Origin of the sequence: Denitrificimonas caeni (assembly GCF_905120345.1) — a bacterium.
Lineage (GTDB): Bacteria > Pseudomonadota > Gammaproteobacteria > Pseudomonadales > Pseudomonadaceae > Denitrificimonas > Denitrificimonas caeni_A.
This window is the reverse complement of the sequence record NZ_CAJHOA010000005.1, coordinates 77574-133301: the sequence shown is the minus strand read 5'-3', so window position 1 is coordinate 133301 and position 55728 is coordinate 77574. Positions and strand designations below refer to the sequence as shown.

At 49.5% G+C, this 55728-nt stretch carries 63 protein-coding genes and 2 tRNA genes; 14 read left to right on the top strand and 51 right to left on the bottom strand.

The genetic code is table 11. The features are described 5' to 3' along the window. Positions 1-243: 243 nt before the first annotated feature. Positions 244-453: a hypothetical protein gene (locus JYJ62_RS10790; protein WP_205342231.1), complete on the top strand. Its 210-nt coding sequence runs from the start codon at positions 244-246 to the stop codon at positions 451-453. A 236-nt stretch (positions 454-689) separates the two neighbouring features. Here JYJ62_RS10790 and JYJ62_RS10785 read toward each other — a convergent pair whose 3' ends face one another. The 27 genes from JYJ62_RS10785 to JYJ62_RS10655 all read right to left on the bottom strand — a co-directional run bounded on the left by JYJ62_RS10785 (position 690) and on the right by JYJ62_RS10655 (position 25325). Beyond that, positions 690-2168 carry a WD40 repeat domain-containing protein gene (locus JYJ62_RS10785; protein WP_205342230.1) on the bottom strand — a complete coding sequence of 493 codons (1479 nt, stop codon included), beginning with the start codon at positions 2166-2168 and terminating at the stop codon, positions 690-692. 12 nt (positions 2169-2180) lie between these two features. Further along, entirely contained in the window at positions 2181-3791 is a 1611-nt protein-coding gene (locus JYJ62_RS10780; protein ID WP_205342229.1) for a hypothetical protein, read from the bottom strand. Between the two features lie 2 nt (positions 3792-3793). Then, positions 3794-4129 carry a hypothetical protein gene (locus tag JYJ62_RS10775; RefSeq protein ID WP_205342228.1) on the bottom strand — a complete coding sequence of 112 codons (336 nt, stop codon included), beginning with the start codon at positions 4127-4129 and terminating at the stop codon, positions 3794-3796. Then, positions 4130-5929: a hypothetical protein gene (locus JYJ62_RS10770; RefSeq protein WP_205342227.1), complete on the bottom strand. Its 1800-nt coding sequence runs from the start codon at positions 5927-5929 to the stop codon at positions 4130-4132. Then, on the bottom strand, positions 5930-6439 hold the full coding sequence (locus JYJ62_RS10765; RefSeq protein WP_205342226.1) for a hypothetical protein: 510 nt from the start codon (positions 6437-6439) through the stop codon (positions 5930-5932). It lies immediately after the preceding gene. Next, positions 6436-8610, bottom strand: coding sequence for a tape measure protein (locus tag JYJ62_RS10760; RefSeq protein WP_205342225.1), 2175 nt, complete (start codon positions 8608-8610; stop codon positions 6436-6438). The genes JYJ62_RS10765 and JYJ62_RS10760 overlap by 4 nt, the downstream gene beginning before the upstream one ends. Before the next feature lie 172 nt (positions 8611-8782). Continuing rightward, positions 8783-9154 carry a hypothetical protein gene (locus JYJ62_RS10755; RefSeq protein WP_205342224.1) on the bottom strand — a complete coding sequence of 124 codons (372 nt, stop codon included), beginning with the start codon at positions 9152-9154 and terminating at the stop codon, positions 8783-8785. A gap of 61 nt (positions 9155-9215) precedes the next feature. Beyond that, on the bottom strand, positions 9216-9965 hold the full coding sequence (locus JYJ62_RS10750) for a hypothetical protein (protein ID WP_205342223.1): 750 nt from the start codon (positions 9963-9965) through the stop codon (positions 9216-9218). 102 nt (positions 9966-10067) lie between these two features. Next, positions 10068-10811 carry a hypothetical protein gene (locus JYJ62_RS10745; protein ID WP_205342222.1) on the bottom strand — a complete coding sequence of 248 codons (744 nt, stop codon included), beginning with the start codon at positions 10809-10811 and terminating at the stop codon, positions 10068-10070. Between the two features lie 10 nt (positions 10812-10821). Continuing rightward, positions 10822-11283 (bottom strand): hypothetical protein, encoded by a 462-nt coding sequence (locus JYJ62_RS10740; protein ID WP_205342221.1) that lies wholly within the window; start codon positions 11281-11283, stop codon positions 10822-10824. After that, a complete protein-coding gene (locus JYJ62_RS10735; RefSeq protein WP_205342220.1) occupies positions 11280-11606 on the bottom strand; it encodes a hypothetical protein in 327 nt (108 codons plus the stop codon). The genes JYJ62_RS10740 and JYJ62_RS10735 overlap by 4 nt, the downstream gene beginning before the upstream one ends. After that, positions 11603-12295, bottom strand: a complete 693-nt coding sequence (locus JYJ62_RS10730; RefSeq protein WP_232365766.1) for a hypothetical protein — start codon at positions 12293-12295, stop codon at positions 11603-11605. Before JYJ62_RS10730 ends, JYJ62_RS10735 begins: the two co-directional genes overlap by 4 nt. Continuing rightward, positions 12292-12522, bottom strand: a complete 231-nt coding sequence (locus tag JYJ62_RS10725) for a hypothetical protein (RefSeq protein ID WP_205342219.1) — start codon at positions 12520-12522, stop codon at positions 12292-12294. Before JYJ62_RS10725 ends, JYJ62_RS10730 begins: the two co-directional genes overlap by 4 nt. Next, positions 12479-12790 (bottom strand): hypothetical protein, encoded by a 312-nt coding sequence (locus JYJ62_RS10720; RefSeq protein WP_205342218.1) that lies wholly within the window; start codon positions 12788-12790, stop codon positions 12479-12481. The genes JYJ62_RS10725 and JYJ62_RS10720 overlap by 44 nt, the downstream gene beginning before the upstream one ends. Before the next feature lie 16 nt (positions 12791-12806). Beyond that, positions 12807-13835, bottom strand: a complete 1029-nt coding sequence (locus tag JYJ62_RS10715; protein WP_205342217.1) for a major capsid protein — start codon at positions 13833-13835, stop codon at positions 12807-12809. 43 nt (positions 13836-13878) lie between these two features. Then, a complete protein-coding gene (locus tag JYJ62_RS10710) occupies positions 13879-14232 on the bottom strand; it encodes a head decoration protein (RefSeq protein ID WP_205342216.1) in 354 nt (117 codons plus the stop codon). A gap of 41 nt (positions 14233-14273) precedes the next feature. Further along, positions 14274-15521, bottom strand: coding sequence for a S49 family peptidase (locus tag JYJ62_RS10705; protein ID WP_205342215.1), 1248 nt, complete (start codon positions 15519-15521; stop codon positions 14274-14276). Next, positions 15518-17113: a phage portal protein gene (locus JYJ62_RS10700; RefSeq protein WP_205342214.1), complete on the bottom strand. Its 1596-nt coding sequence runs from the start codon at positions 17111-17113 to the stop codon at positions 15518-15520. Before JYJ62_RS10700 ends, JYJ62_RS10705 begins: the two co-directional genes overlap by 4 nt. Then, positions 17113-17328 carry a hypothetical protein gene (locus tag JYJ62_RS10695; protein WP_205342213.1) on the bottom strand — a complete coding sequence of 72 codons (216 nt, stop codon included), beginning with the start codon at positions 17326-17328 and terminating at the stop codon, positions 17113-17115. Before JYJ62_RS10695 ends, JYJ62_RS10700 begins: the two co-directional genes overlap by 1 nt. 13 nt (positions 17329-17341) lie before the next feature. Beyond that, positions 17342-19369, bottom strand: coding sequence for a phage terminase large subunit family protein (locus JYJ62_RS10690; RefSeq protein ID WP_205342212.1), 2028 nt, complete (start codon positions 19367-19369; stop codon positions 17342-17344). Beyond that, a complete protein-coding gene (locus tag JYJ62_RS10685) occupies positions 19287-19805 on the bottom strand; it encodes a terminase small subunit (RefSeq protein WP_205342211.1) in 519 nt (172 codons plus the stop codon). Before JYJ62_RS10685 ends, JYJ62_RS10690 begins: the two co-directional genes overlap by 83 nt. Before the next feature lie 308 nt (positions 19806-20113). Next, entirely contained in the window at positions 20114-20437 is a 324-nt protein-coding gene (locus tag JYJ62_RS10680) for a phage holin family protein (RefSeq protein ID WP_205342210.1), read from the bottom strand. Positions 20438-20738: 301 nt separating this feature from the next. After that, on the bottom strand, positions 20739-21164 hold the full coding sequence (locus JYJ62_RS10675; protein WP_205342209.1) for a hypothetical protein: 426 nt from the start codon (positions 21162-21164) through the stop codon (positions 20739-20741). Positions 21165-21506: 342 nt separating this feature from the next. Continuing rightward, positions 21507-24263, bottom strand: a complete 2757-nt coding sequence (locus JYJ62_RS10670) for a DUF5906 domain-containing protein (RefSeq protein ID WP_205342208.1) — start codon at positions 24261-24263, stop codon at positions 21507-21509. Further along, a complete protein-coding gene (locus JYJ62_RS10665) occupies positions 24260-24469 on the bottom strand; it encodes a TraR/DksA family transcriptional regulator (RefSeq protein ID WP_205342207.1) in 210 nt (69 codons plus the stop codon). The genes JYJ62_RS10670 and JYJ62_RS10665 overlap by 4 nt, the downstream gene beginning before the upstream one ends. After that, entirely contained in the window at positions 24462-24944 is a 483-nt protein-coding gene (locus JYJ62_RS10660) for a phage regulatory CII family protein (RefSeq protein ID WP_205342206.1), read from the bottom strand. The genes JYJ62_RS10665 and JYJ62_RS10660 overlap by 8 nt, the downstream gene beginning before the upstream one ends. A gap of 135 nt (positions 24945-25079) precedes the next feature. Then, positions 25080-25325, bottom strand: a complete 246-nt coding sequence (locus JYJ62_RS10655; protein WP_205342205.1) for a YdaS family helix-turn-helix protein — start codon at positions 25323-25325, stop codon at positions 25080-25082. 79 nt (positions 25326-25404) lie between these two features. Here JYJ62_RS10655 and JYJ62_RS10650 point away from each other — a divergent pair, with 79 nt between their 5' ends. From JYJ62_RS10650 to JYJ62_RS10600, 11 genes are all read left to right on the top strand, one after another. Continuing rightward, positions 25405-26067, top strand: a complete 663-nt coding sequence (locus JYJ62_RS10650) for a S24 family peptidase (protein WP_205342204.1) — start codon at positions 25405-25407, stop codon at positions 26065-26067. A 96-nt stretch (positions 26068-26163) separates the two neighbouring features. Beyond that, positions 26164-26361 carry a hypothetical protein gene (locus JYJ62_RS10645; protein WP_205342203.1) on the top strand — a complete coding sequence of 66 codons (198 nt, stop codon included), beginning with the start codon at positions 26164-26166 and terminating at the stop codon, positions 26359-26361. Then, positions 26358-26987 carry a deoxynucleotide monophosphate kinase gene (locus JYJ62_RS10640; protein WP_205342202.1) on the top strand — a complete coding sequence of 210 codons (630 nt, stop codon included), beginning with the start codon at positions 26358-26360 and terminating at the stop codon, positions 26985-26987. Before JYJ62_RS10645 ends, JYJ62_RS10640 begins: the two co-directional genes overlap by 4 nt. Continuing rightward, positions 26977-27258 (top strand): hypothetical protein, encoded by a 282-nt coding sequence (locus tag JYJ62_RS10635; protein WP_205342201.1) that lies wholly within the window; start codon positions 26977-26979, stop codon positions 27256-27258. Before JYJ62_RS10640 ends, JYJ62_RS10635 begins: the two co-directional genes overlap by 11 nt. Positions 27259-27407: 149 nt before the next feature. Next, positions 27408-27656 (top strand): pyocin activator PrtN family protein, encoded by a 249-nt coding sequence (locus JYJ62_RS10630; RefSeq protein WP_205342200.1) that lies wholly within the window; start codon positions 27408-27410, stop codon positions 27654-27656. A 10-nt stretch (positions 27657-27666) separates the two neighbouring features. Then, complete coding sequence (locus tag JYJ62_RS10625; protein WP_205342199.1) at positions 27667-28293, top strand: 3'-5' exonuclease; 627 nt, start codon at positions 27667-27669, stop codon at positions 28291-28293. A gap of 55 nt (positions 28294-28348) precedes the next feature. Beyond that, on the top strand, positions 28349-28696 hold the full coding sequence (locus JYJ62_RS10620; RefSeq protein WP_205342198.1) for a hypothetical protein: 348 nt from the start codon (positions 28349-28351) through the stop codon (positions 28694-28696). A 40-nt stretch (positions 28697-28736) separates the two neighbouring features. Then, entirely contained in the window at positions 28737-29558 is an 822-nt protein-coding gene (locus JYJ62_RS10615; protein WP_205342197.1) for a DUF2303 family protein, read from the top strand. 58 nt (positions 29559-29616) lie between these two features. Next, complete coding sequence (locus tag JYJ62_RS10610) at positions 29617-30150, top strand: hypothetical protein (protein WP_205342196.1); 534 nt, start codon at positions 29617-29619, stop codon at positions 30148-30150. A 1-nt stretch (position 30151) separates the two neighbouring features. Beyond that, positions 30152-30652 carry a hypothetical protein gene (locus JYJ62_RS10605; protein ID WP_205342195.1) on the top strand — a complete coding sequence of 167 codons (501 nt, stop codon included), beginning with the start codon at positions 30152-30154 and terminating at the stop codon, positions 30650-30652. Between the two features lie 280 nt (positions 30653-30932). Beyond that, the gene (locus JYJ62_RS10600; protein ID WP_205342194.1) at positions 30933-31220 is read left to right on the top strand and encodes a hypothetical protein; all 288 of its coding nucleotides are present in this window, start codon (positions 30933-30935) and stop codon (positions 31218-31220) included. A gap of 86 nt (positions 31221-31306) precedes the next feature. Here the strand turns inward: JYJ62_RS10600 and JYJ62_RS10595 are convergent, their stop codons facing one another. From JYJ62_RS10595 to JYJ62_RS10575, 5 genes are all read right to left on the bottom strand, one after another. Continuing rightward, positions 31307-32488, bottom strand: coding sequence for a hypothetical protein (locus JYJ62_RS10595; RefSeq protein ID WP_205342193.1), 1182 nt, complete (start codon positions 32486-32488; stop codon positions 31307-31309). 115 nt (positions 32489-32603) lie between these two features. Continuing rightward, positions 32604-33044 carry a hypothetical protein gene (locus tag JYJ62_RS10590; RefSeq protein WP_205342192.1) on the bottom strand — a complete coding sequence of 147 codons (441 nt, stop codon included), beginning with the start codon at positions 33042-33044 and terminating at the stop codon, positions 32604-32606. Further along, a complete protein-coding gene (locus JYJ62_RS10585; protein WP_205342191.1) occupies positions 33034-33645 on the bottom strand; it encodes a hypothetical protein in 612 nt (203 codons plus the stop codon). The genes JYJ62_RS10590 and JYJ62_RS10585 overlap by 11 nt, the downstream gene beginning before the upstream one ends. A 125-nt stretch (positions 33646-33770) precedes the next feature. Next, positions 33771-34307, bottom strand: coding sequence for a hypothetical protein (locus JYJ62_RS10580; protein WP_205342190.1), 537 nt, complete (start codon positions 34305-34307; stop codon positions 33771-33773). Between the two features lie 516 nt (positions 34308-34823). Continuing rightward, positions 34824-34910: transfer RNA gene (locus JYJ62_RS10575), tRNA-Leu, on the bottom strand. A gap of 540 nt (positions 34911-35450) precedes the next feature. Between JYJ62_RS10575 and JYJ62_RS10570 the strand changes: the two genes are divergently transcribed. Next, positions 35451-35702 carry an Lpp/OprI family alanine-zipper lipoprotein gene (locus JYJ62_RS10570; RefSeq protein WP_205342189.1) on the top strand — a complete coding sequence of 84 codons (252 nt, stop codon included), beginning with the start codon at positions 35451-35453 and terminating at the stop codon, positions 35700-35702. 58 nt (positions 35703-35760) lie between these two features. Here the strand turns inward: JYJ62_RS10570 and JYJ62_RS10565 are convergent, their stop codons facing one another. The 18 genes from JYJ62_RS10565 to mgtE form a co-directional block, all read right to left on the bottom strand. After that, positions 35761-36150, bottom strand: a complete 390-nt coding sequence (locus JYJ62_RS10565; RefSeq protein WP_205342188.1) for a DUF2802 domain-containing protein — start codon at positions 36148-36150, stop codon at positions 35761-35763. Next, complete coding sequence (locus JYJ62_RS10560) at positions 36150-36629, bottom strand: chemotaxis protein CheW (protein ID WP_205342187.1); 480 nt, start codon at positions 36627-36629, stop codon at positions 36150-36152. Before JYJ62_RS10560 ends, JYJ62_RS10565 begins: the two co-directional genes overlap by 1 nt. 62 nt (positions 36630-36691) lie before the next feature. Further along, positions 36692-37426 carry a chemotaxis protein CheW gene (locus JYJ62_RS10555; protein ID WP_205342186.1) on the bottom strand — a complete coding sequence of 245 codons (735 nt, stop codon included), beginning with the start codon at positions 37424-37426 and terminating at the stop codon, positions 36692-36694. Between the two features lie 36 nt (positions 37427-37462). Then, a complete protein-coding gene (locus tag JYJ62_RS10550) occupies positions 37463-38302 on the bottom strand; it encodes a ParA family protein (RefSeq protein WP_205342185.1) in 840 nt (279 codons plus the stop codon). A gap of 128 nt (positions 38303-38430) precedes the next feature. Then, positions 38431-39201: a flagellar motor protein MotD gene (gene motD / locus JYJ62_RS10545; RefSeq protein WP_205342184.1), complete on the bottom strand. Its 771-nt coding sequence runs from the start codon at positions 39199-39201 to the stop codon at positions 38431-38433. Positions 39202-39203: 2 nt separating this feature from the next. After that, positions 39204-39944, bottom strand: coding sequence for a flagellar motor protein (locus tag JYJ62_RS10540; RefSeq protein ID WP_205342183.1), 741 nt, complete (start codon positions 39942-39944; stop codon positions 39204-39206). Beyond that, positions 39944-41134 (bottom strand): protein-glutamate methylesterase/protein-glutamine glutaminase, encoded by a 1191-nt coding sequence (locus tag JYJ62_RS10535; protein ID WP_205342182.1) that lies wholly within the window; start codon positions 41132-41134, stop codon positions 39944-39946. The genes JYJ62_RS10540 and JYJ62_RS10535 overlap by 1 nt, the downstream gene beginning before the upstream one ends. 36 nt (positions 41135-41170) lie before the next feature. Beyond that, a complete protein-coding gene (locus tag JYJ62_RS10530; protein ID WP_205342181.1) occupies positions 41171-43360 on the bottom strand; it encodes a chemotaxis protein CheA in 2190 nt (729 codons plus the stop codon). 11 nt (positions 43361-43371) lie between these two features. Beyond that, a complete protein-coding gene (locus JYJ62_RS10525) occupies positions 43372-44163 on the bottom strand; it encodes a protein phosphatase CheZ (RefSeq protein ID WP_205342180.1) in 792 nt (263 codons plus the stop codon). A 20-nt stretch (positions 44164-44183) separates the two neighbouring features. Then, the gene (locus tag JYJ62_RS10520) at positions 44184-44558 is read right to left on the bottom strand and encodes a chemotaxis response regulator CheY (protein ID WP_205342179.1); all 375 of its coding nucleotides are present in this window, start codon (positions 44556-44558) and stop codon (positions 44184-44186) included. A 94-nt stretch (positions 44559-44652) separates the two neighbouring features. Further along, positions 44653-45384, bottom strand: coding sequence for an RNA polymerase sigma factor FliA (locus JYJ62_RS10515; RefSeq protein WP_205342178.1), 732 nt, complete (start codon positions 45382-45384; stop codon positions 44653-44655). Positions 45385-45389: 5 nt separating this feature from the next. Continuing rightward, positions 45390-46223, bottom strand: a complete 834-nt coding sequence (fleN, locus tag JYJ62_RS10510) for a flagellar synthesis regulator FleN (RefSeq protein WP_205342177.1) — start codon at positions 46221-46223, stop codon at positions 45390-45392. A 27-nt stretch (positions 46224-46250) separates the two neighbouring features. Further along, positions 46251-47546, bottom strand: coding sequence for a flagellar biosynthesis protein FlhF (gene flhF, locus JYJ62_RS10505; protein WP_205342176.1), 1296 nt, complete (start codon positions 47544-47546; stop codon positions 46251-46253). 14 nt (positions 47547-47560) lie between these two features. Then, positions 47561-49684 carry a flagellar biosynthesis protein FlhA gene (flhA, locus tag JYJ62_RS10500; protein WP_205342175.1) on the bottom strand — a complete coding sequence of 708 codons (2124 nt, stop codon included), beginning with the start codon at positions 49682-49684 and terminating at the stop codon, positions 47561-47563. A gap of 176 nt (positions 49685-49860) precedes the next feature. Then, the gene (locus tag JYJ62_RS10495; protein ID WP_205342344.1) at positions 49861-50997 is read right to left on the bottom strand and encodes a sodium ion-translocating decarboxylase subunit beta; all 1137 of its coding nucleotides are present in this window, start codon (positions 50995-50997) and stop codon (positions 49861-49863) included. Positions 50998-51007: 10 nt separating this feature from the next. Continuing rightward, entirely contained in the window at positions 51008-52777 is a 1770-nt protein-coding gene (gene oadA, locus JYJ62_RS10490) for a sodium-extruding oxaloacetate decarboxylase subunit alpha (RefSeq protein ID WP_205342174.1), read from the bottom strand. A 25-nt stretch (positions 52778-52802) separates the two neighbouring features. Beyond that, positions 52803-53060: an OadG family protein gene (locus tag JYJ62_RS10485; RefSeq protein WP_205342173.1), complete on the bottom strand. Its 258-nt coding sequence runs from the start codon at positions 53058-53060 to the stop codon at positions 52803-52805. Positions 53061-53242: 182 nt separating this feature from the next. Continuing rightward, positions 53243-54685, bottom strand: a complete 1443-nt coding sequence (mgtE, locus tag JYJ62_RS10480; RefSeq protein ID WP_205342172.1) for a magnesium transporter — start codon at positions 54683-54685, stop codon at positions 53243-53245. Positions 54686-54973: 288 nt separating this feature from the next. Between mgtE and JYJ62_RS10475 the strand changes: the two genes are divergently transcribed. Further along, complete coding sequence (locus tag JYJ62_RS10475; protein ID WP_205342171.1) at positions 54974-55432, top strand: DUF4124 domain-containing protein; 459 nt, start codon at positions 54974-54976, stop codon at positions 55430-55432. Positions 55433-55513: 81 nt separating this feature from the next. Here the strand turns inward: JYJ62_RS10475 and JYJ62_RS10470 are convergent. Further along, positions 55514-55590 (bottom strand) — tRNA-Arg (locus JYJ62_RS10470). Between the last annotated feature and the right edge of the window lie 138 nt (positions 55591-55728).

Below are 55728 nucleotides of genomic sequence, written 5' to 3'. Positions count from 1 at the left end.
CTCGCAACATTAAAGTTACAACTTTAGCATTAAGCAATCTGTGAATCTTCATAGTTATGCATATAGCATTACGCCATAAGCATCGAAAACATATTCAATATAGCACAATAAAAATAATAAACTAGCAAATGCTATTACTAAACCTCCACATCATACTGCGGCAGGTTGGGCGCCGGGCCTATCACCTGCCCGTCTTTAACAAAGCATTTATTGCCAGCGGCAACACTCACACCAAAGGCTGTGATGTCGCTGCCGTTGCGTAGCTGGACGGTGGTGGTGCCGGCGGTGGTACTGACGTATGTGACCGTGCCCACCACTCGACTTCCACCGGGCAGTAGGCTGATGAATCGTTTCCATGGGTTAACTGTGGCCATGATGTCGCTCCAATCGAATAGTCATGCGCACGTTGCTGGCACCGGTGCCGCTTGCGCTGATACTGGTGGCGAGATTTAGGCCGCGCCAGTTTGCGGTGTTGTGTGGGCGTACTTCGCAGAGCATGGCTGGCAGTACCAATCCCGGTGCTTTTTCAGGTGGGAACAAAGGCAGTGTCAGTGAGACGATTTCTTGATTGCCACCTTTACAGATTTCAGCGATACCGCGTGCGCGGGCGGCATCGGTGGTGGCATTAAAAAACCCGCACCAGCGGGTTTTGTGTTTATTTTCAAATTTAATACTACTGACGTGTCATTCTAATAATTCAGAGCCATGGCAGTTGGTGTGCCATTACTACTATCAATTGCGCTGACAGACCAGTCAGAAGTGTTGTACATGCTAATAGCTGATGATCCTAATCCGACAGCAAGCATGGAGCCATCATTGCTAAAAACAACTCTCGAACAATACTCAGGAGTGGCTCCGCTAACAGAAACAATACTCCAGTCTGAAACTTTAATTACAGCAAGCCCGGTGGCATCTTGAAGAGCAACAGCAAGATAGGAGCCGTCAGGACTAAACGCCATAGCGCTGACCGTGCCAGATAATGTCGGAAACGTTGACTCGCGCGACCAACTTGCAAACGCATACACATTAATACCATCGTCGGCAGTGTATGTAGCAACATGCGTATTGCTCACAGCTATAACACCGCCAATGTCTGTAATCTCAGGCGCTGCAACAGAAATAAACGATCCGTCTGCAGTGTCAAATACCTTTAGCCCCTTATTCACAATAATTAAAAAGTCGTCAGTTATAGTCATTGTTTCAGAGTTGTTCAAAGTAGAGAGCGCAGCAACGTCCAGCTGAATCTTAGACCAGTCTGATGTTCTATATAGCCCTGCCATCTCATCATCATTCTCAGCGTAGCCAACATATTCTCCACTGGCGCTTACGAACACTCCCTTGAACGATGTAGGAAGGGCGTCGTTCGGCACGATATCAGACAAACTGTTAACGCTGAACGCGCCGGCTCCGCTAGATCCAGCGTAAAAAACAAACCCTTTTTTGCTGCTTACCGCGAATTGGCCAACCCACCCTGTAGCAATCTCATGCAAGACAGACCAATCTTTAACCGACAACAGCCTGATCCCGTTGGCAGCATCAATTAAAATATCTCCGCCGCCAGCAAACGCAAAACCGGACGCCCCAGACACGCCAGATCCTTCAATAACAAGCCCGGTACCAGCATCGTAAATACTGCCACCGTACGATCCTGCCGCAGCCAGTAATTTTGGTGTGCCTGGCAGCGCTCGACTCTCCCACCCTACATCAAAATCATCATCTGAAAGTTTTACTAAACACTGCCCAGCCCTGCCTCCCTGCGGAATCATCATTGGAGATATCATCTCACCAAGCGTCCCAGCTAAAGCATTTGTTAGCGACTCCATATCAACGAGATCAAGCCATTCAGCATCATCCGAATAACGACCTTGTAGCGCTGTTTCTGTGGCACGCAGCTGCAGCGCTCCGATCATGCGCGCACTGCTGGCCGTTAGCGCGTTATAAATAACACTGCCTGCTGGCCACGCTCGCGCTACGGTGCTCTCAACACCTCGCGTCAATGTCGCCGTACCTGACAACACCTCGGCATCGATGATCTCTCTTGCAGCAGCTAGCTCGGGCGCGCTAGATACTGTTAGTCGATATCTGCCATCGGGCAGGCTTAGAGTCACGCTCAGCTGCCCTGCTGTTAGCTCGACCGTGCCGCTATAATTATTTACAAAATCAAACATTTTAAAGCCTCTTCATGTCCAGCAAACAGGAGTATTTAGCGTGCGCGCAGCTTGCCCAGTGATTGGACTGTAACTGCCGAAAAGTGCGGGACCACTGTCAGATTTGTTTACTATCATCCCGTTCAACTCATCAGTCGCGACTTTCCCTGCAGGGGTAACAACATAATCATAGGCCGTGACAAAAACAGGGTACCCATTGGGGGCGGTTTCATTTGTGAGGAAGTCACGAGCGAGAGAAATCACATTGTTGGAGCTTCTAATTGTGCGCTTCCTGAGGCGTTGCTCGTTAGTTCCGCCGATCAGCCACAGCGTTCTATAAAACAGACTAAACCAATTAATCCCAAACGATTTTGAAAAAAACTCGGCATCGTAGCTATTTAATCGCTCTATTTCGACACCATTATCGCGGATAGCTAGAGAATGTGACCGCCCCCTGCTGACTCCATTGCTGTCGGTTGATATGCTGGACGACGAGTTGATAGTAGTAACGTCAGTCGCAACGACGGTGCCGCTGACTTTGTATTTAATTGTCAGTGATTCATTTTGAGAGGTTGTGACAGTTGAGACATATTCGCCGACCTGCGTGAAATGATTAGTCTTGTAGCACCCACCAGACTCATTCATTGCAACATCATACGTCTCAATATCGTCATGACTGGCGACTGAGGCGCCCCTGGAGATCGATGATGCTGCCGTGATAGTCATTGATATGTCTGACCGAGAGCCGTCGGCGTTGTAAAAAACAGCGAGAACAGAATCATTCAGAGCATAACTGCCGGCTCCTGATCCGCCGCTCTCAATAACAGCAGAATATTTCGTCACTCTTGAAAACGATCCACCGCATTCATCCGCAGTAAAATTAGTCGTATCTGTTACTGTTGTATTACCAACTACACTCCACACGAAATCTGGAAAATTGCCTGTTCCGGACCCGATCAGTGGGTAAGCTCTATCCTCGTAAATAAGATCTATAGTTATCACGCACTCAGCAGCGTTACCGCTTAACTTAATCTCGTACCACGCCGCTGTGCCGCGCGCATGATTATAACGGTAGTACCCAGCCACATCATTGGCGTGCCTAAACTCGCAGCTAAACTCAAATACGGCGGCCTTACCGCTTGGGTGAGTGGCATGCAAATGTATGCGCTCATTATCAATATAATGGGCATCGAAGTTGTAATACATATCACGGATATGCTGAATAGATGGCGGGGTCACGCTGTAGCTATGCGACTCTGCCGCAGCGCCAAACTCGCCAAATCTTGACAGCGTGACATCTACTGTACTGCCGGTATTCGTAACGCCATGCATGGACGTACTAACCAGCCAAAGGCTTAGGTCTGGGGCCTGATAAACCCATGATCCGCCACCGATGTCTTTGCCGTGTATTTGACCCGCTGACAGTATCGATTTGTTTAGCCACTGCTTGCCTTTTTGCAGGTCGCTAAAAGTTGTTTCAACAGCCGGCGCGGAAAGATCAATCAAGTTGGTTATACCAAGCTCGTTTGCATAGACACCCTGCGGCTGACGCATTGGAATACTTGTTCCGTTTGGCAGAGCTAACTGCCCATCTGTTATGAGGCCGTGCCACGGGCATCCCCACGGAGGTATGTTGTCTGCCATAGCTAAGGCTCCTCCTCTGCTTGCGCAGCATACTGAAATATAACCTCAGCATCGTTCGCGTCACGCATAACGAGCTTTTTGATAGCTGGAATAAAAAACAACCCATCGCTGCTTCGCGTGCCCTCAGCATGATATTCACGCGCAGACTGCAGGGGCTCTGTCAGCGGGCTGGCTATGCCTGCTGTAGCCGCGCGCTTAAGGATGTCCCATGCAGCAACACCTCTGGCAGCAGCAGTTGCCCCTTTCTTTGGTACAGTCGGCAGCGGGACTAATGGTTTTTGTGCTACTGCAAGCAAGCGCATATCATCGCGCATAGATTTACTATTTTTTGTTTCCATTTACAGCTCCAGCAGATCATTAGGGATGCCGACCGAATAAACTACAGCAGCGCCGAGCTCAAGCTCATCAGTTTTAGATTCATCGATAGCGGGTGCAGTCAGCGCAAGCCGACGCGGAAATATTTCTAGTGTGCTGTCTTGTCTTGCATCGTAGTTGCCTGAAAATCCATCCAGCATGTCATCGTATATAGGGCTGACGAACCGACCTCCAAATTGACTCGGCAGTGTTTTGACGCCATCCCAACCTGCGCCACCACCTGTATCGCCGCCAGCTCCGATTCGAGCAGGAACTGCAAGCACATCAGACTCGCCGCCCCCCCTCATCACAGAAATTGTTAGGCTTGTTATTGCGCTGCCCGTCTCAAAATTCAGCTCGTCAGTGCGGTGTGAGCATTTTGCTCGAGCTGTAGCGCCTTGATCACTTATTTCAATCGTGTGTGTTAGATCAACACCCAGTGCCATGCTGGTTGGCACTGCCCAACTGACCAATGTCTGCCTATGCGCCGCCAGAATCTCAGTACGCGCTACTTGTAGCGCGCAATTAAGCGCAGCGGTGCGTCGAACCTCATCCGTTCTATCTCCGGCAGGTAATGCTGGCGACGGGGCTGGTTTCTCTGCTGCCGGATCAATCGAGACTAAACTCTTAGCCCAGGTGTCAGCATCATCAGCATCAACGATCGCATTAAACCCAGTTCGCGTAATAACCTGCTGTCCGGTCACTTCGCCAGCTTCTGTTGTCAGCGTTAGATTGTATTTCTCTGTAACCGACTGCGCCCATCGTCGCGCGCCCGTCCATTGCGCGCCCAATATGAGGTCGGACTGATTGTTTATCCATGGTGCTCCAGTCCCGCATGGGTCCGGATGAGTTGGCGGCAAAGCTGTCCAGCTGCCAATAATAGGGACCAATGACGCACCAGTCGTGGCGCTAAACACCATATCTCGAGTTGGTAGCTCGGTGCTCATCTGTCGCCAATTGCAAAAATCACCGCGCGGATGCGTCCAGCTGAACTGCGCTCGTGCCTCACGCATGCGCGTGTACCGATATGAAACTTCTATCTCGACACGGTTCGTCACGTTACGCAGCTGCGCAAGATCAATACGAATTGACTGATAAGCAGTTGTATCATCGCCGAAAATGTATCGAGGGGGGGCCGCTTGCCATGGTGTTACGCGCAGCTTTCCGTCAGAAGAGCAGTCGAGCGAGGCTGCTCGGCTACTCATTCTCTCCTGCGCATAATCCCAGCGACTGCGACCATCAGTTAGATCAAATAGATCAGGCGACCAAGCGCCGCCGGCAAGTGTGTCGATATCTGTAATGGTCATCGCCTCGACTCGTTGCTGTAGATTATCCGTCGCAGTGATCCGCATAGTACGGGCGGTGGCATCCCAGCGCGGCTCCGCTACTAAGCCTGTGAACAAACGCACCTGCAAAGCATCCAGCCCATCATCAGTGATGTAGTCGATTGTTACCGTGCGGTCAGCAAGATCTGTCTGCACAGGCTCACCTGGCATGTAAAACAAGCAGAACTCAGCAATACCAGCAGCGCCCTCCTCGCGGTCTACGCTAATGCTGCCAGTTAACAGCTCGCTAACATCGGCACCACCAAGCAGCACTACGGCTGACCACCTAAAACTGTGACCGGATGGTGGTGGCGGAACAGGGAAACCGGGATACACACCATCACCAGCAAGCGGTGGATCAGGTGGAGCGGGCGGATCAATTACATCGGGATCGTCAGGCTTGGCACCCCCAGCTAACGCATTGAGAGGCCAACTGTTTAGCGGCGTGCTATTTAACATTTAGATTTCTCGTGCAGTAAGTTGCCAAGTAAATGATGCAGAGGATGAGTCGAGCGCCTCTTCTGGCGGCGTGGTCAGTACGTTAAATACTGGCATCCAACTCACGCGATACGCAGACGCGCTGCTGACAGCGGCTACCGTTGCTGTATTGTCGGACATACTGACCTGAGCCTTGATCCAATGCAATCCAACTAGCGCATGCGCCCAAGGTGCAACATCAGGGCGCGGCAAGCTGTTTAGCGTGTACGTGAGTCCGCTACCTGTGATGGTTTTTGGCTGAGTGCAGCGCAGCTCTAGCGGCTGGGTGTAATCCAAAGCATCAAAGCCTAGGCCCATCCAGCCTACGCCAGACATGGTGATTGCTTCCTTTGACCAGTGCGCCATGCGCACGAGCGAGCCTTTAGAAAGGCGCACATCCGTCCAGCCTGGTTCTTGGCTGTATGACTGGCCGACAGCTCCCGCATGCAGGATTATAGGTAGGCCGCCAAGTGTTACGTGGGGTCGTATCATTTGCGTGTCCTTCCGTATTTAAGCGCCGCACGGTGTAAGTCATCAAGATTACTGGTGCCGGCAACATCAACGCTAAATTTGTCTCCGCTTGGCAAATGGAAGTTTAGGGAGCCTATGTTTTTTTGTTGCGGTCTTTCTAATAGATCTTGGCTGATATTTGGAGCGTTGTAGCTTGATCCAACCAAGCCTCCCTCGGCATATCCTTTAATTCTGTTTACGGTGTTTCTAAAGCCGTTACGCCGTATTTCCTCTAAGAATTGCAGCGCGCCTGGTTCGCGTACAATACGCTTTGGCTGCACGTGTTCATCTGCATGCACAATACCGCCGAACTTATATTTTGATCCGGGCCCAGTCCATCCACCCTCAGCAAAGCCTGGCGCAGAGTCAGTGCTCGGCGCTGCGCCTGCCGCTACGCGAATCGGTATCACGGCTTCAGCTTTTAGCTGTTCCAGCAGTGAGCTGATTTGGCTCTTAACGCTGTCTAAGCTCTCAGCATCCATTTCCACGCTAACCGGCATGTTTTCAAGCTCTTTAGCTTTTTCTGCAAGAAGTGTGATTTCTTGTTGAATGGCTATCAACTCGGCCTCTGCACTGGCCTGCTCAATGGCCGCTGCTGACTTGGCCAGAGCCTCCATGCTGTTAACCATGCCTGCGAAGCCATAGGTATTTTCACCCGCGGCTGCAAGCTCTTTAAGAACGTTAGCTGCAGCGATGGCGTCTTCTTTTGCCTTAGCTGTATCACCAGACGACATAGCTCGACTCGCTGCCGCAGCAAGCGATTGATACTCTGCGAATGATGGCTCTTTATCGCCGCCACCCGCCATCTCCTTACGGATATCGTCGAACTGTTTTTCAATTGCTGCGATTTCTTTCTTGGCGTCGGCTACTTTTTTAGCGGCTTCTTTTTCTGCTTTGGCCATCTCTTTGCCGCGATCAACAACCGCCTTTACGGCTTGCCTGTTGTACTCTTTTATATCGCTAACATACTTACGTTGGATCGCTGCTTCTTTGGATTTTTCTTCCTTGAGCATGGCTTGCCGCTTTTCTTCTTCGGCGCGCATTCCTGCAGTCGTACCGGTCATGCTATTGATGATGTGAGACTTGCGGGTCTCAAGAGATTTGCGCACAAGAAGCAAGTCTTTCTCGTCTGTAAAAAGGTATTTAATAGGCTTCGTCATGAAGCTGCCGTTGATCGCCTTATCTACATCCTTTATCTGCGCTTCTAGCTGATCCATCGCGGTCACGTTCCCAGCTATAAGAGCAGCAGAGTACCCCATGCGGACTCCTAAATCGCCGAACTCTGACGTAGCCTCAACAGCGACGGTGGCCGCACCAGCCAAGCCGGCGGCTAGATTTGCTAGCCCCTGCCTTACTGAAGGGTCTTTTAGAACTTCAGCTAGCTCCAGCAAGCTATCAGTCAGCGGCGCCATTAACTCATCATCACGAAACGCGCCTTTAAGCGATTCATCGACGCGCTGCATTGCGTCTTCAACTGTTGCCGGCATCTTTTCTGCTTCGTCAGACAGCAGTTGCATATTTCCAGCAAGCGCTGAATACATAACCTCGCCTGTGATCTTGCCTTGCGCGCCCATATCTCGAAGCTCTGAAACAGTCACACCTAGATTAGATGCAAGTAATTCCGCTATACGGCCACCTTTCTCAATGACGGTGTTTAGGTTTTCACCTCTTAAGACACCGGTTGCCATGGCTTTATTCAGCGCCATTTGCACGCTTGCCGCGACTTCTTTTTTCGCTCCAGAGACAACTAAAGCATTATTCAGCGCAGATACAAAATTGACCTGCTCCTCTGTTGTGTAACCCATGTCAGCCAACGGGCCGCGCATACTCAGGAATGATTCGATTGTCTCGTTGAGGCCTGACCATGTGCTCTCAGCAACCTCTCCAAGTCGCTCTGTTACGCTGGCAAACTCAGCCTCATCTTTTGTTACACGGCGCAACCGGCTGGACATATCAACCCATTCCGAGTTGATCGCTCCAATATTCTTTAGAGTCGATACAGAAATAATGCCTGCGAAAGCGCCAACCATTGCGCGACCAACAGACGCTGTTTTTTGCTCAAGCGCATCAAGGCTTTTACTGATAGATCCGAATGCGTTTTTAGTGTTGTCCTTGCCGTCTACGACAAGCTGGATGCGTGGACTTTTAGCCATTAGCTTAGCTCCTTGAGCATCTTTTTAAATTCTTTGTTTGGAGCGCTTGCGCCGCGAGCGGCAATCATGCTGTTGCGCATTGAGTCAGTGTCTTGCTTACTTATCGCATCTAAAAAAAGCTCTGTTTGCGCTACGCTATAATTGGAGACTTGCTTGTAATCATGCCCTGCACCTATGAGCCGCTGGACAACCCAGCCCCATCCGGCAGGCTTGCCACTACTTCGGGCAGGGCGTGGGCGAAAAAATCAAAGTTGACTCGCACAACTTGATATCCAAATAAAATCGCATCGTTTGCACTGAAGCGGCTTATTTGGCGACGGCTGAGACTTGTGCAAGTGCTGAGAAGCTTTTGTAAGTTCGCGGTATTTTTAGCTCCATAGATGGTCATATTGATAGCTGTTGCATCAGCAAGTAGAGCTATCAGTCCGCTCGCTGTCTGCGAGTATGCTTCTAAATCCTTGAGTTTAACTGGGTATATTTTTGCAGTTACCCGCCCAATCGTTACCGACTCGTACTCTGGAAAAAGTGTTTTTAATTCGCTCAATGTTTTCTCCTGGCAATAAAAAACCCGCCGGAGCGGGTTGCGTAAATATATGCGGTGCACATCAGAGCGTTAACTTTCCGCCTTCCTTGCACAGCTGCTCCCAAGCATCCTCAAATGCTCCATCAGCAAGCTTTGGGTCGTTTTCGATAAATATCATATCTGGGCCGCCGTACATGAACCGCTTATAGCCAGTGTATGCGCCAAACAAATTCTTAGCGTTTACCTCGCCGCATGCGCCGCGCTGATTCCTGAACTTTGCGGCGTCCGGATCGTGCAGCTTTGGCATAATCCCTTCTCTTGCCATTCTCTGCATTTTGATTCGACGCATATCGTCGTCGCTCGATTTGAGCTTTTCAGCTGCCAGCCTGCGGTGCTCGATATCCAGCTTTGGGTCGCTAGCGCGCTCAGCATATCCCTTGTAACTTGTTTTTGACGCGCTAAATAAAGCGACAAGCAATAGCACGCTAGCAAGAATAACTATCGGCTTAAGGCAGCCACCACCTTTTTTATCAGTCCTAATCAGAACTGGAGTGCCGTCTTCAGTGTATAGCGTTTGATCCCCTTCATTACTGCGCTTAGCTCTTGATGACTTCACTTCATCGGCTGCGCCTTTTAAGCCCTTCACAATCCATGACTTCGTTTTAGATGGAGCCCCTTGTCGGGCGGCGTTTACTGCCTTCTGCGTCTCAAGCTTCTGTTTAAGCTGCTGCACCCTTAAAGCTTTCTCATAGATAGCGCCGCACTTAGGACAAGTTGCTGGATCACCAAACGCTTCATCCTTATCAATAAAATCGCAATTAGGGCACTTCATCTGTCTTTCCTTGCTTAGATAGAATGCCAAGATTTAATGCCATATAAAAACATATGGCAACTACAAACAGGTTCCGACGCTCTACAAGCCGTCGGGCATGAATTAATCCACGTCTTTAATGGTCATGAACTGGCTCATACCGGTGCCGGTTACACTGCTGTCCTTTTCTATCTTAGCTGTAAATTCCATTCCGCCAAATTCATCACCAATCAAACCGAGGCTTGCAGGGCTGTGGCTGACTTTAAACGCTTCGATAACAACAGCCTTGCCGCTGCGCGCTTCGTTTAAACCGATGAACAGCATACGGAAGCGTTTGCCGCTTGCCGTGAGTGTTTGAATATCGGCGTGAGCGGCATAGCTGTAACTAACTGTTACTTCAGTCGCCACCGTGATCGCGCCGCCTTCGATGATCTCTGGGAAGCCAGCGTTATTGATAGAGTAGTCTGTATCTAACTCATAGGTAACAGGCACTGAGTCAGTCGATTTAACTACAACAGCTGAAGCGCCCGGGTACTTCAGCGCAATTAGCGCGCCGGGGTATGCCGTATGAGGCTCATCAGCGACAGTGCCTGACTTAACGTCAGTCGCGGTGCCGAAGAGTGCGCGTGCAATGTTTGCTTTGTTGAAGTGGCGCGCATTGTAGCTAATATTGACAGCGCTCACTCGCTGCACTGATGCGTCAAGCCCGCCTCCAGGAGACGTGTAGTCTTGCAGTTCAATGTCTTGAGTCTCGGCCTCATAGTCGAGGCTTGAGCAGTTGCCAATAAAGATTAGGTTGTCTGGCGTTGCAACGTCCGCTAGATAGATTTTTCCTGCGCCAAGAAACGCGCCGCGTGTGTCTGCCATGATGAATACCTCATTCGTGACGGTTGATTATGATTTTAAAAGTTACAGGTATTGCCAGCGATGCCCATTGCGTGCCGCCACCAGGGGGCGCTGTTAGCGGCTCATCAAACTCCAGCTGGTAAGCGCCAAATGGTGCCCATGGAATGTTTCTAGTGCCGCGTTTGCACAGGGCAGACCAGATATCATGCTCAAGATCATCAAGCGCTGACTCGTAGTCATCGAGACCGACATTTACAGCGCCAACAATTAAGTAGCCGATGCGCAAAACAAGTTCTCCAGCATCCATTTGTGGAATACCATTTTTCCCGCGCTGCACGACTATGACGGGGCTTGACGCTTGCTCCGACTGAATAACCTCATCAAACCAACCTGTGCGCACATTGTTTCCGGCGGCGGTATAAAACCCGTTACCGAGCTGAATTGCCCCGAGTGAACTCAGTAGCTTATTGCGCAAATCGGTTAGCTCATTCATGGTCTCTGCTCCATGCAGGCATAGGTAGCAAAGTAGCCATCATCAGTCAGGGTGTCTTCTACGATATAGCGCGTTTGATTTAGCTTGAATACTCCGCCACGTGACGGCTTTGATCCGCATAGCTCTGGTACGCGAACAGTCACTGCCTTAATGCCACCGGTGAGCATTTCAACAACACCGGCCATTTCAATCTTGCTATCAATCATGAGATGCAAACCTTGGCGAACAGTGCCGTTACCATCGACAAACTCGCCAATACCGTCATTAAGCTGCGAGGTGATAGCTTTATTCATGCGCTGCATTGCGCGTTCAAATCTGCTCATTTTGCCGTCCTAATTGCCTGCTCAAGAGACTTGGTAACCTCTGCGCTAAGTGTTCGGTCAACTGCTTTTTGCCCAACTCCGTAAAAATCAAGGCGGGCTTGGTAACTGGCAGATGAAACAAATGCCATCACTATATCCATTCTTGATTTTGAGAATCGCGCAGCTATACCGATAGGCCTACCGGCTCTGCGCATAACAAAGTACTTGGCCTGCCCCTCCTGGGATTGTTTTTCTTCAGATGCTTGTGCACCAGCAGCAGCTTTACTGATCGCGCCTTTGGTCATGTTGCCAAAGCGATTAAGCTTAGCGCCGCGACCTGGCACGACCTGCATTCCGCTTGGAAGCAAGCCAGCCGTTTTCAATGCCATTTCTGCGCGCTTGTCACCGCGACTGCCGCCGTCAACCTCCGGAGCAAGCCAGAACAATGCAGGATTGCCGCGCGATACCCTGTCTTTAACGGCAACGACTGCTTGCAGTTTGGTTTTCCGTGCAGCCTCTAGTCGCAGCGAATTAAGTGTCCAGCGTGTAGGCGTATCGAACGCTCTTGGCATCTCTGCCTCTATCGAGCGCTTGGCGTTTTGAGCCGTTCGGGTTAATGCAGTCGCTAAAGCAAAAGGAATCTGATTTTTGACTGCAGCCATAAATACCAGAACCCGATCAACGTCTTTTAACTCTGCTTTGAGTTTCATGGGCGCTCCGCGATGTCAGGGTCTTCCGCTATTGCGTCAGCCCAGTCAAGGGCTATGCATGAGGCGCCAAACAGCTCTTTGCCGTGCTGAGCAACCACTGAGAAACCGCCGTAGTAGTCCATTTCTGTAGCTACTTTGCGCATTTGGTTAGCCAGTGCTCTGAGGCTGCTGGCTAGTTCGGCTTTACTCGGTGTCGTCGTCGGCTGTTGAGCCTGCGTCTGCGTCATGCTCTTCTCCGTCGCCTTCGTCATCACCATCACCGCCTGCTGCTGTAGCTTCCTTAACCGCTTTGGCATCGACCTTGGCTTGGGCTTTGGCTCCTGCGGCTTTTTCTTTTACAGTAGCGGCCGGTACTGGGCCGATGATGCCGGCTTCGAGTAACTCGTCAGCAAACTCGGTGGTGGCCGGGGTGAACAGTTCACCCTCTGAAATCAGAGCGAGCGTGTCCTGAATGCTGCCAAGCAGCACCAGGTATGCCGTTTTATTCTTAACCATTAGATGGGCTCCTTGGTTAAGCGATAACCTTGGCGGTAAGGAATGCATCTGGCTCAAGCAAAGCAGGCAGTGGTGCAGACTGCAGCATCAACCAGCGTGCGCTTGGGTCTTGCGCTATCCATGTTTTTGGGAATCGAGCAGCTTCAACCATTCCAGTTTCGATGGCTTCCACATCTTGAATCGCACCGTATAAGCGTTTGTTTTGTGCTTGTGAGCTACCCATGAGGACTTGGCCATCGGCGATCATTGGTTCTAGCAAGCCTGTTTCTGGGCTGACAAACCACTCGTTATATGCGTAGATGTCGATGCCTGGATCATTCAGAAAGCCAAGGTACACAACCCCGCCCGGCAAGTTTTGCGGGTCGATCATGCCCATGTCAACGCGACGCGTGTTAAGCAGCTTGTGGACTGAATCGGATTTCATGAATGCGTCTTGTGCAGAGCCTGACAAAATCACGTGCGTTGGGCGGCGGCCAGAATCTTTAGCGACTAGGCGTGCCCAGCTGCGTAGATTGCCGATTGGGTCGGCGTTGGTAGTGCCCCACTTGTCGGTAAGGGTAGTGATTTTGTGGGTGGCGGCCATTTGGAAGTTGACTTCCATATCCACGCCATCACCAACAATAACCACTTTACCGGTGCCGAGTGCAGATGCTGCCATCCACTCTTCACGTCGGGTAATCTGGTCGTTGAGTTCAGCTAAATCTTTACCCAGCTGGATTGCTGCGCGCTCGCCCGGTGTTTGTGTAGCGTATGGGTTTAAGCCAGGGGAACGTTTGAGCAGCTGCTCGGCGTTGGTTTCCATTTTCGGCTTAATGTAGGCAGGCGTGATGTTGGAGCTGGTGAAGCCGTCGCGCTCGATCATCTTACCTTCTCGGCGCGGGCTAACAAACGGGGCTAACTTGCGGCCACCTTTGACAATATCAACGTCAACCGTTTTGGTATCAAATGTTTCTGCTGTAGCGAAAAAAGCGTTTAGTAAAAATGTGCTTGGGGTGTGGATTTGCTCAACGGCTGCGAGCATGGTGCGAGTGTCAAAAATATCCATTGTGTGCGCTCCTTAGCGTACTGATTTAAAGGGCTTGCTGTGCTTAGCGCACGAAGATTGATAAGGGGCGCAATGCGGCTTTTACGCTTTCGAGCGTATGGCCTGTGCCGATTTGCAGCTGACTGCCCAGCACTTCACCGGTCAGGCGCACGATGCCGACACCTTTGGCGTCTGTGGTAGTGATGGCTTCAGCGCAAATAACCACCGGAACTTTCGCAGTGTCTTCTGCGGCTGCAAGGCTGAGCACGTAGTCGCCAGTTGCATCTTTGCCTAGCACTGAGCCGACCTTTAATGTTTGATTAATGCCGATGGTGACGGCGTCCGTCACAACAGGGAAATCACCAGCGCTGAGCTGCTCTGGGATGTAGGTTTGTACTACTGGGTTAGTGGCGGCCATGGGAGGCTCCTGTATTACGCGGGATTGATTAACGCACTGGGTTATTTAACGCCAGCGCCTTTGAGCATCAGGCCAACTAAGCCGGTGCGTTTTTCTGCAGCTTTGTCATCATCACCAGCTGGTGATTGGTGCGTGGTGCTGGTCGAGTCGCTTTTAATGCCAGACAAGCTGATGCCGCGCTCTTTGCTGGCGGTCAGGATGGCCATGGCTGCAGTTTCTGCGCTGTGGCCACCTTCGATGGCTGCATTAATTTCAGCTTGGAACTCGGGGCCGGCTAATTGGGTGATGGCGGTAACGCGCTCACGCTCAGCTTTTGCCGCTTCGGTTTTCACGTCGGTCAGGTCAAAGCTTTCGAGCGTGGCTGGCACTGCTTCAGCGATTACGATGTTCTCTGCAGTGGTGCCTGCAGCCAGTGCGGCGTGCAGTTCTGCTGTGGTTTTTACGACTGTCTTAGTCATAGTGGTGGGTCTCCAAAGGTTGGTTGGTTGTTGCGGTGTCGAAAGCTCAGTGATGAGCGATTCAAGCGAGCCGAGCCGATGGGCCAAGCCATGAGTAACGGCATCTGCACCAACGCGAATGCCGCCGAGGTCGCCCATTGCTGGGATTTTTTCAGGGTCTACACCGAGGTGAAGCGCTACTTTTTGTTGGAATACGCTGCCCAGCGAATCAACCATTTCGCCCAGCTTGGCGCGGCCAGCTTCGGTGGTGAGATCCGGGCGTTTGTTGGGTGCGTTACTGCTGACAATTTCATATGAGGTGCCGCCATCGCTCTGCTTATCAATATGGACTTCTAGCGCTGCGCCAATGCTGCCGGCTAGGCCGATGTCATCAATGACGATTTCGTGCGCAGCACTGGCAATCCAGTAGGCGGCGCTGGCACCGGTGCCGCCGATGTAGGCGACAATCTTTTTCTTTTCGCGGCCTTGGAATACTAGGTTGGCCAACTCGTTGATGCCGCTGGCAACACCACCTGGACTGTCAATATTCAGCACGATTGATTTGATACTTGGATCATCAAGCGCGGTCTGGATATCGGTGGCCAGCACTTCGGTACTGGTTGCGCCGCTGATACGTGTCATCAAGTTGGCGTAGCGAAAGATCGGGCCAGTTACGGGGATCACTGCTACACCATTGCGATTGGTGACGGTGTGGGTATGTTCAAGCTGTTTGCCAAGTCTGGTTTCCAGCGCTTCAACATCGTTTGAGCGCTTAGCAATGCTTAGGATATTGTCCAGTGCGTCGGGCAAAATCAGCCACGTTTGTGAGGCTGCTAATTCAAATGCGCTCATTCGTCACCTGTTTTTTTAATGTCGGTTTCAGGTACTTGGTTTTTCGGTACCGAGTAAATGCCGTCTGCTTTGCGCTGATTGATCTCGACCAGTCGCTGGGCGTAGATATCTGCCCACGGCTCGCCGCTCATTGCTGCGGCTTCCATGGCTTCGTTGCTGACGCCGATGTCGATCCGCTTGCCTGCTGCGTTGGCTTCCTTGAGTTCGTCAATGGCGCCGCGTGCGGGGCCGATCCATAGCGCATTAAGGTAGGCGCGGCGTTTGGCTGGGTCGTTGTAGCCGGGCAAGTTGATCATTCCACGGGCTACCGCTTCATCAATCACCAGTGCGCGTGTCGGTTGGCAGAAATCACTGACCAACCACCAGCGGCGCTGGCTGTAGAATCGCCATGCCTGAAGCATTGCGGCGCGTGCGGCTGAATAGCTGCTGTCGTAGTGCAGCATCAGTTCTTCTTTAGGAATTTCTAAAGCGGCGCCAATTTGCGTTACAAAAGCATTGAAGTAGGGATCGAACTGGGCGCTTGCGCGTGCAGGGTTAACAGTGGTGGCTTTTTCGCCTTTGCCAAGGTCAACAATTGCCCCCTCCCCTAAGCTAATATTTTCGCTGTGACCTCCATCGTCAGGCATCTCTGAACCCATCATGCTCATTGGCGACAGGCTCTCTTCGTAGTGTTCTGTTTTTTCAATAAACACGGTGAAGAATGCGCTGAGTACTGCGCCCATTAATTCTGCTGAACTGTAGCGCTCAAGCTTTTGTAGTGGCTCAAGTACTGGAGCGAGGAATGGCGCGCCGCGTTTTTGTCCAGGGCGCTCCTTTTCATTCATGATATGTAAGGTGCGGCGGCGGCCAGTCTCTTTGCCGAACGCATCAAGCACATGCCATTTACGGGTTATGCTGGCAAAGGTGCGGCCAACCTTGTAATCACTGGTCACGTGGTAGCGAACTGGTGCCCCGTACTGGTCAAACTCAACACCATCGACCATGGTATTCGTGTCTTGCGCGTCGCCTGGGTTGCTAACACGATCGGCCTCAAAAATCTGCAGTCGAGTACCAAACAATGTTCCGGTGCGCTCGATGTAAGGTGTGGCAACAAATACGTCACCATTGACCAGCGCTGATATCAGTACCAAGGCCTGCATTTGATAGTGATTTAGCGTTGCTTCTGCGTCACATTCACGGGCATCTAATGCGTACAGCTCCCAGATTCTATTGAGCTGACAATCGTGTTCAGCGCCCTGCTCTGCAGTGATACCTAAGCCTTTGGCGTCCACTTGTGCGTAACACACTAGGCCGGTACCCACTACACTGGTACGTAACCGCATGACTGCAGCACGAGCCAGCAGGTGGTTGCGCATGGCATCGCGTGAACGGGCGATCAGAGTTTCACGTTCACCAAGTGGCAAATCAGCCGCTGGGCTTCTTAGTCCTGGTATCCAGCTGACCATGGAACGTAGAACTCGGGATGCACCGCGATAGCGAGTCTCTACCCCGCCGCCGCCACCTTGAGCTGTTGGCTGGTTTTGTGGGTTGGCGTATTGCATGGCGGCTTCGAGCAGTTTGGTTTGTACGGATTCGGCAATCTCTTTGCTCATTAAATCACCCCGTAGTAAACGCGATTGCGTGGTTTACGCTGGGCGCTTCTGGCTTCAGTTGATGCCGCTTGCGCGTACTGCTTTTCGAGTAATCGTAGGGCATTTAGGTCGGCCAGCTTAAGTACGCGGCCGTCTTTTTGGATTGACTGACCATACGTCAGCACCTCGTTGATCGAGGCGCGAACATCGGCCAACCGTTTTTCTGCTGTTGGCATGGTGGTCTCCTGTTTAAATTCCGCTGCTGCGCGAGCCTCGGCGGCGCGTTGCTTTGGCTGCGCGCGCTGGCACTTGAGCAACTGCCTCATCGGGCTTACTGAATAAGTTTGGTTGCATGATCTGCTGCTCGAGCGCATCCCATTCATGCTCTTTGAGCAAGTGCGTTTTGAGTGATCGAGCGGCATGCAAGGCGTAAACCTCACAGTCCAATGCTTCGTTGCGCCTGCCTGATTTCAGCTGCCATACCATGCGGCTTGGGTTGCGCGGATGCGGGGCTAAGACTTCGTTGGTGAGCTGCTCAAAGTAATCGGCGCGGATATCTTGGTACCAGTGCATGCGGCCGGGGCCAGTACCCAGTAATCGCAGGCGTTGGTCGATCAGTGTTTTGGCTTTGTGCGTACCAACGATGTTGACGCGCAGCCCATATTTGGCGGCCTTTGATTTATTGGTGCGACTGGCATCGATGGATTGCGGTGGGCGCGTGTAAATCTCACGCTCACGACTATCGATCGATGCCCCTTTGATTGCCATTACACCGAACTTCTGGCGGGTACGAACGTAGCTGTAAACGGAGTCGTTTGTATTTCCGTCCGAGCTGTCCAATGATGCTGCGCTGATACCTAATACTGCGTTATTAGCGGTAGGAATTGGCGTTGATAGCAATTTGTCGAGCTCGCCCCATACTGGGTCTTTTTCGTCTTTTATGTCGCCGTGAAGCTCATCCCAGTAAAGCCTCCACGACTCTTCATTTCTGCCCCAGCCAACAACAACGATGGCGATACGGTCATGCTGAAAGTCGATACCGGCAGTAATAAGCAGTACGCCATGCGGTGCGGTCATTTGCTTGTAATCTTTAGCTCGTTCTTTTAGGTCGTCTACTGCAGGTGCGTCGCTTTGGTATTCGTATGACTCGCCTTTCGATGAGTTTACGAATGCAATCATGGGGCCAATATTGCCCATGTCTGCTGCGCGCTGTGCCTGCAGTTTCTTTTCGATCAGAACTTCAAAGCGTGAGCCGTAGAACGTGGCGTACAACTCATTAATGTAGTAGCCAGCAATACCGCGAAACTCTGCAGTGGCAACCCATCGACCGTGCTTCAGGTTTGCGTTTTTTTGGTTGTCATCCCAAACTGAGCCGCAGTGCGGGCAGTTGTAGAATGCTGTTTCTGGCCGATGTGATCCGTATACCTCGTGATTTACTGTCTTGTCTTCATCACAATGCAGGTTGTCGAAGTTCAACGCATGCGATTGGCCGCAGTCATGGCATGGCACCAAGCCGCGACGTTTGTCCGACAGTTCCATTTCGGCTTCAATAGAAGATAGGCCCTTGAGTGTTGGCGTACCGCCGATGATGATCTTTGGCCGGCGGAACGTTTTAAGACGCTCCTTTGCCAGCTTGATACTGTCACCTTGGCCGCGCAGGTTCAGGTTACAGTCGTCTGGCTCTTCGATAATTACACGGCCAACGGGCGTTGATTTAACGCTGGCGGGAGAGTTGGAGCCGACCATCTTCAAAAACCCACCAGGGAACTTCTTAAAGTCTTGACGCTGCTGCAGCTTGCGGCTGCGTAAGTCCACTTTGCGCGCGAGGCGTGGCGTGGCTTCAATCATCGGTTCCAGCTTTTCGCCAACGTACTGTTTAACGGAGTCTGCTTTCGGGAACAGCATCAAGATTGGCGCGGGATCAATATCGATCCACTTACCGATGGCGTTACCAGCAACACCTGAAGTCCATGCCACCTGCGCAGATTTCATGCCGCAGATTTCAATCACTTCAGGGTCTTCTAATGCTTCGAGTGGTCCGCCTGGCCACGTTAAGTGTGGCGTAATTGCAAACGAGTACTTACCAGAGCGAGCAGCTTCAACTGGTGATAACCAGCGGTAGCGCTCAGCCCATTCGATAAAGGTTACGTTTGGCGGCGGTGACCAGTGGCGTGCAAGGCGTTTGATTTTCTGCCTAGCTGTAGTCGTCAGCTTCCTCCGCGTCGCCGCGCTGGTCAGTATCCCCGTTTGCTGACTCGAGGTCGTCGTCAGGATCATAGTTGGCCATATTCCTAAGCACCTGATCGATTGGGTCGCGGATCAAGGTTTCATCAATATCAATGTTGTAACGCGCCGATAAGTCAGTCGCGATCTGGTCTGGCAATGTATTCAGTAGCTCGCCTTTAGCGGCTACGATCATTGCCTCAAAGCGGCCTAGCAATTCATCTGCTACAACCACCTCCTCTAAATCTTTTGCGTAAGCCAGCTCTTCGCGGTCGCCACGGATCCTGTCGAGCCTTTCTTTGGCTGACTCCTTGCCGTTGTTGAGTGCACGGTCAACTATCCAGCCGATCACTGTTACGGTGTCGTATTCGTTTTCGTTGCCACGGCCAAGGCCAAACTCTAAAACAGGCATGCCTTCGTTTTGCCAGCGAGTCAGCGTACGCTCATCTCTGCCAACAAAATCAGCAAGCTGAGCTTTTGTGACTCGCATATCAAACCTCGAATAATCTAAAGACGGACACCCTAAGGGCCGCCTCAGCTAGAGAGCGAACGGGCACGAATTACCCGCGTAGCATGGCCCCCGCTCAAGAGGACCCATGAAAGTAGATATCCGGAACGGCTAGCTATACTTATTTAAAATAATTAATGCGGATGCGTTACCTGTTCGTAATCTGCATTAGAGGATAGCCCTTACTATTAGGACTTTAGAGCCCAATCCAACACCCTAATCAGAGCTATCCTCTAATGCACACTGCTTACACCCAATTCAATACAATGAAGGGCGCGCCCTTCAGTAGATTAGCTCTTGGTGTCAATGCCGGCGTCTAAACGTCGCGCAATTGCTCGGCTATACAGCACGCCAGCAATGTCAGCACCGAGCAGCCCAACGACCATGCCGAGGCCACCGCTAATCATTAGTCGCCCCCAAAGCTCCTGTGCCAGCATTAGCGTGGCAACGCCAAACATAGCGCTGGATGAGAAGCGTAATAGAACGCGCTTAATGATATCGCTAGTGGTTACACCCGGAAGATCAGCTTGGCGCATTTCACCAGCCATGCCCGCCAATGCAACCAGTACAAATAACATTAGTGGAACATCGAGCAGCGTACGTTCGTCATTCATCGCCAAGCCTTATCCGTCAATGGGGTAGAAATTAAAAAGCCCCCCAAACGCCGTAAAGATTTGGGAGGCTTGGTGCTGTCTGGTGGTGGTCAGACAGCGAGGACACAACACGAACTTAGATACCGCTGGCTGTATTTGCTTTCGAGCTTTGCTGTAGGCGTCAAACCAAACGATATGTAAAAGGTAGGGGATGAGGCCTAGTGGCGTAAACCCCCTTTTAAAGCCTTTACGGTTCGCTACCTATTCGCTCCGTACTCATAATGCAGTCGCACCGTGCAGCCCCGACGAACGGTCATAACACTTACGCGGCTAGGATATGAGCAGCTAGGTGCAGCTCAAGGTAATCGTGAAGAGCATTCAGCCAGATTTGATAGGTGGCGCGTGAAACGCCCACCAAAGCAAACTGCTCCTCAAGGCTACAGCCGGCCGCCACGACATAGCGAACCCGCGCCAAACGCCACAGTGAGGCCGCACGGCCGCTACCAAGGCCGCCAGCATCCACATCATCAAACATCTGCAGCAACAGCATATCCACGTCATCACAGCGGCGTGATGTCTCCAAGTACATAGGCACCTTGCTCAAGCATCTGCCGTGACCTTCTCCAAAGTTCATTACGCCCTTGTTATCGATCAGAGGGCCTAGCTGGCTCGGGATACTCGCAACCAGCTTGCCTGCTGCCATCTCAGCGCCCCAGGCATACAACACTGCATCAACTTGCTTATTCATTGGAAAGCTCCTCAATCAACCAAACAACACCAAAATCCAACCCTAGACAGAAAACACCCAACCCTAGACAGAACCCTAGACAATTTAAAACCTTATAAAACAACTACTTAAGCTCTATTGTCTAGGGTGTCTAGGGTGTCTAGGGGTTTTTGCTCACGCATGAGAATTAAAAACAGAATCCGTACTTTAATCTTTTATTATTTAATACATGCGTGCGCGCGGGTTAAACCCTAGACACCCTAGACAGACCACCGCAAAGCCACGAACTGCGCGGCTCTTGCTTGTCTATGGTTGGCGAAACCAACCCTAGACACACCCTAGACACCCTAGACAGTTGAAGCATTACGCAGCCTCCCGAGGTCGATCAGCATCCATCGGCACAATAAAGCCGAGGCACTTAGCCCAGCTATCCACCGACCAGCCCGCCCAGTAAGCCGCACGCCGCCACTGCCTGATAGCCGCGCCCATAGCCTTAGCGTCACTCAGCGGTGGCATGGAGGCCCTATCAATGTCAGGAATGAACAACATGCTGCGCCTGCGTACACCGCTGTCGTCCATCCAAAACACTGTGCTGGTTGTTTTTGGCACCTTGGTCGATACAAACAGAGAGAACTTCGTTTCACTTAAAGTATTTTCCTTATTCACATGACACCATTCAAGGTACAGATCATGCAGGTCCTGAGTGCGCACAATATCGTATGGTACAGAAAGAAGGCTTTGCCGCCACTGCGCAATGAAGTTTTCCCAGCCTGACCGCGATAATTCAACCAACCGCTGCCGTGCATACGTGAACGGAGGCCGCGTGCGCTGATCGAAGTCACCGCAGTCGTAATTCATCAGATAACCAAGCAGCGCCTCAACACCCTCGCCCGTCAGCTCAGCGCCGAGTGCCTTTTGACGATCCACCGGTAATGTCTTTTCAGGCCACATCACCAGCATGCGTCGGTCATTCTCACTGATGGGCCAAGGTAGAATCTCGTTTGATAAGAAAACCGCATTCATGTGGTTGGACTCTTCCCAGCCATTCACAAACTTTGATTCCATCCGCACCGTCTTACCGGTGATCATGTGCTTGATCTTGCCGACTTGGTTATAACGCTGATCGCGGCTCACAACCTCTTCAAACACCGCATACATCTTGCCCGACTGCCAAACCGTCCAGCTCGACTCAAGCTGCGCCTGCCCGACTGTTGCCCCGTACTGTCCGTAAACCTGCCCCATAATGTCACTGAAAAACAAAGATTTGCCCGATCCTTCCATACTGGAGTGCAGCAATACTGCAGTATCCATCTTCGAACCCATATTCTGAAGCGGATAAGCCAACCAACAGGTCAACCAGTGCGTTGCATCAGGATCGCCGTTGCACAAGAAGCTAATCAGCTCACGCATCGCCGCGCACTTGCTATCATCATCAACCGGTGCCAGCGGCAAACCCTCAAACGTATTGATATAAACAGCAGGGTCTTTAGTCATAGTCGGATCGAAAACAATGTGATCCATATCCACGACTGTGCGCTCAGGCGAGTTCAGCCACATCGGATACGCATCACCCAGCATCATTTTGACAGCGCCTTCCGGCACACGGCGACGCTTTGAGCGGTCCCAAATATCCTTAGTGCCATCGATATAAACATAACGCTCAACAGGGCTCATGCCACCCCAACCATCGCGCAGCGCCTTGCCCTGCATCTTGCGACGGTCAACCAACATTTGCGCCTGGTCTTTATCAATCAGCTTCTTGCGAATATTATCCAGCCACGTTTTAGCATGGTCTTTGCCAACCATCGCTTCAAACGCAGACTTACGCATAACCGCTACTTTATGGCCATCCCAAACATCAGTCTTGCCCTCAACTAAAGCAAACCGACCGAGTATCTTCTGGTCTATCGCCGCCTTACGCGCCTCATCATCCCCCGCCCCCCCCAGTGGTGCAGGTGCCGCAAAATCTGCCGTCCCACCGTTCACTGATGGGGCTGGGGGAAGCTGACCAAGCTCAAACGCAGCCAACAGTTGAGCCATTACCGCTTCACCGCCAAGACTGACCTGCAAATCATTCCAGTCAGCGCCTACTGCACCGCCAGTTGGAAACACAGCAATACCGTCATACTGCTTAGCCGCATTCATTGCCGCCGTGCGCCCCGGATTGCCAGGCTTAGTCGGGTCATCGTCACCTGCAACCAGCAGCTGCATATCAGGATATTGCTCAACAAGAGCACTACACACCTTGCTCAAGTTTCCGCAGTCATACGCTATGGCTGTTGGCCAGCCAGTAGCAGCATGGACACTTGCCGCAGTCGAAAAACCCTCAGCCACCGCCAGCACCGACGCACCTGTCATGCTGCCAATCAATGAGTAGCAGCCGCTTTTACGGCCAGACTTCGGGAACATCTTAGTCCCCTGCTCGTTAATCGTTTGAATCGACTGCAGTTGGCCGTGCTTATCAAATAGCGGAAGCACAATCATGCCTGCCCGCAAAACCATCATGCTCAGTGTTTCAGGTCGTGGCTTAGGCACACTACGTAACCAGCGGTGACCGTCATCACCCACCCAGATTTGCACCCGTGCTGCGGCTGAATCAATCTCGATAACAACCAGCTTATTCATAAATCGCGCAGGCCCGTTCGATACCTGCCTATTTTTCAGATAGACGCTATCACCCGCCGTATTGCAGTGCAGCTCCCAAACCTTACGGCAAGCATCGCTCACCTGGTCACGCATCAATTCTTCAGCCGCCTCAGCCGCTGCATCATCAATCGCACGCTGGGCTTGCTCAGTTGCACGTTGCGCTTCAATACGCTCACGCTCAGCCGCGCTGATTTCACGAACTTCACGCTGCCAGCCATTCTCAGCAGCCATTTTAATAACAGAGGCAATCCCTAGAGCACTGCCTCTGAACGATTTCCAAACTGAGCGTGTTGAGGCAGCTTTATAGCCGTCACCCGACTGACTCCAGTTGTCGTAAATATCAAAGGCTGCATCGCCAAATTCATGGCGCAAACCCATGCCGACACTCACCCATGTATCACGCACGTCAGCGTTGATATAAGACAACATCAAAGGAACTTCATGCAGCTCAAGCGGGTTATTTATAACGCTCATCTACGCTGCTCCCGTATCGACTGACAATCGACACAGGTCGAGCAAAACGGCAAGGCTTCACGGCGCGCTTGCGGAATCGCAACATCGCAGTCTTCACACTCAAGCGCCCCACCAACTGTCTGGCCAGCTACGCGGCTACGCTCATTTAAGGAGCGCTCTAAAAACTGCTCAGCGTAGTCGTTTGCTAAATCTGCTGGATCAGCCATGGTTGACCTCCACCGCCAACTCAGCACCGGCCACAATGCCCAGCACCTGGCCAATCAAACGCTCAGCGTGATAACGCAGCTCAGCAACCTCGTGCGCTTTCCAAGCATCATCAGCGCTGCCGTCCGCCAGCGAGCGCACATAAGCACCCACTTCATCCAACAATGCGGCCACCGACTTGAGCGATGCATCACCAGTACTAACTACAGTAGGCACAAAAGCCATTGCGCCTGCTGGACGCACCAATGCTGCTAGCAAGCGCTGATCGCGCGTGGCTTCCACAATTTCTTCAATAAGCTCAGGCCGAATTGGCCGAATGTCTTTAGGGTTGACCCGCTTGCACAGATCATCCGCAGATATACCAAGAGTAAGAGCGAGCGCGAATTGCCCGCCAGGATAATCACGACTAGCGCGATACAGCGCTTGCCGAACATTAAGTTGAACATTTTCAACAGGAAGTAAGTCTTTACGGCTCATACGGCTTTTCCTAATCGCTATCGCCGTTGCGTGTTCTTAAGCAATTGCTTATGATTCGCTTACGGCTTGTATATTTGCATGTGCGGCCTAGCTAAGGGGGAGATCGTGGTGGATTGCCCCTTAGCGATTCTTAATTTAGGCAGCTCTTTTAATGTCACACTCAATATCTTGATGCCATTGCACCCAATTGATATCAGGTCGCAACGAACTCAAAGAAACCTCATAGCCAGTCAACCGAGCAATATTGATTGCTAGTGTCACGTTAGGGATTTTATGTCCCCATGCAACCTGCCTTAAATATCCGAGAGAAGTACCGCATTCCTTAGCGAATACAGGTAAACCGCTAGATGATTGTTGCTTGATAAATTCTAATAGCTTCATAAATACCTCCAAGTAGCGAGAATAATACCTATAGGTATTTAATAAATCAACAACTGATTGGTATATAAAAGGCTGGATCATGAACGTTTTTGAAATGCGACTCGCAATATTGAATAAAATAATCTCTCCTACGGACGGTTCTAATAGGAGGAATATTGCCGAGTTCTGCCGCACTCACAACTTCAGCAAGACCTATCCTGCGTACCTCACTCAAGTTCTTAATGGCACTAAGAATATGGGAGATAACGCCGCAATCGAATTTGAAAACACTTTAGGCTTACCGCCAGGTACTTTGAGCGCTCCTCAATTAGAGGAGGCTAGCGAATTCGAGGCTGCACCAGAAATAAGGAATTGGCGCGTAGTGGATATAAAGGGAACAGCCCAACTCGGCGACGAGGGCTTCTGGTGTGAGCTAGAGAGCGCAGACGGCTGTATAGAAGTGATTAGTAACGACCCATCCGCGTATGCCTTACGCACAAAAGGCGACTCTATGCATCCTGCCATACGCAACGGATGGGTAGTTTGGTGCGAACCAAACCATGAGTTAGTCAGTGGCGAATACGTCATGGTTAAAACAGTTGACGGCAGATGCATGATCAAAGAACTTCTGTACCATAACAATATTGAAGCTAGCCTGATGTCAATAAACCACACCCACGACCGCATAAACATACCGATAGAAAATATTGAGCACATTCACTATGTCGGCGGGATCGTATCGCCCAGCAAAATAAGATACTAACCTATTGGTAAATAAATACCTTTTAGTATTGACTGATAAAAACCTTTAGCTATACTTACTCCGAACCCACCACGGTCTCACTCGGAGTAATTCACTATGCAAACTCAAAATGCACATACATTTACAACCGCTACTATCCACCTGCACCCTGCTTGCGCCTCAAGTCCTGCCGCAATCGCGCACATTGAGCGTGAGACAGGCGGGCAGTTGGTCATTCGCAGCGGCAAAGCTGTTCTAAAACAATCCCGCAACATCGGCGGTCACTTCCCAACAGGCGGAGGTGACGCAGCATGAAACCTCGTTTAATCGCCGCCCAAAGCAGCCAGGATGCACCTTGGCCAACGCTACCTATTATTGGTATCGCAGGTCATGCGCGCTCAGGTAAAGACACCATCGCGAAGCTCATCAAGCAAGAGCATCACTGTATGACGTATGCCTTTGCTGAGCCACTAAAGACCATGCTAAAAGCTATCGGCCTAGAGGAGCATGAGCTAAATGGCTGGAAAAAAGACGAGATGAACAATGATTTTCAAGCAACGCCTCGTCACATGATGCAAACCTTGGGCACTGAATGGGGCCGCGACACCATCAATGCAGATATATGGCTGATTGCTGCCGCAAAGCGCTTGCACCGCTTAAATCAAGCGCAGCCAGACGCAACAATTCTGATCACTGACGTGCGCTTTCCAAATGAAGCTGACTTTGTGCGCGAGCATGGCTTTTTAATCCACGTTGAACGCCCAGTTAAGCGCATAAGCGGCAGCACTCATCGCAGCGAAAACCGTTTAAGCGTTAAAGACACCGATCACATCATTATTAATGATGGCAGTCTTGAAGATCTGCGTGAAGAAGCCCTACGCATCTCTAGCCAGATCAGTATCGACGTTCGCCGCCAGCTGGAGGTTCGCCATGCATCGTGACATCAATCAAGCAGCGGCACTCCTCAGCCTAAAGCCCCACCATTTACGCAAAAAGCTGCGTGATATCGGCGTGCTAACCCAAATCGGCGAACTGCACTGCAAGCACCGCCAAGGCCCGAACTTCTTTGTGCAAACGCGCAGCCGCTGGAACCCGTCAATCCAGTCCTACTCGCATTACGGCGTTGTGATGATCACCGAGAACGGTATCGCCTGGATAGCTCAACAGCTGGCCATTCAGATACGGAAAATGCCGCTTAAAAATGTGGCCTAGACACTACGCGGCGCAAATTACAGAGCTAAAAACCCTGCAAGAGCGCCGCGAAGCAATAGAAAAGGTGCCAGCGCACCTAAAACCCATAGTTGAAACGCATTTACGCATCAAATGGCAGCACGCTGCAGCATCAAAGGGGGCGCGGGGGAATGGCAACGACAACGCTTGATCAACTGCGAAAACGTTACACCCGTAATCACATAGAGCTCTCAGAGTTCCGCGCAGATTACATGCCACACATCAACAACGAGGAGCACCTGCTGCGCATTTTGCGCGCACACCCGCAACCGCTAAGCGTCAGCAAACTACACGCCAGCCAGCGCGCTCCATGCATTATTTATCTGAGCGACCTAGCCCGCTGGCTAGACGCACAAGAAGCCGCAGCAAAAGCTGCATAAGGAATAAGCCGTGAAAAACATAATGATTGATCTGGAAACCATGGGCATAGGCAGCAATGCCGCTATTTGCTCCATTGGCGCAGTCGAATTTGATCTAGAAAGCGGCACTTTAGGCCGTGAGTTTTACGAAACCGTTGACCTGCAGAGCTCTGTAAATGCCGGCGGGGTTATGGATGCCTCCACAGTTTTATGGTGGTTAAAGCAAAGTGAGGCTGCGAGTAAAGAGCTGTTAGATCCATCTACAGACATATACGTCGCCCTAACCCTGCTTACCGACTGGATGCATGACAGCGAAACCCCGCTTAAAGAAATTTGCATCTGGGGCAATGGCGCAGACTTTGACAACGTCATTCTAATAAACATCTACGAACGCCTAGGCATGGTTGCGCCATGGGGCCGTTGGTCAAATCGCTGCTACCGCACCATAAAAAGCATGAACGGTGACTTGGTAATCGAGCGCACCGGAATTCACCAAAACGCACTGGATGACGCTAAAAGCCAAGCGCAGCACCTAATCAAGCTCACGCAGCGCACCGTCATTCTGCAAGAATGCTTGGGTTGTGGAGACACCTTCGGGCGCACAATCACTGATGATAAATCAGCATGCAGAGCCTGCACGAATAACCCACACCTATAAGTTGAAACAAAACCGCAGCACGAGATGCATAACCAAAGCACCAGAGGGCAACACCATGAAACCAACAGACGTAACCGAGTTTTTAAACAACCTAAACGCTGGCGTATTCGCCCAGCAAGTCGCGGTAGCGCTCAGCTCCGTAGCGGCTGGCGTAGTCGAGCACCATAAAAAAGGCAAGGTAACAATCTCATTCGACATCCAGCAAATCGGAGAAAGTAACCAGGTAAAGATCACCCACAAACTCGACTTTGCTCAGCCAACGAAACGCGGCCAGAAGCGAGAAGACACCGCGCTAGACACCCCAATGTACGTCACCGCTAATGGCCTAGAGCTATACATGAGCGACCCGACGGCGCAACTGTTCTCACGTGAGCAAGCGCCGGTTGTTGCTAAATCCGTTTAACCCAAACCCAAAACCACCACGTAAATAAGGAAACACGCACATGCAAAAAGATACCCTACAACTCATCATCGACAACGCCATATCCGCCATAGGTCTCGCAAATGATGGGGCTGACTCGATCAACACCGGCGCAATGATCGTGCCTGAGTCATTCAAAGCGATTGATCTTGAGAAGTACATGCCAGAGCGCCGTCGCTTTCGCGGCAACTTCAGCACCACCAGCATTGAAGACTTCTGCGTATACGCAAACGATCACGATGCAGGCTCTATTTTTGTCGATACAGACAAGCGCCGCATGAGCGCCCGCGCCTACTTTGACCTTGGCGGCCGCGCCACGCCCGGGCACGCCGAGCATCAGGCAAGTCTTAGTTTAGAGCCATCGCCAGCTTATGCCGCAGCGCTGGCCATTAATGGTGAGCGCCTCAAGCAGTCACAGCTCGCCGAGTTCATCGAAGACTGGTTGCCGCAGCTGACCATTCTGCACAACGAAGACGTACAAAACCCACTGCAAGCCATTCAAGCCGTGCGCAATATCGTCATCAATGCCAGCGCTGCAGCGTCACATTCAGAGCACCACTTTGGCGCGTCACGCTCAGCAATGGAGGAAGTCGAAGCCAAAAGCAGTGTGCACCAGTTGCCCACGCACATCACTTTCACCTTTGTTCCGCACATCGGCTTTGAGCCCATCGATGTGGTATTCCGTGTCGCAGTCATCACCGACAAAGAATCACCGCGCCTGACCTTGCGCTGGATGCAGCAGGACACTCAGCAAGAATCCATCGGCGAAAACCTGAAAAATATGATTGCCATCGAGCTCAGTCAGAACGGTTGCCCAATCTACAGCGGCAACTTCAGCGCGTAATAACCACCAACGCGCCCGGTAACACGGGCGCACCTCGCCACCACTTGAGGATACGCACATGCATTTTACATTTGAGCAATACATACCACTACTAGCGCTGCTCGGAGCTGTGATGGTTTTCGGGATATTTAGCTACCACTGCGGAGTGAAAGACCGCGCAGAAAAAATTAAAGAGGCCGTACACAAAGCTGAGCGCCTGCGAGCTTGCAACAACGATTTACATGCTCAATTGACTATCATCGAGCATCGCGCAGACACCTGTGCCCGCGCAATTGAGCTGCTTAACGATGAGCTGGAAGCTGCGAACATTATCAAGCGCCGACAGTTAGAGGCAACGCTACAAGCAGAGGATGTTGCCGAGGCTTATAGCGAGCTTGCCGTTCACCTGAAGAACGAGATCGACGCGCTTAAGCTGCTTGCTCTTAGCGATACCCAGAGAAAAACAATACGTCAAGCCGCAAGCCAGTTGCTACTGGCATCGCAGATTATGGCCGCAATTAATAACAAGGAAAGCGCAGCAACACAGAGCACTCTCGCATCTCGCTTGCAAAGTATTATCAGCGAGCCTGCACCAGAAAAGGAGGCGGCATAACATGAAAATATCTATGCAAACCGCCGACCTAACCTTACAGCAACGCCGTGCGGAAATCGCGCAACTAACAGCAGAGTTTGAAAGCAAAAACGGTCCAGTACAAACAACAGACATTATCTGGCGCGGCGCAACACCGCCAAACTGGAATGGCGCTTTAGTGACTGATGGTACAGCGAAAAGAGGCGCGGAAAATAGCGCAATCAATCAGCAAGTGCTGCAGCAGTACGCAACAGCGCCATGCTTAACTGAGCTGGCAAAGGCGCTCGGTATCAGCGTCAGCTCGCTGAGCAAGAGAGCTGGCCGCCTAGGCATCAGCCGCGATAAAGCAAGAAAAATCAATAACCACACCAACAATCAGCGCTCTACCCAGCGCCTAACCAAAACTGCCGAACTGCTTGAGGCTGGCCAGCCTGTGGAAACCATCGCCGAAAAGCTCGACATCAGCCCTCGCTTAGTCCGCCACTACCGCCAACAGCTCGAATCAATGCAGGAGGCCGCGTGACCTGCCGCATAACCTACAGCACCGTGCACAACCACGGTCAGCCGCAAGTTTTCGGAACACCACCGCGCAAACCAGCGCGCTGGGCCGCTCAAATTCGCGTGGCATCGCCAGCCGGCACAGTCATGCACCACTCAAGCAGGGTTTTAACAAACGTAACGCTGATGGAATTAGTAGAAGTAATGGGCGCGATTATCGATGAAATCGGCGCAGAGATCGGAGGGCTGGCCACGTGCGTCACCTGGCACGCCACCAGTTCAGGCGGGAAGAAAAGGACACGGAAATGAATATCGATCTAGAGCAAGCACTTATTGAGCTGGCCAAGCAAATAACTGCAAATCAAATCCCCGTGCAAGATCGCCTATGGACCAGCAAAGAAATTGCCGAATACATGAGCCTGTCAGACTTCACAGTCCTTCAGAAAGTCGTAGTGCAACCCACATTCCCGACACCCACTCAACCAACTGGAGCCGCAAAACGCTGGTTTGCCGGTGAAGTGATCCTCTGGGCACGCCAAAACCGCAGCAAACTACCAACTGGCCGCACCCGATCAGTAAAGAAAGCAGCGTAAACCACCTTATCTTTACTGCAAGAAAGGGCATTTAAAATATGCCCTTGCCCCCTAAACATGTCCAAACGGTCCGCTTGATTGCTTAGTTAAATTTTCTCATTCTCGATATTTTGAATCGTTTCAAGTACATCATTAGTAGACTGGATGGTTTTTCTTATCTCATTTAAAACACGATCAAGAGAGACAATAACCACTCGCTTAGCCTTGTTAATTTGGGCAGTTAGCCTAGGTAACTTAGCAACGCTATCTCTAAAAAATGATAAGCCATTTTTTGCGTCATTAGCTGATTTCAGCATATCACGTAAACTTTTTTTCAGTTCTTCAGAACTATCTTCTTCTGTAGAAAGCTCAATTGAAATAGAAATGGCCTTGCTAAGTGCATCAAAAGCTTCTGTTCTTGATGAGGTTGCAATACTTACTTGAGAGTCGAGAATTTCAGAATATCTAGTAAGGTCATCACTAGTTAGCTTTATAATTTTTCGAGCTTCTTTCTGATCATAAGAGCCATCTACGTTAGCAGAAGTTAACCTGGTTATCTCAGCTGTACGACGATCAAATTGAGTTCCGATTTTAACTGTTGCATCAGACATCAACTCCAATGCAGAGGTCATGTCTGACATCCGATCTTCGTGGATATCTAAATAGTCGAACAGCCCATAATCATCAGCTTCATCGACAACACTCTCAAATACTTGAGAATCATTGATCGCATCTACTTCCTTTGTAACAAGTAACCTTTGAGACCAAGATTGTGCAACTCTACTTAGGTGTCCTCTTAATAGGGTTTCAAAGCCTTCAGTATTTTCGAACGTCCAGTACAACCCACCTTTTTCACCCAATTGACTTTTAAGTAATTGAATTTTTTGTAGTTGTACATGATCCATTCTAGAAGGAGAAATTGCTTGGTCTTTAAAGTAAACCATAATGTCTACTGAGTTCGGATTATCCTGGTGCTTTTGGTAGGCTCTTTCGAACTCTTCGATCGTTCCAGATTCAGCGATATCGGTAGGAGAGCCAACTTTAGTCCAAAATAATGCTATGAAAACGTCATACTCATCATTTATCTGCTGGTTGATTACATCTTGGGGGTATGCCGCGAAACCAGGGTGAACATCGGTTTCCCATTTAACAAGCTCTAATCGCAAATTAAGGCTTCGACTCCAAGTCCTGTTTAATTCCGAGACAATCGCTTCTAAAGCAGATCGTTCTTCTGCAACATCCCCGGGCGATGCAACAAAAACACTAATAATATTTTCATTTCTAGCCATGTTAATCTCTATATTAGAAATGATATTCCATACGAAAACCTAACCTTTGGTTAAGGTGCGGTTTAGCCTGTACCAGTGAGCGAAGCGAACGGTTTCAACCAGTTGTTATAAATTATTACTCGCTAGCTCGCAATGCGATTGATCTAGGGTTAATTGAAATGTCGACATGAGCACCGTTTCCAATATGAAGAACATCAACTGTTTCAATATCTAATATTTTATGAACGACGCTTTTAATTTGAAGCGATAATGGCGCAGGGCCAAATGGAACCAAATAGACACGAGTCCAGCGTTTCTCCTTAAGTTTTTTTGCGACGCGAACAAGTACCTTATCTATTTCGGCTAAAGCTGATTCACCTGATGTGAAATCAAATGACCCTTCGGACGCAAAAAAAACTTCGCCTCGTTTATGAAGCTCATGGTAAGGATGAATTCCTGCATTTGAAATAATTGTCAATATATTTTCTTCGCCCTGAGGGCTTAGAAGTTCAATAAGCGCGTCTTCCCCATGCTTAGTAATGAAACGTTCAACTACTTTTGAAGATTTATTTTGCATTCTTTACAACCCTGGAAAATGACATTTCACCATGTGAGTCACGGCCTTGCTCTGTATAATAAACAGCAGGGTGAATATCTGAAAATTTGTGGTCAGCACTTTTAAGTTTTACGCTTGTTACACCGTAGTGGCGCATTATTTGAGAGGATTCATCTCTTCTGAACTCTGCACTGTATTCATATCTAAGCGTAAACATATGCGGGCTTGCCATATCCAGAGCGGCCATCTGAGAAAGGCTATCCGATTTTTCTGTTTCTAGGTGAATTTGAATTTTGCTGTATGTCTGATGGATTTTTACTTGTGCTAAAATTTTATTGTCGTTTGCAGACGAAGATATTTCCGCCTTCCAATCCCCATTTAGATCAGGGATTTTTATTATTCCAAGGCTGTACAACCAAGGCCATTTCCAGATAAATTTATCAAGCATAATAAATAGCAAACCATATAATGCAATTCCAGATGGTGCAGCTACTACCAAACCAGAAAAATCACTGATTGCCTTAATAAGAAAGGCTATACCGATTCCGATAATTCCACTGAGCACTGCCAATATGTAATATGCAGGCTTTCTGTCGTGGTAAGCAGTTGTATATTCGTGCATCCTTTCCTCGTATTGTTCTGCAACTTATAACGCCCAGTTCAGCGGCGCTGAATGCGGAGTGTGTTTTTGGAAAGAATGCCGAAGGCATGCCCAAAAAGCCGCGGAGTATTCGGGATTCTATGGGACTATTTCTTAGGGTTATTATTCTTCCAGCGCTGAAACCACTTGAGTGCTTTCGGGAGATCAAGACCCAGACCAAACATACTTGGTTTGAGTATTAAAGGGTTTTCCGGTTCTTTTTTCTCTTCCTGATCGGCAAGCGCCTCCTGCAATTCCAACTTTCTTCTCCAGCGCTCAGTGAGCTTCAGAGTGCAGCGCACAAACTCGGGAGATGTTTCCCTGACTTCCCTCTCCCAATCCCACAAGGGTTCTGTACGATCAATTTTGACGTAATCGTGTTGGAAGTTTGGGTGCGGATAATATCGCATTTCGGTTAGTTCGATGGTAAGGACTCCGCGAAACTCAGCGTCTAGAACAAATTGGTTAGCTCCGTTTGATAGCGGGCAGTAAAGAAAGAAATCTCTTTCGGAAAATTCGAACATGAACCTAATGAGGTGTTCCAAGTCTTCTTCCGATGCGATTTCATCGCACTCGATGGCGTGAAGCATCGAATGTTTAACGCTCGTTATCAGTTCACTCGGCAAGACCGGTTCGTCACCCATTATTCAGATACTTCCTATATTACCCTAATATTAAATTAGTAAGCATGCGCGCTTTACCGATACGCCAACTTTATTTGATTTAATAGTAAGGGATTGGTTATACGTATCTTTTCTGGTCTTCGCAAGGCTGCTGCCGGCAGCAATCTATTCATGCACACTTTGAAACCTGTAGCGGCACATTAACTAACTCTATCAAAAGCTCACATCCTTGTTTTAGTGGCTCACGTAAGCACCAAGGGTGGCAAAGCGTGCAGTGACTAGGATCAGTTGACGCTTACGGAAGCAATCGATTCTCACAAAGCTATTTATCTAATTTTGATAAGTTTCACAGCCCGCTAACATGCCGCTCGACCTGATAGCTCTCGACAAGCTTTAAGACACTGCTTAACGTCAACAAGCAGTAGATCATTACGCCAAATTTACGCCAAAAGTTTTCAGAGGAATTTTTTGAAGACAAGAAAAAGCCCGCATATAGCGGGCTCTAGCCATAAACACTGGCGGTGTGTTTATTATGTATGGTGCCCGGAGCCGGAATCGAACCGGCACGAAGTTACCTTCGAGGGATTTTAAGTCCCTTGCGTCTACCTATTCCGCCATCCGGGCGGTAGAAGCGTGACTGGTTAGCTTTAAGCTTGTTCCAATCGAGGGCGCTAATATATGAGATATTTCTGCTAAGTGCAAGCCCTTATTGAAGTTTTTCTTTAAAAAAGGCTTTTATTTAAAAAAAACTAACCAATCTTTATCGACAAGGCCTATCGAAGAGACTCAATAGAAAATCGACTATCACAATATTTAGCGCTAACACCGCCAGCAGCACAAACTGCAACACTCACGCCACTGTAAATCACAGGTCTTATCTAATGCGTTATAACTCATATGGCTCAAAATACAAATCGCCTCAAAGCCCTTCACTCTCTGCATCTCAGCAACTTTAAATCACTGCACAACAACTTTTTCAGGTCGTTGTGGTCAAAGCATATAGACGTAATGATTTTATGTTCACTTATTGATCAGGAAAGCAAAAAAAACTGCTTTCTGGTCGATGTACTAGTTTACTTAATCAAGCGAATGCGTAACATATACAACAGCCAGCTTATCATCAGATAGGTTGCTTCCATGGAAACCCATATTAAGGGGAACAAGATGAATAATGTTCTAAAATTTTCTGCATTAGCTTTAGCTGCTGTTTTAGCAACTGGTTGCAGCAGTGTATCAACGGAAACTGAAGCACGCTTGACCGCTACTGAAGACTCAGTAGCTCGTGCACAAGCACGCGCTGACGAAGCGTACAGCAAAGCTGATGAAGCAATGAGCGCTGCTCAACGTGCTCAGCAAACTGCTGACGAAGCTAACGAACGCGCTCTGCGTATGTTAGAAAAAGCCAGCCGCAAGTAATATTACTTGCTAAGGCAAAAAGGCCAACTCTATAAGTTGGCCTTTTTTATAGCTAAAATTATTTCTTACCATGTAAGCGCTGCAACAATTCCGCTTCGGACTGACTTAAACCACATGATTGTTTAAGATCCTCAGTGGTTGCTCCCAAACCCACTAAACGTGCAGCTTGGCTAAAAGATAGGCTTTCAGGGTCTTTTTGCTCCATACGCAAGATTTTTTCCGGCAAAGGTGCAAGATTTTTTTGCAACTCCTGCAGCTCCTCACCCATCTGCATACTGCCAGACAAATAAGTTTCTAAGCGTCGAGTAACATTTTTCAACGCTTGTTTATGCTGCTCATCTTGTTCTCTATATAACGCCTCTAAGCGTTGTTTTTGTCTCCATAGCAGATACACAGCAACAGCGTTGCCGACGCACAGCACAGATAAAAACAACACTGCCGGTAACATTACAAGGTGTCCAACTCAGACCATTCTTCTTCGCTCATCATTTTTTCCAGTTCAACTAGAATCAACAACTCGCCATTTTTATTACAAACACCTTGAATAAACTTAGCAGCGTCTGCATTACCCACATTCGGAGCCGTTTCTATTTCCGATTGGCGCAAGTAAACAACTTCTGCCACGCTATCAACTAAAATTCCAACGACCTGCTTATCCACCTCGATAATCACTACTCGAGTATTATCATCCACTTCAGCAGGCGGCAAGCCAAAGTGCTGGCGCGTATCGATCACGGTCACAACATTACCGCGCAAGTTGATGATGCCCAACACATAACTCGGTGCACCCGGCACAGGTGCAATTTCGCTATAGCGTAAGACCTCTTGCACCTGCATCACATTAACGCCATAGGTTTCATTATCAAGACGAAATGTCACCCATTGCAAAATCGGGTCATCGGTACTGTGAGCTAATGAATTTTGCATTGTTTTTCCTCTCATTCAGAGCTTTTGAGCTCACACTATATTGACAATATTTTAACCACTGCCTATGCAGTGTTGTGTGACGTATTTTTACCGGTAATTAACTGCGCTAAGACTTCAACGTCGAGTAACGCACACATATGCTCAATCACTGTACCAGCCAACCATGGACGCTTACCACGCTGCGTCCGCCATTTAACGTCGCTCGGCTGCAAGCGAATGGAGTTGCGTACATGATGAACAGCCAAACCCCAGTCATAACCATTAATAGAGATCACATACTTGAGGTCATGACGCATGTCTGCAGTATAGCGTTCTGGCATCACCCAGCGGGCAGTTTCTAATACTTTTAAATTGGTTTTTTGCGCTGGCAGTATGCCAATAAACCAATCAGGCTGAGCAAACAAAGGGGTTAACTCATTCGCCTCAAAGGTATAAATACTACCTAACGCCACCAACGGCACGGCTAAGGTTAATCCCGCCACATCAAACAACAAACATTCAAAGGCGCTGTCTGCCCAACTACTTTTTGTTAACTCAGGTGCAGTGGCGCCCACTACTGACGGCGATACGACGCTATCATGTTGCTCCGCGAGGATACTAACCGACACAGGCAACTGGTTGATTTGCGCTTCACTGATTAAAGGCTCACGCAAGGCCATAGGCGGCAAGCTAAAGGCAACCTCAGGCACCTCTAAAAAAGCGACCGGCTCTGTAGCAAGACGAGGCTCGGGCACGGCGTCAGTTAACAACGCATCTAAGTAGCCTTGCAAAGCAGCATGTTGGGTGTCTTTACTCATAGGCTATACCAAATAATCCTAACGTCTCAAAACGCATTACTGCCCTGACTTACGTGCAACACAATTGTCTGTTAGCACCTGCGCTGACTCAGCTAATCGAGAGTTAATACACTGGTTTAACACATGTTTTAATAATGCTCGATAGGCCAAAATAGCACGGCTGCTTTTATCAAAACGTGAAGGCACCAACCCTGCCCGACTGGCATCACGCAAACGCGTATCAATCGGAATATAAGCTTGCCATAAGGTTTGCGGATACTGTTTTTTGAGCATACGTAACGCGGTGATCGAAGCTTGCGTGCGCCGATCAAACAACGTTGGCACAATACTAAATGGCAACGCTTGTTGCCGTGAGCGATTAATCATTTTCAACGTATTAACCATGCGCTCTAAACCTTTTAAGGCCAGAAACTCTGTTTGTACCGGAATCAATAGATACTCACTGGCCGCCAAGGCATTAACCATCAGCACCCCCAAGAGTGGCGGGCTATCAATAACAGCAAAATCAAAATCACTATCCAGTAGCGCTAAAGTACGACTGATCACTAAACCTAAGCCATCTTTACCGGGTGACTGACGCTCCAGTACAGCTAAGGCCGTACTGGAGGGTAACAACTTGATATTTTCATGACTGGTGTCACGCAGCAACTGCTGTGGTAGTTGTGTCGGTATTGAGCCGGCATGTTGAAACAAGTCATAACAGCTGTGTTCCATATTATCAGGGTCATAACCAAAATAACTGGTCATTGAGCCGTGTGGATCCAGATCAACCACCAGTACTCGCTTACCTGCATCGGCTAAAAGGCCGGCAAGTGCCAAGGTTGTCGTAGTTTTACCGACGCCCCCTTTCTGGTTGGCCACCGCCCAGATTCTCATCGCATACCCCATACTCAGTTGCACTGCTATTAGCTGCTGTTTTACAGCGCCAGTTCGTTGACGCTGTAAACACTTTTATATTGATTAACAATATAACTAGCAATCTATGTGCCAGCTCTAACGAGTGATTAAGTTTGATCCGAGGGTATCGTAGCTTGACGCCGACTATCGACATTACGAGAAATAACCAAGACAACTCGGCGATTGCGTGCCCGTCCCACCGCATCAATATTATCGGCAACCGGCTGAAACTCACCGTAACCTACTGCGGCCAAACGCTGCGGCTCAACACCCTCCATTACCAGCATTCTGACGATACTCGCTGCCCTAGCGGCAGACAGCTCCCAGTTGGTTGGGTATTGCGCGGTGCTGATGGGCAGATTGTCGGTAAAACCCTCAACCTGAATCGGATTATCAAAGGGCGCTAAAATGTTTGATATTTTCTCCACCAGATCAAATGCATCCTGATGCGGAATAGCATCGCCACTGGGAAACAATAAACTTGAGTTCAATTCCAACTCAAGCCACATCTCATTAGCACGCACCTGTACTTGCCCATCACCTAACAAGCCTGCAAATTGATCACGAATTTGCGCCGCAATTGACTCTAAAGGGTCTTGCGGGGTATTAGCAGCAACGGCATCAGCGGCATCAGAAGCACCCTCATCTGATTGCCCTTTTAAGCGCTCATCACCAATAGGGATGGGTTTAATCGAGCGATCCGTTTGACTAAAAACACCTTCCATCGAGTCGGATAAAATTTTATATTTGCCTTCGTTAACCGAAGAAATTGAGTACATCACCACAAAAAAAGCAAACAACAGAGTAATAAAATCAGCATAAGACACCAACCAGCGCTCATGATTGATCGGATCTTCCTGTCTGCGTCGGCGTGCCATGGTTACTCCATAAAACCTTGTAGTTTTAACTCAATGGAGCGCGGGTTCTCACCTTCAGCAATCGACAAAATACCTTCCAGAAGCATCTCACGATAACGCGACTGGCGCAGTACCGTCGCTTTAATTTTGCTAGCGATGGGCAGCAGTAGTAAGTTTGCTGAGCCAATGCCATAAATCGTCGCGACAAATGCCACCGCAATACCACTGCCTAATTGCGAAGGGTCGGCAAGATTACCCATCACATGAATCAAGCCCATCACCGCGCCAATAATGCCGATGGTTGGCGCATAGCCACCCATGCATTCATAAAACTTAGCGGCTTGAATATCACGATCTTCTTGGGTGTATAAGTCCACTTCTAAAATACTGCGAATACTTTCTGCTTCCATACCGTCAACTAACAGCTGCAAGCCTTTTTGCGCATAAGGATCAAGCTCAGCATCGGCAATGGCTTCCAAACCAAGCAAACCATCCTTGCGTGCCGTCATACTCCAACCCACCACATTATTAATCGCGTGTGGCAAATTGGCATAAGGTGGAAACAGTACCCAACTGACAATCTGCAGAGCTCGTTTACAATGACTGACAGGCGTTTGTAATAACGCGGCCCCAAAGGTACCACCAAACACAATCAACGCGGCCGGACCATTCACCAACGCACTGATATGGCCACCCTCAAGGTAATTCCCACCAATAATAGCCACGAAAGCCATGACCAATCCAACCAAGCTAAGCATATCCATCAGCTGCACGCCTCAACCAGATAGCGGCCAATATCATCCAAGCTGTAGACCACGTCGGCTAATCCGGCCTTAACCACAGCCATCGGCATACCATAAATAACGCAACTGGCTTCATCTTGCGCCCACACCTGACTGCCTGCTTGTTTCAACATACGGGCCCCTTCACGACCATCCGCGCCCATCCCAGTCAACACCACAGCCAGCACTTTATTGTTAAACACCTTAGCCGCCGAACCAAAGGTAATATCAACACTTGGCTTATAGTTAAGGCGCTCATCACCCGGCAAGATGCGCACTGTGCCGCGCCCATCAATCATCATCTGCTTGCCACCTGGAGCCAGCAAAGCCAAACCAGGGCGCAAAACATCGCCTTCTTCAGCTTCTTTAACATCAATTTGGCACAGTTTATTTAAGCGATCAGCAAAGGCTTTGGTAAACGCCGCCGGCATATGCTGAATCATCACAATCGGCGCGGGGAAATTTGCCGGCAGCTGGGTTAACACGCGCTGCAAAGCAACCGGACCACCGGTTGAGGTGCCAATCGCGACTAACTTGTAGGTTTTACGTGGCGGGCTCGTGGTTGAAGCCTGAACGGTTCCTTCACTTGGAGGAATCACCTGTCGTGCTGCACTGGCAGCCTGAGCTACGCTTTGTGTATTAGGTTGTGTCATCGGTTGCGTGCGCGCACTGGGTCTTGACGCTACAGGCGTTGCGGGTGCTGGTACTGCAGGCGCTGGTTTCGCTACTGCAGCAGCTCGAACCGGCGCAGCTGACCGTGACCAAGCACGGCGATTACTCATCGCTAGCAAATGCACTTTATCACAGAGCATTTGTTTGACTTTCTGCGGATTTCTAGAAATATCTTCAAAATTTTTCGGTAGATAATCCAAGGCACCCGCATCAAGCGCATCTAAAGTGACGCGCGCACCTTCATGAGTCAATGACGAGAACATCAATACCGGAGTAGGACAGCGCTGCATAATAGTTCTAACAGCGGTAATGCCATCCATCACCGGCATTTCATAATCCATGGTGATGACATCAGGTCGTAAGGCTAGCGTTTGCTCAACAGCTTCGCGACCATTGGCTGCCGTACCCACGACCTGAATATTGCTGTCCGAGGACAGTATTTCGGTCAGCCTACGTCTAAAAAAGCCTGAATCATCAACCACTAAAACCTTGACTGTCATACTGACTCCAAAACAACACCATGACTTGGATTAAGCCTAGTAGCGTTGTCCGTAATTTTTAAGCAAGCCTGGAATATCTAAAATCAGCGCAATACGTCCATCGCCGGTAATGGTTGCGCCGGACATACCTGGCGTGCCGTGTAGCATTTTACCCAAAGGCTTAATTACCACTTCTTCCTGGCCAACCAACTGATCAACAACACAGCCAATGCGCTGATTACCGACAGTTAAAATCACCACATGACCTTCAGTTTGCTCAGCATGAACTTCTTTGGGTAACAGCCAGTGTTTTAAATAAAATAACGGGAGGGCTTTATCGCGTACAACCACGACTTCTTGTCCGTCGACAACATTGGTGCGCGACAAATCCAAGTGAAAAATCTCATTGACGTTGACTAACGGAAAGGCAAAAGCTTGTTTGCCGAGCATGACCATTAAGGTTGGCATAATCGCTAAGGTCAGCGGCACCTTAATCACCACCTGCGAACCTTTGCCCGGCGTGGAGAAAACATTAACAGTGCCGTTCAGTTGGGCAATTTTAGTTTTCACCACATCCATACCGACACCACGACCAGACACATCCGAGACTTCAGTTTTGGTAGAGAAACCTGCGGCGAAAATTAAGTTGTAGCACTCAAGGTCGGTTAACCGATCGGCGGCTTCGCGCTCGAGCATGCCTTTCTCAACGGCTTTATTACGCAGCACATTGGCATCCATGCCTTTGCCATCATCGCTGATGGTCAATTGAATATGATCGCCTTCTTGCGAGGCGGCTAAAATCACACAGCCTTCACGCTCTTTGCCGGCCGCTTCGCGATCCGCTGGCAGCTCAATTCCATGGTCGACTGAGTTACGCACCAAGTGCACCAATGGATCGGCCAGCGCTTCAACCAAGTTTTTATCTAAATCAGTGTCTTCGCCCACCAACTCGAGGCGAATCTGCTTGTTCAGGTTACGTGCCATATCTCGGACTAAACGCGGAAAACGGCCAAAGACTTTTTTAATCGGCTGCATGCGTGTTTTCATCACCGCCGCTTGCAGATCACCAGTCACCACATCTAAGTGACCGACGACTTTAGCCATGACCTCATCACCGCTATTGAGCCCTAAACGCACCAAACGATTACGGACTAAGACCAACTCACCGACCATATTCATAATGTCATCGAGGCGTGCGGTATCCACACGTACCGTGGTTTCAACCTCCGCTGCCGGCGCACGGGCAACGGTTCTGCGCTCGGGTCCAGTATATTTTGGCTCAGGCGCTGGAGTGGGCTTGGTTTCTGCAGTTGCTGCAACTGGTGGTACTGTTGGTTTAGTAATCGCAACATCTTTAGCAGCATCAACATCTGCAATTGCTGCTTGGAACTTGCCTTTACCGTGCAACTGATCCAGTAAGGCTTCAAACTCATCATCACTGATTTGGCTAGGATCTGCGACGCTACTAGCTGTCGTAACACTGGCGGCATCACTGTCTGAGCTGGATGCTGGCGGTACAGTCACTTCAACATTAAACTGTCCCTCACCATGCAATTGATCCAACAGGGCTTCAAATTCATCATCCGTAATTTCATCAGAACCTGACGCGGGAGTGGTTTCACTATGCTGTACAGAACTAGACGCAGTCTTTGCCGGACCATGTAATTGATCTAACAACGCTTCAAACTCATCATCAGTAATAATATCGCCTGGCGTACTGGTGACTGGCGTAGCGCTCTTTTCAGTCATGGGGGTAATCGCACCCAGCAACTGTTCAAATTCTGCATCAACCTGATCATCGCTACTCTGCTGCTGTACATCGGCACTGGATAACGGTTCAGCAGATTCATCCGCTGTACTCGGCTCAGCTAAACGCGCCAGCGCTTCGAGTAATTCATCTGCTGCGGGGGTCAAAGCCGCACCTTCGCGCACGTCGTCGAACATGGTATTAACGCTATCCAGTGCCTGTAGAACAACGTCCATCAGCTCCGGCGTTACTCTACGCTCACCTTTGCGTAAAATATCAAAGACGTTTTCGGCAATATGGCAACAGGCTACCAGCTCATTGAGCTGTAAAAATCCGGCACCGCCTTTGACCGTATGGAAACCACGAAAGATGGCATTGAGCAAATTCATATCATCAGGACGACCTTCCAGCTCAACCAGCTGTTCAGATAGTAATTCTAGAATTTCTCCTGCCTCCACTAAAAAGTCCTGGAGGATTTCTTCATCAGCATCAAAGCCCATATGCGCTCCTCCTAAAACCCTAAACTGGATAGCAGATCATCAACATCCACTTGATCGCTCACCACATCATCCCTTTTATCGGCATGAATCTGCGGACCTTCACCTGAACTGGTCTTTTTTTCTTTTGTCTCTTTTGTGCGCAAATCACCGGTCGGATGCTCAATACCAACCACCCGATCAACTTGTCCGGCCATCACCACCAGCTTTAACAGATTACTTTCAATATCAGCAATCAGCGTCATCACTCGTTTAATCACTTGGCCGGTTAAATCTTGGAAACCTTGCGCCATCATAATTTCGTTTAAATTAGCGGAGAGCTGATCACTGTCATGCAGGCTGCGCGATAAAAATGCTTCAATGCGCTTAGCCAGTAAGCGAAACTCATCTGCTTTCATTTCGCGACGCATAAAGCGCTGCCAGTCAGCTATTAGGCTTTGCGCTTCATAACTGATGTAAGTCACCAAGGGTGCGCTTTTTTCAACAAGATCAATGGCACTATTGGCCGCTTGATCGGTCATATTGACCACATATTGCAAACGTTCAGAGGCATCGGTAATTTGCGACATTTCTTTCGCATGCGGGTTACGCGGATCAATATCAAAATCGATAATTGCATTGTGCAACTCGCAGGTTAAGCGTCCGACTTCAAGATACAATGTACGCTCACGGACCTGATTTATTTCTGCAATAATTCGACCAGCTTGCTGTAAATCACCTTGTTCAAGACTCTGCTGCAGTTGTGGAGCATGCAAAGCGACGGCAGACGCAAACTCATCAGCCTCACTGCTTTTGTTGTGTTCCATAGTTTCCCCGCAGCTTGTGTTCAGCCGTTGACACGATCGAAGATTTTTTCAATTTTATCTTTCAGTGCTTGTGCGGTGAATGGTTTAACCACATAACCGTTCACGCCGGCTTGTGCCGCTTCAATAATTTGGTCGCGCTTCGCTTCTGCGGTCACCATTAATACCGGTAAATGCTTAAGCTTTTCATCAGCACGTACGTGGCGCAACAAATCAATGCCGCTCATGATTGGCATATTCCAATCAGTGACTAAGAAATCAAAGTTCCCACTCTGCAGCATCGGTAAAGCTGTTGAGCCATCATCCGCCTCTGCTGTATTGGTAAAGCCTAGGTCACGCAAGAGGTTCTTGATGATCCGTCGCATCGTTGAGAAATCATCAACAATGAGGATTTTCATATTTTTGTCCAAGCTAACCTCCAAGCCATTTTAATTCAGTCTTCGCCTTGTAAAGACCGCATGCTTATACCATTAAACCCATAAACCGTACTGCTTATTGACGCCAATCCGTCAATCGCGCTCTTAAACGCGCTGCGCACTGACTGTGTAACTGACTGACGCGTGACTCACTGACACCTAAAACTTCGCCGATTTCTTTCAAATTCAGTTCTTCATCGTAATACAATGACAACACCAAGCGTTCGCGCTCAGGTAAACCTGCTATCGCATCAGCCAACGCTTGCTTAAAGTGCACTTGTTCAACATCACGTCCAGGTTCTTGCTGGGTACTGTGCAGATCAAACTGATCGCCCTCATCGAGCAAATCATCAAAACTGAATAAGCGACTGCCTTGAGTATCATTTAGAATCGAATAATACTCATCGATACTTAGGTTAAGTTCGGCTGCTACTTGCAAATCTTTAGCATCACAACCCGTTCGCGCTTCAATCGTACGCACCGCATCACTGACTAAACGGGTATTACGATGCACTGAACGCGGAGTCCAGTCGCCTTTACGCAACTCATCCAGCATCGAACCACGAATACGAATGCCAACAAAGGTGTCAAAACTCGCACCTTTACTGGCATCAAATTTTTTTGCAGCTTCCAATAAGCCAATCATGCCAGCCTGAATTAAATCTTCGACTTGCACACTAGCTGGCAGGCGACCAAGCATATGATACGCAATACGCTTAACCAGCGGAGCGTGCTGTTCAATCAACAATGACTGCTCATCAGCCGCTCGCGCTTTACTATACATCTGCAGACCTTTAGCTCTTGTCATGCATTTTATTCCGTTCCAGTGTGGCTAACTAACCGCTCCACAAAAAACTCTAAGTGCCCACGAGGAGTACTGGGTAAAGGCCAGCTATCAATCTGTTGCGCCATAGCCTTAAACGCCAATGAGCACTTTGCACGTGGGAACGCATCATACACTGCACGCTGCTTCTGTACCGCTTTACGGACCATTTCGTCGTAAGGGACAGCACCTAAATACTGCAGCGTGACATCATCTAAAAAGCGTTCGGTTACTTTAACCAACTTGTTAAATAAATTACGCCCTTCTTGTGGGCTGTGCGCCATATTTGCTAGCACGCGAAAACGCGTCATGCCATGATTACGATTGAGCAACTTAATCAAAGCATAGGCATCAGTAATTGACGTCGGCTCATCACAGACCACCATAATCGCTTCTTGAGCGGCTTGCACAAAACTTGTAACAGAATCACCGATTCCAGCGGCTGTATCGATAATCAAGACATCAATATTATCAGCCAACTCACTAAACGCCTGAATCAAGCCGGCATGCTGCATTGGCGTCATTTCCACCATACTTTGCGTGCCTGAGGAGGCAGGGACTATTTTTATCCCACCAGGACCGGTTAATAAGACATCACGTAAATCACAGTGACCGTCCATCACGTCTGCCAGAGTATGAGTCGGCTGCAAGCCAAGTAACACGTCGACATTGGCCAAGCCGAAGTCCGCATCGAGCAAGACAACCTTTCGACCTAAAGCTGCCAGCGCAACGGAAAGATTCACCGAAACATTGGTCTTACCGACACCACCTTTACCACCAGTGACGGCAATCACTTGCACGGGTTGTTTCTGCTTACTTGTCATTCTATTTAATACCTTACTCACTGAACTCTAACCCACATACTGTGCGGCCAGTGGAGACCCTACACACATTTGCGCCATCGTTTCTTCGCTTGGCTCTTCTGAGCTCTGTAAACCGACAGCGCGACTGACCAACTGATCGCTGCGAGGCACTTGTATATCATCAGGTATTTTAGGACCGTCAGTAGTATAGGCTACTGGCAAGCCATGGCCAATCGCCATACCTAAAGCCTCCCCCATACTGACTGCTTCATCCAGCTTGGTAATAATGCAACCGGCTAACCCGCAACGTTTATACGCATGCCAAGCCGCTTTTAGAACTTGCCCTTGGCTGGTTGCTGCCATCACTAAGTAATTTTTAGCTTTAATGCCCTGCTCCGCTAAACTGTCGAGCTGCAAGCCTAATGCGGGATCACTGGCTGGCAAGCCTGCCGTGTCAATCAAAATCACGCGCTTATGTGCTAATGGTTTCAATGTATCAGCCAAAGTCACACCGTCTGCTACATAGCTGACCGGTATATTTAAAATACGCCCTAAGGTTTTTAACTGCTCTTGAGCACCAATTCGATAGCTGTCCATGCTCACCAGAGCGATATTATTGACACCATGGGCCAACACATAACGCGCCGCCAACTTCGCCAAAGTTGTCGTTTTACCCGCTCCTGCGGGACCGACTAAAGCAATCACGCCACCCTCATCAACCGGCTCGACATTGGGCGTACGAATTGAATGGGTTAAATAGGCTAAAGCCATGCGCCATGCTTGTGACTGATCTTGTTCTTGAGCCACGCGCTCTAAAACCGAACGAACAATATCAGCAGGTAAGCCCATTTTTTGAAAACGCTTCCACAGCACCGCCTGTACTGGCTGCTGCGTGCTCATATTATTCCAGGCCATATTGCTTAATTGCATTTCTAACAGCGTACGTAAACTGTTGATCTCAGAACGCATCGCCGCCATTTCACCTGAGTGAGTGCCGCGATGCTGAGCGCTCTGCACATAGGCAGTGTCAGCGACTGGAGTACTGACACGCTGCATCACTTGCTCAAGCAACTGTCGATCTTTACCTAACGCACCATCCTCTTGACGCGCTTGCAAACTGGCATGCGCCTGCATAATTTGCGTCTGCGTTTTACGCAACTCAGCTTCTAACGCGGGATTAGGACGCGCCACTGAGGGCTGGGCTTGATAATCAAGGGCAGCGGTCAACTCAACACCACCAGCCACGCGACGCGTAGAAATAATTGCCGCCTCGGCACCTAATTCATCACGGACGCGATTCATGGCTTGGCGCATGTCTGCTGCGAAATATCGTTTGACTTGCATAAGTCAGCCCTCGATCAATTTTGTCCTACCGTTGCCACGATAGTGACTTGCTTATTATCTGGGATCTCTTGGTACGCCAGCACATACATATTAGGTACGGCTAACCGAGCAAAACGCGACATCATGGCTCGAATCTGTCCAGCGACCAGTAACACCACTGGTTTACCAAGCATTTCTTGACGTTGCGCCGCCTCTATAAGAGACCGCTGTAGTTTTTCGGCCATTCCAGGTTCAAGCAGTACGCCTTCACTTGAACCTTGTCCGGCCTTCTGCATACTACTAAGCAATATCTGTTCCAACCTTGGCTCTAAGGTGATCACTGGTAGCTCAGGCTCAAGCCCCACGATGCTTTGCACGATTGCGCGCGCCAACGCCACACGTACTGCAGCAACAATAGTGTCAGGATCTTGACTCCGAGTGACCGTATCAGCAATGGCTTCAGCAATGCTGCGAATATCCCGTACCGGTACCTGCTCTTGTAACAAGCTTTGTAAAATTTTTAATAACGTTGATAGCGATACCATGCCGGGCACCAGCTCTTCTGCCAATTTCGGCGAACTTTTCGCCAGCACTTGCATTAATTGCTGCACCTCCTCATGACCTAACAGCTCATGCGCGTGCTTACTCAGAATTTGATTGAGGTGCGTCGCCACCACCGTGCTGGTATCCACCACGGTATAACCTAAAGACTGCGCCTGATCACGCTGACTTGGTTCTATCCACACCGCCTCTAAGCCAAAGGCTGGGTCATGCGTCGCAACGCCGCTGACAGTGCCAAAAACTTGGCCTGGATTAATCGCCAATTCACGCTCAGGATAAACTTCGGCTTCGGCGACAGTCACGCCCATCAAGGTCAGCCGATAAACATTAGGCAATAAATCTAAGTTGTCACGAATGTGTACTGAAGGCATCAGAAAACCTAAGTCTTGCGATAACTTTTTGCGCACGCCTTTAATCCGTGCGAGCAACTGACCACCTTGATTACGATCCACTAAAGGAATCAAGCGATAACCCACCTCCAAGCCGACCATATCTACTGGAGTCACATCATCCCAACCCAACTCGCGGTTTTCAGCACTGATCGGCGCAGGCAACTGTTCTAGATCTCGCTGCTCTCGCTCAACCACCGCCAATTCTTTTTTATTGGCTCGCTGCCAAATCAAAAACGCACCACCGGCAGCCAACAACCCCAAACCAATAAAGGACAGGTGCGGCATGCCCGGTACCGAACCCATGGCAATTAGAATCGCTGCCGATACGGCCAACGCTTTCGGCGAGGTAAACATCTGCCGATTGATTTGCTCGCCCATATCTTCTGAGGTAGTGACCCGGGTCACCATGACCGCAGCAGCCGTCGAGAGCAACAGTGATGGCACTTGCGCCACCAGACCATCACCAATGGTCAGCAGGGCGTAAACTTTACCCGCTTCAATAAAACTCATTGAGTGCTGAGCAATACCGATGGCAATACCACCGATCAAGTTAATAAACAGAATAAGTAATCCAGCCACCGCATCACCGCGCACAAACTTACTGGCACCATCCATCGAACCGTAAAAGTCCGCTTCTTGTGAGACATCACTGCGACGCGTCTTAGCTTCTTCTTGATCAATTAAGCCCGCATTCAAGTCGGCATCAATCGCCATTTGCTTACCGGGCATGGCATCCAAGGTAAAACGCGCGCTCACCTCAGAAATACGTCCAGCACCCTTGGTCACCACCACAAAGTTAATGATCATCAAAATAGCAAAGACCACCGCACCGACGACGTAGTTACCGCCGATCACCACTTCACCAAAAGCTTGAATCACTTTACCAGCCGCATCACCACCATCATGCCCATGCAGCAATACCACGCGGGTTGAGGCAACGTTGAGTGCCAGACGTAATAAGGTTGCGACCAAGAGAATAGTAGGGAATGCGGCAAAATCCAGCGGTCGCAAGGCGTAGACACCAACCAGCAACACCACAATGGACAAGGCAATATTAAAGGTAAATAACACATCTAACAAAAAAGGCGGGATGGGCAAGGTCATCATTGCCAAAATAACCAGCAACAGCAAAGGCACACCTAAATTGCCCTGCTTGAGCAACCTCAGCCCCGTGTGCATATTACTTTTCAGTTGCGTGTTATTCACAGACCATTCTCTTCTAAATTCATGTGCTTATGCACTAAACATTGACGCTATAGCTGACACCTCCTCTACCGATGCAAGAAGCAGTCCACTTTATAAAAAAACCTATCACCCAGAACCATAAAGGCTGCCTCAATGGGCAGCCTTTATGTCATTACAACAGCAGTTAACGCAAAGTGTTAGCCAACAAAGCTCAGCAAGACACCGGCAGCAACCGCAGAACCGATGACACCCGCCACGTTTGGCCCCATCGCATGCATCAACAAGAAGTTTTGCGGATTGGACTCCAATCCCACCTTGTTGGACACGCGCGCAGCCATTGGCACCGCAGAAACACCAGCGGAACCAATCAGCGGATTAATCTTATTGGCACTAAACTTATTCATCACTTTCGCCATGATGACCCCCATCGCAGTTCCTGCGCTAAAGGCGATCATGCCGAGTAATAAAATGCCTAACGTTTTGATTTGCAAGAAAGACTCAGCTGACAATTTAGAACCAACCGTCAGACCTAAACCAATAGTGACAACGTTAATCAAAGCATTACGTGACGTATCAGCTAAACGCTCAACTACACCGCTTTCGCGCATCAAGTTACCGAAGGCAAACATGCCGACTAGAGGTGCAGCATCAGGCAGCAACAGTCCGATCAGCAAGCACAGCACGAGAGGGAAAATAATTTTCTCGGTCTGGCCAACATGACGCAACTGCGACATAACGATACCACGCTCTGCTGGCGTCGTCAGCGCGCGCATAATAGGCGGCTGAATCAAGGGCACTAAAGCCATATATGAGTACGCGGCCACCGCAATTGGACCCAGCAAATCTGGGGCTAAGCGTGAGGTAACGTAGATCGAGGTCGGGCCATCGGCACCACCAATAATGGCAATTGAAGCGGCTTCTTTGAGGGTAAACTCCAAGCCTGGAATCCCCAACATGCCAATGGCTAAAGCTCCGAGCAAGGTACCAAAAATACCAAACTGAGCCGCTGCACCTAACAACAAGGTTTTTGGGTTAGCCAGCATCGGACCGAAATCGGTCATGGCACCCACACCCATAAAGATCAGCAAAGGGAAAACACTGGTCGGCAAGCCGACTTCATACAGCATATTCAATAAGCCACCGGTTTCAGCCATACCGGCTGCTGGAATATTCGCTAATACTCCACCAAAGCCAATAGGAATCAACAGCAACGGCTCAAAGCCTTTACGAATTGCCAAGTATATTAAAGCCATGCATACAACGAGCATCAAAGCTTGTCCGGCCTCAATCTGATAGATACCGGTGTTTTGCCATAAACCTAAGAGCTTATCCATCATTTAGCCCTCAAGCTATGGTCAGCAGGCAATCGCCAACTGATACTGCGTCGCCAACTTTAACATTGACATCACCGATCACGCCGCGGCGGAAAGCACGAATTTCAGTTTCCATTTTCATGGCTTCCAAAATAATTACCACATCGCCTTCTGCAACAGTCTGCCCTGGTTTGACCAGCACTTTAAAGATATTACCGGCTAACGGCGCGCCTTGCGGATCACCCTCCCCAGCAGTTACCGGTGCGGGCTCACAAGCAGTGGCCTCACCAATAGGTTTCAGGCCTTCGACATCGCCGCCTTCATTGACTTGCACCACAAAGCTTCGGCCATTGACTTCAACCGTATAGGCTTGCGGTCCAGTGGCTTGACCACCCAGCAATTCATTGCCAGTTGGCATCGGCTCAAAGGCATCCGGATTGTCACGATTCTCTAAAAACTTCAGACCAATTTGCGGGAACAATGCGTAAGTCAAAACATCATCAATAATATTGTCGGCTAAGCGAATGTTTTTCTCTTGCGCTAACGCTTTGAGTTCGGTAGTTAGTTTTTCAACTTCGTTCTCAAGCAAATCTGCAGGTCGGCAGACAACCGCTTGCGCACCATCCAGTACGCGGGCTTGCAACTCAGCATTAAACGGCGCTGGTGCGCAACCGTACTCACCTTTGAGTATGCCGGCAGTTTCTTTGGTGATGGATTTGTAACGCTCACCGGTCAGCACGTTAATCACGGCTTGAGTACCAACAATTTGCGAAGTCGGCGTCACCAATGGAATAAAGCCCAAGTCTTCACGCACGCGCGGAATCTCGGCCAACACTTCATCAAACTTATCTGTAGCGCCCTGCTCTTTGAGCTGGCCTTCCATATTAGTCAACATACCGCCTGGCACTTGCGCGACCAAAATACGTGAATCAACACCTTTCAGCGTACCTTCAAATTTTGCATATTTTTTCCGTACTTCACGGAAGTAAGCAGCAATTTCTTCGAGCAATAACAGATTAAGTCCGGTGTCATGCTCAGTATTCTGGAACATGGCGACCACTGACTCGGTTGGCGAATGGCCGTAGGTCATCGACATTGAGGAAATCGAGGTATCAACGTTATCAATACCGGCTTCAACAGCTTTCAAAATCGCTACTGACGACAAACCAGCCGTAGCATGGCACTGCATATGCACAGGAATCGACAAGCTGGCTTTCAGTTTGCTAACCAACTCATAGGCAACATAAGGCGTTAAAATACCTGCCATATCCTTGATCGCAATGGAGTCGGCGCCGAGGTCTTCAATTTGTTTAGCCAGATCAACCCACATTTGCATATTGTGCACAGGGCTGGTGGTGTAAGAAATAGTGCCTTGCGCATGCTTGCCATTGGCCTTAACTGCTTTTAACGCACGATCAAGGTTGCGCGGATCATTCATCGCATCAAAGACGCGGAACACATCAACACCATTGATTGCAGCACGTTCAACAAAGGTATCAACGACATCATCAGCATAGTGACGATAGCCTAATAAGTTTTGTCCACGTAACAACATTTGCTGACGGGTATTTGGCATCGCTTGCTTGAGCGCACGGATACGCTCCCAAGGATCTTCACCTAAATAACGAATACAGGAGTCAAAGGTGGCTCCTCCCCAGGTTTCAACCGACCAAAAACCCACTTGGTCGAGTTTGCCAGCAATCGGCAGCATATCTTCTAAGCGAACACGGGTGGCTAAAATAGATTGGTGAGCATCACGTAATACAACGTCAGTGATACCGAGCGGCTTTGTCGCGGTCATCAGGAAAAACTCCGTATAGATACACTCAGCCGCGGCGGGCACGGTGCTGTTTAATGGCAATTTGAATGGCTTGTAAAGTTTCGTTGTCTACAGCTTGCACGCTACCCGCTTTCACAGGCGCGGCGACCGCTGTAGCGGCATTGTTCTCTTCTGGAACAAAACGTTCTAGCAGATAAGACATGCCTCGAATGCAGTAAATCAGTAAAACCAAAAATAGAAAAACGAGACCCATACCGAAAAACATGAGTTCAACGCCTTCAAGAAGGAGTTGCTGAGAAGTCATATACGCTCCATTTCCTGAGTTGCAGGTGCAATTTTGTAGTTAGAATCAAGGTTTTAGCTGGGGCTGAGTTCAATGAGCTACAGATAAAACCCTGAAACATTAACGCGAATACGCCCTAATTGGCAAACAATAGAATGATTTTTATTCAGTTGTCCGCGATCTTTGCCAACCTATTATAAAATTTACAATAAAAACAGCGTCGCCAAACCTAAGAAAATAAAGAAGCCGCCACTGTCAGTCATCGCTGTAATCAAAACGCTGGAACCCAGCGCCGGATCACGCCCTAAGCGCACCATAGTCATCGGAATAACGACCCCCATCAAGGCGGCCAGCAGTAAGTTCAAGGTCATCGCTGAGGTCATCACCATACCCAATGCCCAGTTGTCATAGAGTAACCAAGCAACCACCCCGATAACACTGCCCCAGATCAAACCATTGATCAGTGCCACACCCAATTCTTTGCGCATTAAACGTGAACTGTTGCCAGTGGACAACTGATCCAAGGCCATTGCACGAACAATCATGGTGATAGTTTGGTTGCCTGAGTTGCCGCCAATGCCTGCAACAATCGGCATCAAGGCAGCCAGTGCAACTAACTTTTCAATCGAGCCTTCAAACAAACCAATCACTCGCGAAGCAACAAATGCGGTGACTAAATTAACGGCTAACCATGCCCAACGGTTTTGTAGTGACTTCCACACTGAGGCAAAAATATCTTCTTCTTCACGCAAACCGGCGCGACTTAATGCTTCGCTTTCCGACTCTTCACGAATCAAGTCGACCATTTCATCAACGGTCAAACGACCAATCAGTTTGCCGCTTTTTTCAACCACAGGCGCAGAAACCAAGTTGTAACGCTCAAACGCTTGCGCAGCAAAGGAGCCATCCTCATCCGGATAAAAAGTCACCGGATCGTCAGCCATCACTTCATGCACCGTACGTTCAGGGTCATTGACCAGTAAACGCTTAATCGGTAACACACCTTTTAAGATACCGGCAATATCAACCACAAACAGTTTATCGGTTTGGTCTGGTAGCTCTTTTAGACGGCGCAAATAGCGCAAGACCACTTCAAGAGTGACATCTTCACGGATAGTGACCATCTCAAAATCCATAATAGCGCCGACTTGCTCATCCTCATACGACAGCGCTGAACGCACGCGCTCGCGTTGCTGCTCGTCCAACGACTCCATCAAGCCCTGAACCACATCACGCGGCAGCTCTGGCGCTAGATCAGCCAGCTCATCCGCATCCAGGTCCTTGGTCGCGGCGATGATCTCATGCTCATCCATGTCGGCAATCAGCGTTTCACGCACGGAGTCGGACACTTCAAGAAGAATGTCACCGTCACTCTCAGCGCGCACCAGTTGCCAGACAGTCAGACGATCATCTAGGGGCAAGGCTTCAAGAATGTAAGCAATATCGGCTGGGTGTAACTCAGCCAGCTTCTGCTGCAGCTCTGCTAAGTGCTGCTGCTGCACCAAAGCATCAACACGCTCTTGATGGTCACTGCCTTGCCGTGCAACCCGTTCCTCAATCAATTGGTGTCGTTGCAAGAGCTCAAGAACCTGTGAAAAACGCTCATGAAGACGTTCCTGGGGCTTTCTCTCTTCAACTTCAGACATAAATGAGGTGCTCCACCCTTGCACGCTATCGATGCAAGGGATTTATCAAGTGTGCATGGTGATTGCTCAATGGGAAAAAATTCTACTGAAAAATCATAACGAGCCAGTTTAATACTGGTTTTATAGCCGATAATAATACCATTGTGGCCGCGCTTTGCATCTAACAATTGCTTATCTTAGGATAACAAGCCAGCGCACCACCCTGGTTATTCAGATAATAGTGACTAAACTGAAATAGCACTCACAACAACAGCTTTCAAAGTCAAAAACACGTCAAGGATGACCACCATGCAAAAATATTTCTATATCGGCCTTATTCTGAGCAGTTGTCATATTTCAGCACTCAACGCAGCCGCTCAGATTTACCAATGCACAGCCAGTAACGGCGCCACCACCTTCAGCGACCGAAGCTGCCCTGGCACGAGCACACAGAGCCTCCATACGCTCGTACAACCCATGACTATACCGGCATTACCAGCAAACTCTAACCAGCGACCAGTGCAGCACACTCGAGTGACGATAATCGCAGACGACAAGCACCCCTGCGGCACGTTCGACTCAAGCACACGACGCACGCATTTAGTGCGCAAACAGGTGACCAGCGGCATGAGCCAAGCAGAAGTGGAAAGCATGTTCGGCAAGCCTCTAACCCAGAGCAATCACAATGGAATTATTAGCGCGACGTACCGCAGCGCCAAAAATCAAAAACGCAGTGTGCGCTTTAACCAAAACGGCTGCGTACCCTAAAGTGCCTAATAGAGACACAGATAAAGCTTAAATTTTTTAATAGGCAAAAAAAAACCTGCAATAAATGCAGGTTTTTTAATATGGTGGACTCAGGAGGATTCGAACCTCCGACCGCTCGGTTCGTAGCCGAGTACTCTATCCAGCTGAGCTATGAGTCCACTTGGCGCTTATCCAGATCACCGCTGGTATTACTTAAAAAAACCAATTACTCAGTTTTTCTAATATGGTGGACTCAGGAGGATTCGAACCTCCGACCGCTCGGTTCGTAGCCGAGTACTCTATCCAGCTGAGCTATG

What these genes read in the sequence shown, in the direction of transcription:
- JYJ62_RS10790 (WP_205342231.1), top strand. Translation starts at nt 244, where the DNA reads ATGTCGCTGCCGTTGCGTAGCTGGACGGTGGTGGTGCCGGCGGTGGTA.
- JYJ62_RS10785 (WP_205342230.1), bottom strand. Translation starts at nt 2,168, where the DNA reads ATGTTTGATTTTGTAAATAATTATAGCGGCACGGTCGAGCTAACAGCA.
- JYJ62_RS10780 (WP_205342229.1), bottom strand. Translation starts at nt 3,791, where the DNA reads ATGGCAGACAACATACCTCCGTGGGGATGCCCGTGGCACGGCCTCATA.
- JYJ62_RS10775 (WP_205342228.1), bottom strand. Translation starts at nt 4,129, where the DNA reads ATGGAAACAAAAAATAGTAAATCTATGCGCGATGATATGCGCTTGCTT.
- JYJ62_RS10770 (WP_205342227.1), bottom strand. Translation starts at nt 5,929, where the DNA reads ATGTTAAATAGCACGCCGCTAAACAGTTGGCCTCTCAATGCGTTAGCT.
- JYJ62_RS10765 (WP_205342226.1), bottom strand. Translation starts at nt 6,439, where the DNA reads ATGATACGACCCCACGTAACACTTGGCGGCCTACCTATAATCCTGCAT.
- JYJ62_RS10760 (WP_205342225.1), bottom strand. Translation starts at nt 8,610, where the DNA reads ATGGCTAAAAGTCCACGCATCCAGCTTGTCGTAGACGGCAAGGACAAC.
- JYJ62_RS10750 (WP_205342223.1), bottom strand. Translation starts at nt 9,965, where the DNA reads ATGAAGTGCCCTAATTGCGATTTTATTGATAAGGATGAAGCGTTTGGT.
- JYJ62_RS10745 (WP_205342222.1), bottom strand. Translation starts at nt 10,811, where the DNA reads ATGGCAGACACACGCGGCGCGTTTCTTGGCGCAGGAAAAATCTATCTA.
- JYJ62_RS10740 (WP_205342221.1), bottom strand. Translation starts at nt 11,283, where the DNA reads ATGAATGAGCTAACCGATTTGCGCAATAAGCTACTGAGTTCACTCGGG.
- JYJ62_RS10735 (WP_205342220.1), bottom strand. Translation starts at nt 11,606, where the DNA reads ATGAGCAGATTTGAACGCGCAATGCAGCGCATGAATAAAGCTATCACC.
- JYJ62_RS10730 (WP_232365766.1), bottom strand. Translation starts at nt 12,295, where the DNA reads ATGAAACTCAAAGCAGAGTTAAAAGACGTTGATCGGGTTCTGGTATTT.
- JYJ62_RS10725 (WP_205342219.1), bottom strand. Translation starts at nt 12,522, where the DNA reads ATGACGCAGACGCAGGCTCAACAGCCGACGACGACACCGAGTAAAGCC.
- JYJ62_RS10720 (WP_205342218.1), bottom strand. Translation starts at nt 12,790, where the DNA reads ATGGTTAAGAATAAAACGGCATACCTGGTGCTGCTTGGCAGCATTCAG.
- JYJ62_RS10715 (WP_205342217.1), bottom strand. Translation starts at nt 13,835, where the DNA reads ATGGATATTTTTGACACTCGCACCATGCTCGCAGCCGTTGAGCAAATC.
- JYJ62_RS10710 (WP_205342216.1), bottom strand. Translation starts at nt 14,232, where the DNA reads ATGGCCGCCACTAACCCAGTAGTACAAACCTACATCCCAGAGCAGCTC.
- JYJ62_RS10705 (WP_205342215.1), bottom strand. Translation starts at nt 15,521, where the DNA reads ATGAGCGCATTTGAATTAGCAGCCTCACAAACGTGGCTGATTTTGCCC.
- JYJ62_RS10700 (WP_205342214.1), bottom strand. Translation starts at nt 17,113, where the DNA reads ATGAGCAAAGAGATTGCCGAATCCGTACAAACCAAACTGCTCGAAGCC.
- JYJ62_RS10695 (WP_205342213.1), bottom strand. Translation starts at nt 17,328, where the DNA reads ATGCCAACAGCAGAAAAACGGTTGGCCGATGTTCGCGCCTCGATCAAC.
- JYJ62_RS10690 (WP_205342212.1), bottom strand. Translation starts at nt 19,369, where the DNA reads ATGATCCTGACGACGACCTCGAGTCAGCAAACGGGGATACTGACCAGC.
- JYJ62_RS10685 (WP_205342211.1), bottom strand. Translation starts at nt 19,805, where the DNA reads ATGCGAGTCACAAAAGCTCAGCTTGCTGATTTTGTTGGCAGAGATGAG.
- JYJ62_RS10680 (WP_205342210.1), bottom strand. Translation starts at nt 20,437, where the DNA reads ATGAATGACGAACGTACGCTGCTCGATGTTCCACTAATGTTATTTGTA.
- JYJ62_RS10675 (WP_205342209.1), bottom strand. Translation starts at nt 21,164, where the DNA reads ATGAATAAGCAAGTTGATGCAGTGTTGTATGCCTGGGGCGCTGAGATG.
- JYJ62_RS10670 (WP_205342208.1), bottom strand. Translation starts at nt 24,263, where the DNA reads ATGAGCGTTATAAATAACCCGCTTGAGCTGCATGAAGTTCCTTTGATG.
- JYJ62_RS10665 (WP_205342207.1), bottom strand. Translation starts at nt 24,469, where the DNA reads ATGGCTGATCCAGCAGATTTAGCAAACGACTACGCTGAGCAGTTTTTA.
- JYJ62_RS10660 (WP_205342206.1), bottom strand. Translation starts at nt 24,944, where the DNA reads ATGAGCCGTAAAGACTTACTTCCTGTTGAAAATGTTCAACTTAATGTT.
- JYJ62_RS10655 (WP_205342205.1), bottom strand. Translation starts at nt 25,325, where the DNA reads ATGAAGCTATTAGAATTTATCAAGCAACAATCATCTAGCGGTTTACCT.
- JYJ62_RS10650 (WP_205342204.1), top strand. Translation starts at nt 25,405, where the DNA reads ATGAACGTTTTTGAAATGCGACTCGCAATATTGAATAAAATAATCTCT.
- JYJ62_RS10645 (WP_205342203.1), top strand. Translation starts at nt 26,164, where the DNA reads ATGCAAACTCAAAATGCACATACATTTACAACCGCTACTATCCACCTG.
- JYJ62_RS10640 (WP_205342202.1), top strand. Translation starts at nt 26,358, where the DNA reads ATGAAACCTCGTTTAATCGCCGCCCAAAGCAGCCAGGATGCACCTTGG.
- JYJ62_RS10635 (WP_205342201.1), top strand. Translation starts at nt 26,977, where the DNA reads ATGCATCGTGACATCAATCAAGCAGCGGCACTCCTCAGCCTAAAGCCC.
- JYJ62_RS10630 (WP_205342200.1), top strand. Translation starts at nt 27,408, where the DNA reads ATGGCAACGACAACGCTTGATCAACTGCGAAAACGTTACACCCGTAAT.
- JYJ62_RS10620 (WP_205342198.1), top strand. Translation starts at nt 28,349, where the DNA reads ATGAAACCAACAGACGTAACCGAGTTTTTAAACAACCTAAACGCTGGC.
- JYJ62_RS10615 (WP_205342197.1), top strand. Translation starts at nt 28,737, where the DNA reads ATGCAAAAAGATACCCTACAACTCATCATCGACAACGCCATATCCGCC.
- JYJ62_RS10610 (WP_205342196.1), top strand. Translation starts at nt 29,617, where the DNA reads ATGCATTTTACATTTGAGCAATACATACCACTACTAGCGCTGCTCGGA.
- JYJ62_RS10605 (WP_205342195.1), top strand. Translation starts at nt 30,152, where the DNA reads ATGAAAATATCTATGCAAACCGCCGACCTAACCTTACAGCAACGCCGT.
- JYJ62_RS10600 (WP_205342194.1), top strand. Translation starts at nt 30,933, where the DNA reads ATGAATATCGATCTAGAGCAAGCACTTATTGAGCTGGCCAAGCAAATA.
- JYJ62_RS10595 (WP_205342193.1), bottom strand. Translation starts at nt 32,488, where the DNA reads ATGGCTAGAAATGAAAATATTATTAGTGTTTTTGTTGCATCGCCCGGG.
- JYJ62_RS10590 (WP_205342192.1), bottom strand. Translation starts at nt 33,044, where the DNA reads ATGCAAAATAAATCTTCAAAAGTAGTTGAACGTTTCATTACTAAGCAT.
- JYJ62_RS10585 (WP_205342191.1), bottom strand. Translation starts at nt 33,645, where the DNA reads ATGCACGAATATACAACTGCTTACCACGACAGAAAGCCTGCATATTAC.
- JYJ62_RS10580 (WP_205342190.1), bottom strand. Translation starts at nt 34,307, where the DNA reads ATGGGTGACGAACCGGTCTTGCCGAGTGAACTGATAACGAGCGTTAAA.
- JYJ62_RS10570 (WP_205342189.1), top strand. Translation starts at nt 35,451, where the DNA reads ATGAATAATGTTCTAAAATTTTCTGCATTAGCTTTAGCTGCTGTTTTA.
- JYJ62_RS10565 (WP_205342188.1), bottom strand. Translation starts at nt 36,150, where the DNA reads ATGTTACCGGCAGTGTTGTTTTTATCTGTGCTGTGCGTCGGCAACGCT.
- JYJ62_RS10560 (WP_205342187.1), bottom strand. Translation starts at nt 36,629, where the DNA reads ATGCAAAATTCATTAGCTCACAGTACCGATGACCCGATTTTGCAATGG.
- JYJ62_RS10555 (WP_205342186.1), bottom strand. Translation starts at nt 37,426, where the DNA reads ATGAGTAAAGACACCCAACATGCTGCTTTGCAAGGCTACTTAGATGCG.
- JYJ62_RS10550 (WP_205342185.1), bottom strand. Translation starts at nt 38,302, where the DNA reads ATGAGAATCTGGGCGGTGGCCAACCAGAAAGGGGGCGTCGGTAAAACT.
- motD (WP_205342184.1), bottom strand. Translation starts at nt 39,201, where the DNA reads ATGGCACGCCGACGCAGACAGGAAGATCCGATCAATCATGAGCGCTGG.
- JYJ62_RS10540 (WP_205342183.1), bottom strand. Translation starts at nt 39,944, where the DNA reads ATGGATATGCTTAGCTTGGTTGGATTGGTCATGGCTTTCGTGGCTATT.
- JYJ62_RS10535 (WP_205342182.1), bottom strand. Translation starts at nt 41,134, where the DNA reads ATGACAGTCAAGGTTTTAGTGGTTGATGATTCAGGCTTTTTTAGACGT.
- JYJ62_RS10530 (WP_205342181.1), bottom strand. Translation starts at nt 43,360, where the DNA reads ATGGGCTTTGATGCTGATGAAGAAATCCTCCAGGACTTTTTAGTGGAG.
- JYJ62_RS10525 (WP_205342180.1), bottom strand. Translation starts at nt 44,163, where the DNA reads ATGGAACACAACAAAAGCAGTGAGGCTGATGAGTTTGCGTCTGCCGTC.
- JYJ62_RS10520 (WP_205342179.1), bottom strand. Translation starts at nt 44,558, where the DNA reads ATGAAAATCCTCATTGTTGATGATTTCTCAACGATGCGACGGATCATC.
- JYJ62_RS10515 (WP_205342178.1), bottom strand. Translation starts at nt 45,384, where the DNA reads ATGACAAGAGCTAAAGGTCTGCAGATGTATAGTAAAGCGCGAGCGGCT.
- fleN (WP_205342177.1), bottom strand. Translation starts at nt 46,223, where the DNA reads ATGACAAGTAAGCAGAAACAACCCGTGCAAGTGATTGCCGTCACTGGT.
- flhF (WP_205342176.1), bottom strand. Translation starts at nt 47,546, where the DNA reads ATGCAAGTCAAACGATATTTCGCAGCAGACATGCGCCAAGCCATGAAT.
- JYJ62_RS10495 (WP_205342344.1), bottom strand. Translation starts at nt 50,997, where the DNA reads ATGGATAAGCTCTTAGGTTTATGGCAAAACACCGGTATCTATCAGATT.
- oadA (WP_205342174.1), bottom strand. Translation starts at nt 52,777, where the DNA reads ATGACCGCGACAAAGCCGCTCGGTATCACTGACGTTGTATTACGTGAT.
- JYJ62_RS10485 (WP_205342173.1), bottom strand. Translation starts at nt 53,060, where the DNA reads ATGACTTCTCAGCAACTCCTTCTTGAAGGCGTTGAACTCATGTTTTTC.
- mgtE (WP_205342172.1), bottom strand. Translation starts at nt 54,685, where the DNA reads ATGTCTGAAGTTGAAGAGAGAAAGCCCCAGGAACGTCTTCATGAGCGT.
- JYJ62_RS10475 (WP_205342171.1), top strand. Translation starts at nt 54,974, where the DNA reads ATGCAAAAATATTTCTATATCGGCCTTATTCTGAGCAGTTGTCATATT.